This is a genomic window from Sphingomonas faeni, from assembly GCF_030817315.1.
GTDB lineage: Bacteria > Pseudomonadota > Alphaproteobacteria > Sphingomonadales > Sphingomonadaceae > Sphingomonas > Sphingomonas faeni_C.
Genome location: NZ_JAUSZF010000001.1, coordinates 320,001 through 377,671, shown reverse-complemented (window position 1 = coordinate 377,671; position 57,671 = coordinate 320,001). Strand labels below are relative to the sequence as shown.

Below are 57,671 nucleotides of genomic sequence, written 5' to 3'. Positions count from 1 at the left end.
CGGTATCCGCAAGCTTCCAGTTTGGATCGCTGCTCTTCAGGGTGCGGGCAAACGTCCACACGTCGTGCGTCTCGACCGCGTCGGTGAGCGAACCGGCGAGCACGTTGCCTTCCGCATCCCGCGTGACCGCGGCGATATCGGCATCGAAGCGCACGGTGATCCGCGCATCGCGGCCCGAAACGCTCGCGTCCGAGATGACGGCGCGCTCGATCGAGACGAGGCGGTTGTCGAGCACTTCGCCAGCCTTGCGCCGAGCGACGATCGCCTCGACGAACGCGGCACGGACATCGTCGATCGCAAGATCGGCCAGTGCGTCCTCGTCGCCCTTCCAAAAGGCTTCGAGGATCATGCGATATGCAGCCTGCGACCCTTCGAGGAAGCGGCCGACGTCGAAACCAGGTTCGCCTGCGACGATGGCGCGAAGCCCGGCTTCGGCCTGAGGCTCGATATTGCGGCTGGCGACCTCGCGGGGTTCGGCAACGGCATCGACCGTGCGCGGCACCGAGATCGGCACCGGGCGTTCCTCAGCCGTGCGCGGCAACGGCTGCTCATGCCCGGTTCGCTTACCGAGCACGCTGTACAGGCGCATGGCGAGAAAGCCTGCCACCATCGCGAGAAGTACTACGTAAAACAACCGTGCCTCCGATCTTCGGGCTAACATAGGCCAAAGCTGCGCTTATTCAAACCCGCGCCCGTTGAAACGCCCCGTCGGCACTGCTAATCGCACCGCCTCGACCAACCAGAACGCGCGAGTGTTCCGCTTCGGTCCCATCTTTGCGCTAATCTTCCCCCTACGTATATCTTCCCCCCTTACGTATATCTTCCCCCCTTACGTATATCTTCCCCCCTTACGTATATCTTCCCCCCTTACGTATATCTTCAAGGACATGACGAATGGCTGACCAGGACAATGGCGTGACGACGCCGGATCAGATGGGTGATCAAACTCTCGTGAACGGCGAGGACATGATCCCGGCAGCCGGCCTGATCTCGCAGTACGTCAAGGACCTGTCGTTCGAGAACCCGAACGCCCCCGCCGTCTACCAGAACCAGACCCCGCCGGCGATCGACGTGCAGTTCAACATCGGCGCGGCGCAGGTCGGCGACGAAGTGCACGAAGTCGTGCTCAAGATCGACGTCCGCGCCGAGACCGAGGGCCAGGTCGCGTTCATCGTCGACCTCTCGTACGCCGGCCTGTTCGGCCTGCGCAACATCCCGGCCGAGCACGTCCAGCCGTTCCTGCTGGGCGAGGCACCGCGCCTGTTGTTCCCGTTCGCCCGCCGCGTGCTGTCGGATGCGGTGCGTGACGGTGGCTTCCCGCCGCTGCTGCTCGAGCCGATCGACTTCTCGCAGCTCTATCTCCAGCAGTCGGAGCAGCAGGGCATCCAGCCGAACGTCGGCGATTTCGGCCAGGCGTGATCGAAGGAATTGGGGCGGAATAGATGAACCTTGCCAAGGCGCTGGGATCGGTCGGCGGGCTGACGCTCGCCAGCCGCATCCTGGGGTTGGTGCGCGACTCGCTGTTCGCGCGGTTCGTCGGCGCCGGGTTCGCGTCGGACGCGTTCCTGATCGCGTTCCGCCTCCCCAACATGTTCCGCGCCCTTTTCGCGGAGGGCGCGTTCTCCGCTGCGTTCATTCCGATGTTCAATCGGAAGGTCGGTGACAAGAACGGGCGCGGCCTGCCGGACGGGATCGCGTTCGCCGAGGATGCGCTGTCGGTGCTGTTGCCGACGCTGATCCTGATGACCGTGATCTTCGAGATCGCGGCGTGGCCGATGACGTGGCTGCTGACCTTCGGGTTCAACGGCGCGAGCGCGGAGCGGTTCGACTATGTCGTCCATCTGTCGCGGATCATGCTGCCCTATCTACCGCTGATCAGCCTCGTGTCGCTGCTCGGCGGCATCCTCAATTCGTTGCACAAGTTCTGGATCAACGCGGCCGCGCCGATCCTGCTGAACGCGACGCTGATCGCCGCGCTGCTGCTGTTCCACGAGCACCAGCCGTTGCTGACCGCACGCAACCAGGCGATCGCGGTGACGATATCAGGGGCGTTGCAGCTCGGGTGGCTGATCTGGGCGTGTCGCGCGTCCGGCGTGAAGCTTCGCCTCAAGCGTCCGCAGCTCAATCCCGACGTGAAGAAGCTCATGTCGCTGATCTGGCCCGCCGCCGCCGGGGCCGGCGCGGTGCAGATCAACCTCGTCGTCTCGACCGCGCTCGCCGCCGCGTTGCTGCCGGCCGGGTCGGTCTCGTACATCTATTTCGCCGACCGGCTGAACCAGTTGCCGCTCGGGCTGATCGGCATCGGCCTCGGTACCGTCCTGCTTCCGACGATCTCGCGCCAGCTCGGCCGCGGCGAGGATGCGGAGGCCATGACGACGCAGAACCGCGGCATGGAGCTTGCGCTGTTCCTGACCCTGCCCGCGACGGTCGCATTGATCGTGTGCGGGGTGCCGATCGTCGGCGCGCTGTTCCAGCACGGCAAGTTCGCACTTGAGGACAGTGTGCTGACCGCGCAGGCGCTCGCCGCCTTCTCGATCGGGCTGCCCTCGTACATCCTCGTGAAGGTCCTGACGCCCGGTTATTACGCCCGCTCCGACACGCGCACGCCGGTACGCTATGCGACGATGTCGATGGTCGTGAACCTCGTCCTCAATCTCGCCTTCATCAAGCCGCTCGGCCATATGGGGCCGCCACTCGCCACCGCGATCGCGAGCACGGTCAACGTCGCGATGCTGTACCGGACGCTGGTCCGGCGCGGGCACTTCACCCCGGACGCGCGGTTGCGCCGGCGGACGTGGCGGCTGCTGGTCGCTGCGCTGATCATGGGGGTCGTGATGTTTTTCCTCAACGACCTGTTCCAGCCGTTCGTGACCGGCACCAGCATCCAGCGCTGGGGCGCGATGCTGGTGCTGGTTACCACCGGCGGCGTGGTCTATGCGATCGCGACATTGCTCACCGGCGCGTTCCGGCTGGGCGACATCTCCACGCTTCTGCGTCGTTCCAGATAGGTTTCTCTATGCGCGTCGTCTCCGGCATCAAGCCAACCGGTAATCTCCACCTCGGCAATTACCTTGGCGCCGTGAAGCAGTGGGTCGCACTCCAGGACGATGTCGCCGCGCAGGGTGGCGAGTCGATGTTCTTCATCGCAGATCTCCACGCGCCGACCGAATGGATCGCGCCGGCGGAACTGTCCGCGCACACGATCGAGGTCGCCGCGACGATGATCGCGGCCGGCATCGATCCGGCGAAGTCGATCCTCTTCAACCAGGCGCGCGTGCCGGCGCATAGCGAGATGGCGTGGTTGCTCAACACGGTCGCCCGCGTCGGCTGGCTGAACCGCATGACGCAGTTCAAGGACAAGGCGGGCAAAAATCGCGAGGGCGCGAGCGTCGGGCTGTACGACTACCCCGTGCTGATGGCCGCCGACGTGCTGCTCTACAACGCGACGCACGTGCCGGTCGGCGAGGACCAGAAGCAGCATCTGGAGCTCGCGCGCGACATCGCCACCAAGTTCAACGGCGACTACGGCGTCGACCTGTTCACGCTACCCGCGCCGCTGATCAGCAAGGCGGCGCCCCGGATCATGTCGTTGCGCGATGCGTCGGCGAAAATGTCGAAGTCGAACCCGTCCGAGCAGTCGGTGGTCAAGCTGATCGACAGCGACGACACCATCGCCGACAAGTTCCGCAAGGCGAAGACCGATCCGGACGTGTTGCCCGCGACGGTGGAGGAACTCGGCGATCGCGCCGAGGCGCGCAACCTGCTGACGATCTACGCCGCGCTGGCGGATAGCAACCTAGCGACGGTGCTCGGCGAGTTCGGCGGCAAGGGCTTCGGCGCGTTCAAGCCCGCGCTGGCGGACCTGGCGGTGGCGAAGCTCGGCCCTATCCGCGACGAGATGGTGCGGTTGCTCGACGATCGCAGCGCGGTAACGGCGGTATTGCAGGCGGGGGCGGAGAAAGCGCGCGCGCTGGCAGCACCGGTGTTGAAGGCCACCCAGAACGCCATGGGGTTGCAGGTCTAGGCGCGAACCGACCTGCTCCCCTCCCTGAAAGGGAGGGGTCGGGGGTGGGTCGCCATCCGCATCATGGAACCGATGCGACAAAAGCAGACCAACCCACCCCCAGCCCCTCCCTTCCAGGGAGGGGGGAAGAATTGAGTACGGTCGTTGAAGTGTGCCCCCGCGAAGGCGGGGGTCCAGTCTGGGCTCCCGCCTTCGCGGGAGAACAAGCATGGAAAGCCTAGCCCTCAAGCTCCCGCATCAGCACGCGCACCGCCGCATCGATGTCCCGATCCGAATCGCGCAGTTCCTCGATCTTGCGCACCGCATGGATCACCGTCGAGTGATCGCGCCCACCGAACTTCCGCCCGATCTCCGGCAGCGACCGAGTCGTCAACCGCTTCGCCAGATACATCGCGATCTGCCGCGGCCGTGCCACCGCCCGAGCCCGCCGCGCCGAAATCAGATCGAGCGGCTTCAGTTCGAAATGCGCCGACACGAGCTTCTGGATCTCGTCGATCGTCACGCGCTTCTGCGCGCCACGTAGAACCTCGCCCAGCGTCGCGACCGCGAAGTCGAGATCGATCGTGTCCCCGGTCAGCTGTGCATACGCCACCACCCGGTTCAGCGCGCCCTCAAGCTCGCGGATGTTCGCATGAATGCGGCTGGCGAGCAGGTCGAGCACGTCGGTCGGCACGCGCATGTCGGGCAGGTCGACGAGCTTCCGATCGAGGATCGTCCGGCGCAGAGTCAGGTCGGGCGCCTTGATGTCCGCAACCAGGCCGACCGCCATCCGGCTGATGATCCGCGCCTCGACGCCGTCCAGCGCCTGTGGGCAGCGATCGGCGGAGATCACCAGCCGCTTGCCCGCAGCCATGATCTCGTTGACCGTGTGGAAGAACTCCTCCTGCGTCGCGTCCTTGCCGGCGATGAACTGGAGGTCGTCGATCAGCAGCAGGTCGGCACCGCGCAGCCGCTGCTTGAACGCATGCGTATCGCGTGCGCGCATCGACGCGACGAAATCGTACATGAACCGCTCGGCGGACATGCACAGCACGATCGCGTGCGGGTTGTGCTCGAGGAACGCATGGCCGATCGCGTGCATGAGGTGGGTCTTGCCCTGCCCCGTGCCGCTGTGGAGGAACAACGGACTGAACCGCACCGGACCGGGCTCGGCCAGCACCTTGGCCGCGTTGAATGCGACCTTGTTGGACGGATCGACGACGAATCGCGCGAACGTGTACCGCGGATCGAGCGGCGGCCGCTCGGCCGGCATGCCGACCGGCGTCAAGGCTATGACGGGTGCCGGCGCAGGCTTCAGCGACGGATCGACGCCGAACTTCATCGCCGCCTGTACCGACTCGGCGCCCCGTTCGGGGGCAGGCTCGACCTGGACCGGCACAGGATCTGCAATGGGCCGAGGCGCAACGGCGTCCGCCACCGGCTCGATCGCCAACACCACGGGCGCGCGACCCGGCGCCCGGGTTTCGATCTGGACGGTGCGGACGTTCGGCAGGATCTGCTTGAACTCGAGCACGAGTCGGTCGGCGTAATGATTGCGGACCCAGTTCGTCATGAACGCCGACGGCAGCGCAAGGCGGATCGTGTCGCGGTCTTCGCCGGGAATCAGCTCGATCGGCTTCAGCCACTGCTCGAACAGCCGCGCGCCCGCCGACTCTCGCAAGGACGCACGCACGCGGGCCCAGGCCTTTTCAGCCTCGGTCGCGTGGGTCATCGGTCCTTGCCACTTCGTCACGCGCACACTTCTCCGACCCCGCGAGACTGCTCGCGCGGGTGATATAGTTCCGACAGAAAATGGTCCCCCTGACGACCCCAAGGGTCATCCGGCATCTTCGCCCTGTTTGTTGATGCAGCGGTGGAAACCACCGTCGCTGTGAGCCCCGTTATGAAGCGATCGGCGATCCGAGCAAGGCCCCGACGCGTCACATTTTCGAAATAAAGCGGGTTGACTTGATCAAGCCGCGGAAATGCGTCGATATTTTTATAAGTGGCTGTGTTTACGCATTTTTTGCAATTTCTGCGATTGCGTGACGTGATTCTCGAACACACGAATCGTGGCGAATCCTAGGGTTATGCGGACTCCCCGCCGGTTCCCTTCGCAGACGCAAAAAACCCGCCGGGAAGGTCCCGACGGGTGATCCGCTTCGCCAATGATCCGGCAGTGATCGGTCGCTTAGGCGAGCCCGGTCACGGCCTTGGTCAGACGTGCGAACTTGCGGCTCGCGGTGTTCTTGTGCAGCACGCCCTTGGCGACGCCGCGCTGCAGCTCAGGCTGTGCCGCTGCGAGTGCGGTGGTCGCTGCGCCCTTGTCGCCCGAAGCCAGTGCAGCCTCGACCTTCTTGATGAAGGTACGGATACGGCCGACTCGGTTGCCGTTCACTTCCGCGCGACGGTCGTTGCGACGGATACGCTTTTTCGCCTGCGGCGTGTTCGCCATGAAGCCCTCTGGATGTTCGAATGAATAAAAAGGGGCGCCGGATTGCTCCTACGCCCTCTCGAAGCCGCGGCCCTACCCACATTGCGCTAGATCGTCAACCGCGTTGGCACTTGGGACACCAGAACGTCGAGCGCCCGCCCTCGGTGCGCCGCCTGACGGTAGCACCACATTCGCACGCCTCACCCTCGCGACCATAGACGCGCCACTGCTTGGAGAAATAGCCGAGTTCGCCGTCCGGCCGCACATAGTCGCGCAGCGACGAACCACCGGCCAGGATCGCCGCCGTCAACACCGTCCGAACCGCCTCGACGAGTCGCTCGAGTCGAAACAGCGAGATCCGCCCCGCCGCCCGGCTCGGCGCGATCTTCGCCATATGCAGCGCCTCGCACACATAGATATTGCCGAGCCCCGCGACGATCCGCTGGTCGAGCAGCATCGCCTTGATCGATGCTCCCCGCCCTTCGAGCGCCTCGAGCAGATACGCGGCCGTCAGGTCTGGTCCGAGCGGCTCGGGCCCCATGCTGAGGAACGGGGGATAATTGGCGATGTCGTCGGTCGCCCACAGATCGAGAAAGCCGAATCGCCGCGGGTCGTTGAGCGCAACCGTCCGGCCCGCCGCGGTGCCGATCAGCAGGTGATCGTGCGCGAGCAGTTCGCTCGGATCGACTCGCCAGCGTCCCGACATGCCGAGATGGAACACCAAAGTGTCGCCGCGATCGGTATCGATCAGCCCGTATTTCGCGCGCCGCCCGAGCGTCGTGACCGTCGCGCCCGTCATCCGCTGACGCAGGTCGACCGGGATCGCTTTCCGTAGGTCGGCGCGCCGCGGCTCGACCGAGGTCAGGCGCTGGCCCTTCAGCACGGGCTCCAGCCCGCGCACGGTGGTTTCGACTTCTGGTAATTCTGGCACGCTTTGCAGCTAGGTTGCGTTTGCTCGCGCCACAAGGCGCGGCTAGAGCGCAGGATATGAACGACTTGATCGCGCCCGCGCCCGCACTCACGCCCGATACCGTCTCCTTCGGCTACGAAGACATCCCCGCGACCGAGAAGACCGCCCGCGTCGGCGGCGTCTTCTCGAACGTCGCGGGCAAATACGACCTGATGAACGATGCGATGTCGGGCGGCATGCACCGGCTGTGGAAGGACCGCTTCGTCCGCCGCGTGAAACCGCGCGAAGGCGAGCAGATCCTCGACATGGCGGGCGGCACCGGCGACATCGCGTTCCGCATGGAGCCGTCGGGCGCCTCGATCACGGTCGCCGACATCAACCCGCAGATGCTCGAAGTCGGCATGGAACGCGCCCAGAAGCGAGGGATCGACGGCCTGGTCTGGACCGAAGCCAATGCGGAAACGCTGACCTTCCCCGACAAGTTCTTCGACGCGTACACGATCGCATTCGGCATCCGTAACGTCACCGACATCCCCAAGGCACTCCGCGAAGCCCACCGCGTGCTGCGGCGTGGCGGGCGGTTCTACTGCCTCGAATTCTCGACCACCGTCTGGCCGGGGTTCGCCGAGGTGTACGACGCCTATTCGCACAAGATGGTCCCGAAGCTCGGCCAGCTGCTCGCGCAGGATGCCGACAGCTATCGCTACCTGATCGAGTCGATCCGCCGCTTCCCCGACATGCCCAAGTTCAAGGGCATGATCGCCGACGCCGGCTTCGTGCAGACGAAGGTCGAGCCTTTGCTGGGCGGACTCGTAGCGATTCACAGCGGCTGGAAGATCTAGTGATCACGCGAAGGCGCGAAGTGGCGAAGAGTGGTTCACGCGGAGACGCGGAGACGCGGAGAGTAAGTGGGCGCGAAGGCGCCGGGTCTTATGCGCGTCAGCGCTATGTCAGCCCTTCGCCAATGATGAAAAGCCGCAAGCGCGGCGAGGCAACACACCTCTGCGCCTCTGCGCCTCTGCGCGAACCACTTCTTCTTTCTCTCCGCGTCTCCGCGTCTCCGCGTGAACCGATCTCTCTTCGCGCCCCTTCGACCCTGCTCAGGACAGGCTTCCCGCCTTCGCGTGAACAAACCCCTTCTCAAGGCGCTCGACCACGGTGACCGCCTCAACCACCCACATATGGCGACTCCTCAAATGGGGCCGCATCCTCGCCCGCCACGGCGCGTTGCGCGGGATCGAGCGTGACCCGAACACGCCAGCCCCCGTCCGCCGCCTCGCACGCATCGCGCGGTTCGGCGCCCGCGTGCCGGCGGTGCCGCGCTATGCCGATGCGTTCCAGGCGATCGGACCCGCGGCGATCAAGCTCGGCCAGACGCTCGCCACCCGGCCCGATCTCGTCGGCGAGGACGCCGCGCACGACCTACTGAGGCTCCAGGACCAGCTCTCCCCCGTCCCCTACGAGACGATCGAAGCGGCTATGCTGGCGAGCTTCGGCAAGCCGCTTGAGACGTTGTTCTCGCGTATCGAGCAGGTCCCGGTCGGCGCAGCCTCGATCGCTCAGGTCCACCGCGCCGTCACGACCGACGGCCGCCAGGTCGCGGTCAAGGTCCTCCGCCCCGGCGTCGAAGACGATTTCGCCCGCGCGATCGACACCTACAGCTGGGCCGCGGCACAACTGGAGGCGCTCAGCCCCGAGGCGATGCGGCTGCGCCCGCGCCTAACGATCGAGACGTTCAAGCGCTGGACCCTGCGCGAACTCAACTTCCGCCGCGAAGCCGCCTCCGCTTCCGAACTCGCGGAAGGCATGACCGCAGAGGCCGATTTCGTCATCCCCGCGATCGACTGGGCACGCTCGACCAACAAGGTCATGACGATCGAGTGGATCGACGGCATCAAGCTGTCCGACCGCCCGGCGCTCGTCGCAGCCGGCTACGACCTTCCCGCACTTGCCAACACGCTCGTCCGTGCATTCCTTCGCCAGGCGATCGCCGACGGGTTCTTCCACGCCGACATGCACCAGGGAAACCTGTTCGCGCTGCCGGGCAACCGCATCGCCGCGATCGATTTCGGCATCATGGGCCGGATCGACCGACGCGCGCGCGTCTGGCTCGCCGAGATCCTCTACGGGCTCATCACCGGCAATTATAAGCGCGTCGCCGAAATCCATTTCGAAGCGGGCTATGTCCCCGCGCATCACGACGTCGCCGAATTCGCCACCGCGCTGCGTGCGGTCGGCGAGCCGATGCGCGGGCTGCCGGTCAAGGACATGTCGATCGGCATGATGCTCGACAGCCTGTTCTCGATCACCCGCGATTTCGACATGGTGACACAGCCGCATCTGCTGCTGCTCCAGAAGACGATGGTGATGGTCGAGGGTGTCGCGACCAGCCTCAACCCCGACATCAACCTTTGGGAAGCGGCCGAACCGTTCGTCCGCGACTGGATTCGCGGCGAGCTGGGACCCGAGGCGATGATCGCCGACCGCCTGATCGAGGATTTCCGCACGCTCACCCGGCTACCCGAGTTGGTGCGCCGGATCGAAGCGCATTACCCTGCCCCCGGTGGCGCACCGCCGACGATGCCGCTGCGCGAGATCGAAGTGATCCGGATCGGTGGTGGCTGGCGGTACGGTCTGGTCGCGGTGCTCGCGGCCGCCGCGGGTGTCGTGACGACGCTGCTTCTTGGTTGAGGGCATGAAAACGCGCCGCGGCGCTCCGTTATGGGTGACCGGCGCAACCCGGTTCGCAGGCATGCCGTCGGCGCAGGCGCGGATCGGCCTCGTGCTGTTCGCGGTATTCCTGATCGCCTGCCTCAGCGCGATCGCTTCGCCGGGCCCGCGACCGAGCGTTGATGGAGAGGTCGCATCGACCTCGGTCGCGGCCGATGGCCCGCCACCGGGACAGACCGACCTGCTATTGTACGAGACGATCGTCGCCGGGATCCGTGGCGGCTCGCCCTATTACGCCGTCGCCGCCGAGACGCAGCGCATGGGCCATTACCCGCTGAAGCCGTTCTTTGCGGTCCGCTTGCCGACCTTGGCCGTCATTCAAGCGGCATTGCCCGCGATACTGGTGAACCTGCTGCTGTTGGTGCTGTGCATCGGGACGATCCTCGCCTGGGTCGCGCGGCTTCGTCCTGAAACGACGGGCATCCTTCCGCTCGGCGCGGCGGGGCTGCTGGTGGTCGCCGGCCTCTACGTGAACCTGGACCAAAGTTTCGTGGTGTTCCACGAAGTCTGGGCGGGTCCTTTGATCGCGCTGTCGCTGGCGTTGCGCCGTCCGGGCCATTGGCTTCCCGCGGTCGCGTTCGGGCTGTCGGCGATGCTGATCCGCGAGACCGCGCTGCTCTACGTCGCGATCATGGCGGTGTTCGCGTGGGTCGAGGGCGAGCGCCGCGAGACGCTCGGCTGGCTCGCGGCGATCGGGGTCTTCGCCGTGGTGCTTGCCGCCCATGCACACGCGGTATCGCTTATCAGCGGGCCGCTCGACCGCGTATCGCAAGGATGGACCGGGCTCGAAGGGTTCGGGTTCTACGTCAGGCTCGCGACGATCTCGTCGGGTCTCGACATCCTGCCGCAATGGCTCGCCTCGCTGGTCCTCGGCACCGCGCTGTTCGGCTGGCTCGCCTGGCGCGATGCGGTCGCGACGCGTGCGCTGGTCGTGTTCGCCGCCTATGCCGCGCTGATCTCGCTGTTCGCGCGGAGCGACAATTTCTACTGGGCGCTGATGACCACGCCGGTGCTGCTGGTCGGGCTGGTGTTCGCGGTCGACGGCCTGCGTGATATGATCGCCGCCGCGCGCGATACGCGGCGCATTACGGTGACGCGCGTTATCCGCTAGAGCTGCGGCATGAAACGCATCCTCCTGATCGTCGGCGGCGGGATCGCCGCCTACAAGGCCGCCGAGCTGATCCGCCTGCTCAAGACGCGCGGGTACGCGGTGCGCTGCGTGATGACCGAGGCGGCGCATCATTTCGTCACGCCGATGACGCTCGCAGCACTCAGCGAGGACAAGGTCTACACCACGCTCTGGGACCTCAAGGACGAGGCCGAGATGGGCCATATCCAGCTCAGCCGCGAGGCCGACCTGATCGTCGTTGCCCCCGCCACCGCCGACCTGATGGCACGGATGACGGCAGGCCTCGCGAACGACCTCGCAACCACGCTGCTGCTCGCGACCGATAAACCGGTGCTGGTCGCGCCGGCGATGAACGTCCGCATGTGGACCCACGCCGCGACCGTCCGCAACGTGGCGCAGCTTCATGCCGACGGCGTGACGGTTATGACGCCGGACGAGGGCATGATGGCGTGCGGCGAATATGGCCCCGGCCGCCTTCCAGAGCCGCCCGCGATCGTCGCCGCGGTCGAGGCGATGCTCGCCCCTGCCCCCCCGAAGCGCCTGGCAGGGCGTCACATCCTCGTTACTGCCGGGCCGACGCACGAGCCGATCGACCCGGTCCGCTACATCGCCAACCGCTCGTCGGGCAAACAGGGCTTCGCGATAGCCGCAGCGCTGGCACGGCTCGGCGCACGCGTAACGCTCGTCGCCGGCCCCGTGACGCTGCCAACTCCGCATGGCGTCGACCGGATAGATGTCGAGACGGCGCGCGAGATGGCGGACGCGGTCGACCGTGCGCTGCCCGCCGACGCCGCCGTCATGGTGGCCGCGGTGGCGGACTGGCACGTTGAGGCCGTCCCGCAGAAGATCAAGAAGGGCGACGCCACGCCCACGCTCATCCTCGCAGAAAACCCTGACATCCTCGCGACGTTGGCGCGCAGCCCGGACCGCCCTCGCCTGCTCGTCGGCTTCGCGGCCGAGACCGAGCGCGTGATCGAGCACGCCGTCGCCAAGCGTATTCGCAAGACCGCCGACTGGATCGTCGCCAACGACGTATCGGGCGACGTGATGGGCGGCGCGGACAATAGCGTTCACCTCGTCACCGAAGCGGGTGTCGAAAGCTGGGAGCGCCTGCCCAAGGACGCCGTCGCCGCACGACTGGCGGACCGCATCGCCGATGCGCTAGAAGCCGCATCATGATCCGTATCGAACTGAAGCGCCTGCCGCATGGCGAGGGCCTGCCGTTGCCCGCCTATGCGACCGAGGGTGCCGCCGGGATGGACGTCGTTTCCGCCGAAGCGCTTACGCTCGCCCCCGGCGCACGCGCCGCCGTCGCGACCGGCTTTGCGATCGCCATTCCCGCAGGTCACGAGGTCCAGGTCCGCCCCCGCTCCGGCCTCGCGTTCAAATACGGCGTCACTTGCCTCAACACGCCGGGCACGATCGACTGCGACTATCGCGGCGAAGTGAAGGTGATCCTTGCCAACCTCGGCCAGGAACCGTTCGAAATCGCGCGCGGCGACCGGATCGCGCAACTCGTCCCCGCAGTCGTCCTGCGCGCCACGCTCGACGAGGTCGCGACACTCGACGACACCGTGCGTGGTCTCGGCGGTTTCGGATCGACCGGCCGATGATCGGCGCGCTTCTCCTTCTGCTTCAGGCCGTTGTTCCACCGGTCCTGGTTCCCACCGCACCGACGACGCAGGTGGCCAGCACGCTGCCGCCACAGGACTGGAGCACGCTTCCGATCCTGCGCATCCGCGGTCAGGCGACGGCACGCGCGAACACGTCCGCCTACGTCCACGGCGAAGTCGCTGCCGGCCGCTGTGCCCGTGCGGTCCGCACCTCTCTGGGCTGGACGCTGACCGTCGACCTTGCCGTGCTGATCACGCCCGACGGCCGCCTCCGCCGGGTGACGCCGCGCGCGATCGACTGCCCGACGGTCGAACAATATGCCGCAGGGGTCATTCTGGGCGCCGCGCGATTCGATCGATGTTGTCGTTAAAGACACCGACACCTGGTACCGCACCACCATCACCTTCGTTTGGGGCGCATGATCCTATCCGACGACGAACTCGCCCGGTATGCGCGCCATATCGTCCTCAAGGAATTCGGCGGCACCGGCCAGGCGCGGCTGAAGGCGGCGACCGTCGCGATCGTCGGCGCAGGCGGCATCGGCTCGCCCGCGATCCAGTATCTGGGCGCGGCGGGAGTCGGTCGCGTGATCCTGATCGACGACGACACTGTCGAACCCTCCAATCTTCAGCGCCAAACGATCTTCAGGACCGCGGATACCGGTATCGCCAAGGTCGACGCCGCAGCGGCGGCCGTAAAGCGGATTAACCCGAACGTTTCGGTCAATACGCACCGCGTTCGGATCGATGCCAGCAACGTCACGGCGCTGCTGGCCGGCGCGGACGTAGTACTCGACGGCTGCGACAATTTCGCGACGCGTTTCTGCGTCGCCGATGCCGCGCATGCTGCGAAAATCCCGCTCGTCTCGGCCGCCGTAGGCCAGTTCGAAGGGCAATTGGCGACCTATCGCGGCTGGGAGGCAGACAAGCCGTGCTACCGGTGTTTCGTCGGCGAAGATCCGGAGCGCGCGGAGACCAGTTGCGCGGAGGACGGTGTGCTCGGCCCCGTCACCGGCGTAATCGGCAGCCTGGCTGCATTGGAGGTACTGCGGGCGATTGCGCCGTTCGGTGACGATCCCGTCGGCAAATTGCTGCTGATCGACCTGCTTGCACTACGTTTCCGTATGATTCGCCTTCCCAAGGACCCTGGGTGCACAACCTGCAACAAAATCGCGGCTTCACTATAAGTTAGCGACAGGTTTCTTTCTCGGCACAGACGAAATTGGCAAAATAACAACTAAAGTCTCGTACGGACGAACAGTAGTTCTTTTGCATTGCGGCATTTTACGGTATCCCTTTGCGCAGGGGGGACTGCACGTGCGTCCGACAAGTTCATGAATGTGGAGACCGGCGTTTTGAGCCGCGCTATGTCACCGTCACGTGGCAAGAAGCCTGCGCGGACTTGGCGGCCGAGCGCGTCCTCACTTCGGGTTCGCCTGATCCTCGGCATGCTGACGGTGGATACCGGCTGCATTATTGTCAGTTATATGGCGGCGGCGGGTTTGCGGGGGGTATTCGCGAACGACACCGCGTGGATCGTAATTCTTGCGATGGTGATCCCAATCTTCGTTATTACGACGCTCAATAACGACAGCTATGCAGCCACGAACCTGCGCGATCCTTTCCGATCCGTCGCGCGTGGATTGCAGGCCTATGCGCTGGCGATCTCCGCAGTCATCTTCATCGCCTTCTGCCTGAAGGCCAGCGATACATTCCCGCGTCTAGTCGTCGCGACGAGTTCGGCATTCGCCATTGCTTCCCTCGCACTAGGGCGGTTCCTGTTCGTCCGGCACATGCCGGCGCTTATCGGCGGAAATCCGTTCAGCATCGTCCTGCTGTACGATTCCGGTCAGCCGATCCCGCGCGGAGAATTCTCGGTCGTTATCGCAGCGGACTCCTATTTCGACCCCGATCACCATGATCCCGTCATGTACGACCGCCTCGCGCAATCGCTGTCGGGCGCCGACCGGGTGATCGTCGCGTGCAGTCCCGAACGTCGGCTCGCCTGGGCGCAGGCGTTGAAGGGCGCGAATATCCAGAGCGAGATCTTCATGCCGGAGCTGAATGTGCTCGCCCCGCTCGGCATCAGCGCGCACGGTGACACCCCGACGGTCATCATCGCCAACGGCCCGCTAGTCCTGTTCGACCGCTTCGTGAAGCGCAGCTTCGACGTGATACTGGCTAGTTGTGCGCTGGTGACACTGATGCCGATCTGGATCCTGATCGCGCTGTCGGTGAAGATCGATTCGCCCGGTCCGATCTTCTTCAGCCAGATCCGAATCGGTCGCAGCAACCAGATGTTCCGCCTAATGAAGTTCCGCAGCATGCGCGTCGACCTCAGCGATGGCGCGGGCGCGCGTTCTACATCACGCAATGACGACCGGATCACGCGCGTCGGCAAGTTCATCCGCAGCACCAGTATCGACGAACTGCCGCAGCTGCTGAACGTCCTGAAGGGCGACATGAGCATCGTCGGCCCGCGTCCGCACGCCCTCGGCTCGCGCGCCGCCGACAAATTATTCTGGGAAGTCGACCAGCGATATTGGCATCGCCACGCCGCCAAGCCCGGCCTGACGGGCTTGGCGCAGATTCGCGGCTATCGCGGTGCAACGCTGTACGAGGACGATTTGCGCAACCGGCTTCAGGCGGATCTGGAGTATCTCGAGCACTGGTCGATCTGGCGCGACATCAAGATCATCCTCCTGACCTTCCGTGTCCTGCTGCACCGGAACGCCTTCTGACGTTCGGGTGCGCGTGCCGATGGCTCAGCGGGCCAGCAGGTTCGTCACGAAATCCCGAATACGGGGACCGATGTCGCCGCGGGCCATCGCGATCGCCAGATTGGCCTAGACGTACCCGGCCTTGCCGCCACAATCATAGCGCTGTCCGTCGAACGTGAAGCCGTGGAACGGCTGGTTGTCGATCAACTGGCCATCGCGTTCTGGCTGCGAATGAGTCTGAGGGCTAGCACCGCCTCACTCCGCCTGTCCGTTCAGCTGCCACCGCACGCGCGCGAATAGGCCTGAACTATATGTTGGATCGCGAGCTCCGCAATCGACGAATATGTCCGCGATTTGACAAAAGGCTTCACCTCGGTTCGTTAATCGAATCCTTACAATTCGGCATCTCTGCTCAAAGGCAGTCCCTCATGCCCTAATTTTATTAGGGAGAGCGCCAAGTTCGGCTTCCAAGCGAGTGCGTTACGAGTTCCAGCAAGTGTCGGCCCAAACCACTGCCCCGGCCCGAGCAGTGAACGTCCATGATCGCATCCTTGAGCGTCATGGTCATAGACGAGGCACCATCTCACATTCTCAGCAACCATATTAGTGGGCGACGGGTGACGAAAACGCGGGCGATCGCGGCACTGCGTCGAGATCCTCGGAGACCTCCTCACCGATGACGTGCAGAGTACACTACAGCAGTCACCTACCTTGTTCTTCAAGTCGGCTACGTGCGCAACCCGCGGCAGGAAATGGAGAGCCACCTCAAGTGGTTTTGCGCCGACATGGCTCGGGCGGGGATGAGCGCAACGGTATCAAAACTGACAGCGACTGCGGTAAACGCCGCCTCCGAATTCTTGAACGCCATCCAACTGCTCGTCGTCGAGTTTCTCTGAGCGTGCGCCGAAGCGGTGCCGGCGCCGCGCAGTGACGGTCTCCTGCAACCGGACCAGTTCCGCCTCGGGATAGTCATTGCGCCGGGCCTAGCAATCTCGGCCCGTGCATTCGCATCGTCTACAAGCGGAAACCAATTTTTGCCCTCTTTTCCCTATGGACGGCACACAGTGAGGCGAGTTCGTCATTGTGCGATGCAACCGCGCCATTGCCGCGACAAGTATGTCGCGTAGAGCACGCGGATCAGATGGAAGATCAGCCTTGAACGGCATGCGGAGCAGGGCATCAGGCCGCTCGCGCGGCGTAAATCGGAGGGTGCGGCGCACGGGCTTGCGGCCGCCAATTAAATACTCGTGAGGAACGTTGAACCTGGCCGCCAGCCATCGCGCCGACCGCTCTCGCCTTACGAAGCTCTTGGCCAAAAAATCAGGTCCGGCTGCCTTGCCAATTGCGACGCAATCGGTAGGCAAGACCCTGCCACATTACCGTTATCCCGTACTCCGATACGGGATGCTAAATATCACATTTAACGATGTAAATTTTTTTGTTGTACTGGCGACTGAGCTCAAGATACGTTTTTGGCACGTGCGGACGAATGTTGAACCAAATTTGTCAGGCGATGCATCCATCGGGATAGAGGTTAAAATGAATATTCGGGTTGGTATTCAAGATTCTTGCGTATGCTATATCGCAAATGAGGGCTATCTTTTTCAAACACTAACCAGCGCACTTCAAGCCAAATCACTTTCCGGAAATGCTGCCGATATTATATTAGTAAATCTTACGGCTGATCCAACCGCCGAAACGGAAACTGTATCTGAGGTTTGTGAGAAGAGTGGTATAGTTTTCATCACGAAAACGCCTACGTTCTTGGAAGGCCTTCCCTTCGTCTACTCTCGTATGTTTTTTGACGAATTTCTTCCGAGTCAGTATACTAATATATTATATATAGATGGCGATACTCAAATAGTATCGGACATTACACCGCTTATTGGTATGCCTCTTCGGCCTGGGTTCATATGCGCCGCTCGTGACCCTATGGTATTTTTAAATAAAGCCGGTGCCCTCACCGATAAAAATCGGGAAGAAGTTAGAAGGATCGGTGATGGCTATGTCAATGCAGGAATATTACGATTTAACCGATCGACGTGGTCGTCATTATCGAAAGAGGCTTTGGCTCTAAAGCGTGCGTCAGTAACGAAGCCTGTATTTGAAGATCAAACTGTTATCAATATTGTTGCGCAGAATAAAATTGAATTTGCCTCTATAGGTTGGAATTTTCCAGGTTTTATCATGGGCTACGGATTTGAAAGCCAATTTCCACCTAAGATTGTGCATTTCATGTCTGACCCCCGGCCGTGGCAAGGCATTTACGCCCCATGGGGTAAAAAATGGGCAGAACCTTATAACGACGTGACCAAACTATACCCGTCATTGGAAAGCCTTCGGTCGCGACATGATATTTTTCAAAGAGCAGCTTATTCACCTAAGCAGATTTTGAAGACGACAAAGGAGCGTCGCACTTGGCGTAACAAGGCCTTGGTCGATTCGGTAAAGATACTTGATAAATCAGTTTCAATATAGGCTGCGGCTTAACGCAGATGTTGTGAAAATTAAGATTGAAATCTTTAGGGTTTAAGCAGCTACGGGCCATATGCAGTGAAGCCAGTCCGCCATTACCACTTGGCGGTGGTGGCGGCGGCGGTGACCGCTCTTTTACGAATGTAAAGTCTGTAGAATGGCATCGGACGCATTTCGACCCCGGCTAGCGACAGTGACTTCTATTGCAGTAATAATTGCGTGACATTTTGCCGATGTGCATACGAGGCAGACTAATCGAAAAATGTTTTATCGCAGCCAGCGAGATGACGGAATGACGATGTGATGTTTAGCAAGCGTCTAACAACTCCGGCTTGGGGCAACGCACGACGCATGAGGCAGGACAATCGGCTTATGCGGTCGAAAATGGTTGCGTTTTGATCCTCGTAGCCTGGACGATTGCCGCTATGGACTAGGCGGGCCGACGCCATCCGCATTAACGAGGTTCGAACCCAATAGCGCATCGAACAGGCAAACCCGCTTCTCGACCAGATCTACCGGCATCCGGTGGATGCTCAACCTGATAGCGCCCCGCCGAGATCACGCCGCAACCGCAGACTCGACGCTCGGTGCCTAGTTTATTAGGAGCGCGCGCCTAGATTTCTTTATTTCAAGCTCCTTGCTTAGAGGCTTCACAAAGCCGAAAATCTCTCGCTCTAAAGGGATTGAGAAAAGAAGGGCGACAAACAGCCGCTCGCCGCGTGATGCAAAATTGCAATTTTAGGATCAACCAGTTGCTAGTCCTAATCTGCGCGCCGAAAAACGGTGCCGCGCCGATAATTACATCCGCAACTAAAAACAGAGTCCTCGGCTCAGCATGTATGGGTCGAATTCCAGAGATTGCCAGCGCCAACCGTGCGAATAGTCGCCGCTTACCCCCAATGACGAATTTCGCGTTCAAGTCGTTCGCATCTACACAGCCTCATATTGTGCGGCCTGAAGGTCAGGGTGATCGACGCCCTCCTTATCAAAAATCAATTTTTTTGACGACGCTCAAGCGCGATTCTATCATTTAAATGACGAGTTCTATTCACAATAATTGCGCGTTTTATAAAATGGATTGGCGCGATCTTCTCTAACAGAGGTTAGTCTTATGCTATCTAATATAGACAATCTTTGGACCATAATTAATTCATTAGGCACCCTACCAAGAGTGATTCTGCATATTTATTTGTGAGTTTTTTACTTACACAAGATTATTAGTTCATAGTTAATATTTATTATTAGTTTGTTACAGGATGGATATTGCCATAGCCCCTTCGTTGACGCTTTCTTGATTGTGCAGCCGGCGAGTAAAGGGAGTGGATTATGCGTAAGGACGTGCCTCCCCATCAGACAGATGGGGTAATCCAACTCTTTCAAAGCTCCAACTTGTACGGAGTCGACCAACTTGCCCTGGAACGGATCGTAGCTGAAGCCGGGTATGCTACGGGGTGTAGTTCCGCCATCGTGTGCCGCGAATGCGACGGCGAGTTCATTATCGTTGTCGGCAATGCTGAAGGTTCACTACAAGGTTTTGCACCTGCTGTTTTGTACGGGGAAAATCTGGTCCATTCCCGCGTTTTCGCGACACAGTTCGTCGACGATGCGCCATCTTCGCCAATCGGCTTTCATTCCGAGCATGGTCCGGAAGTGCGATTTTCTGCGGCTGCGCGAATAGCGGACGACGAGAATAGCTTCCTTGTAGTCTTACACGGCGAGGATCACCCTCCGCTCAGCCGGGCACAAATATACGTTTTACGTGCTCACGCAGCACACTTGGCAACGGTCTTTGAGCTCGCAAAAATGCGAGAGACCGTCGATCTCGTTAATGGCGCTGCAAATGCCAAGATAGAGCGGCTGCGTTTGCTGGAATCGGTTGCGGTCCATGCCCGCGATTCCATCCTCATCACTGAGGCCGAACCGATCGATCTGCCGGGGCCGCGCATCCTCTATTGTAACGCAGCCTTTACCAAAACGACCGGCTACTCAGCCGCAGAGGTACTAGGACTGACCCCTCGCATCCTCCAGGGGCCAAATACCGACCCTGCCGCCCGCGCCCGACTGCGCAAGGCGTTCCTGGCTTGGGAATCCGTTGAGATCGAGCTCATCAACTACCGCAAAGACGGCACGGAGTTCTGGGTCGAGCTCAGCATCGTCCCCGTAGCAGACGATCGAGGCTGGTTTACACACTGGGTTTCGGTGCAGCGCGATATCACCGAACGCAAGGAAGCCGAACAACTCGCCAACCGTGTCCGCATTGCCGAATTCGAAAACAAGGTGTTGGCCACAGAGATTCAGGAACGCAAGCGCGTCGAGGGTGAACTGCTGTACACGGCGTTCCACGATAACCTGACGCGGCTGCGCAATCGAGCGTTCTTCATGGAGCGCTTGGCAACAGCCCTCGACCGCGCGCGAGGCGAGACGCTTGCGGCATGCTCGGTACTGTTCCTGGATCTTGATCAGTTCAAGATCGTCAACGACAGCCTGGGGCATCTCGCCGGCGACACGCTATTGAAGGAGATCGCGCTGCGCCTGAAAGATTGTGTCAGGCCGCAGGATACCCTTGCTCGCCTTGGCGGAGACGAATTCGCTATTCTCATCGAGGATGGGGTCGGGCTTGCCACGCCGGTTCGGGTTGCCGAGCGCATTATCGCCGCTCTACGTGCCCCCGTGCAACTCGGTCGCCAAAGCGTTTTCCCCTCCTGCAGCATCGGCATAGCTCAAACAGATGACCGTGAAGCGCTGCCTGACGATCTGATCCGTGATGCTGACATCGCGATGTATGTCGCAAAGCGCGCAGGCTACGGCGATTATGCGATCTTCGACGCGTCGATGCACGACAGTGCGGTAGCACGACTTAGCCTGCAAACAGATTTGAGACAGGCGATCGAACGGGGCGAATTTAACCTGGCCTATCAACCTATCGTCGATCCCGCGACCGGTGCCCTGTTCGGTTTCGAAGCCCTTGTGCGCTGGGACCATCCCGAGCGCGGGCTTATTTCGCCTGTCGATTTCATCTCCGTCGCCGAAGAGATCGGGGTTATCCGTCAGATTGATCACTGGGTGATGCGCGAAGCCTGCTTACAGCTCAGCAAATGGCAGCGGCAGTTCTCAAACCCTTCACTGCGCATGAACCTGAATACGTCTGCGGCGGAATTCGTCGACCCAGAATTCCTGAAGGATCTCACCAAAACGATGGCTGAGTTCAGCTTGCTGCCGCAGTGCATCGAGATCGAAATCACCGAAGGCATCTTCCTTCACCCCTCTCCCGAGATAGCATCGACCATCGCTGCAATCCGGCAGCTTGGCGTGCGGATCGCGCTGGATGACTTTGGCACGGGCTATTCATCGCTCAGCTACATCAACCGTTTTTCGATCGACACCATTAAGATCGATAAGTCCTTTATCGATGACGTCTGCGGCGACGATCGCACTCGGGCTATCATCGATCTGATCATTAAATTAGGCCGCACCCTCGACGTTGCCGTGGTCGCCGAAGGCGTGGAAACGAAGGATCAAGCCGATGCATTGACAGCGATCGGCTGCCGCGCTGTTCAAGGATTTTACTTCGCACGTCCGCTGTCAATCAACGACGCGACAGAACTACTTCGGAGATCAATGGAATGACATTTCACGTGTAGAACGAGCCTATGGCACATAGTCGCGGTCTCGAAATCTCTGGAAACTCATCTCATTACACAGCTATCCTGAGAACTACCTTGCCTTTCCGTTTCTTCATCTTCTATGATAACGCTATCCCTTCTCGCCCCCATTCATAACCACTATTGGCTGTAAGCGCCTAGTTGCGTATGATGGGGCGGAGAAGAATATGAAAGTGGTGTTCAACTTTCGAAAACGCTCAAGATGCGGGGCAAGTCCCCGTTCGGTTAGTCGACGCCCGGGTGCTATCGGCAAATCCGTGCGGTCTTACCCGATCGGAACGATTCCGCCGGTGCCGGGTATCAGGCGTCTGGTCCGTTCGATGCGTGCCCAAGCAGGGAAGTCGTTTACCGCGATAGCTAGGGGCGGGAGGTGTGTTTTTTTCGACGACGGTAACCGGCCGGTGCGACAGACCGCGCCGGCGTTGGGCGCCATGGACGACCTGCACCGGAATTTAGATGCATGCCACCGCGAACGACACCGTCTGCGTCATCAGCAATATCGACGGGCGGCTCTATGCGAGCCGGATCGGCGGTGACACCCTCCTGATAGATATGACGGCCGGCGCTGCCTCGCGCGGAGATAGCCCGGGCCACGCGGCCGGATGGCGCGATTGTCGATCGGTCCGCTGGCTTTCCCCTATCCCGATCCTCTTTGAAAGATCAGTTCGTCGGCTTTATTCGATGTCCGCAGCCAAATGGGACACACCAACCGTTGCGCCGGTTTCGCCCTCACAAGTTAGGAGCGGACGGTTAGTTCGCTCGTTTACAACGCACATCTGACGTAGCGGCAGTCGATGTAGTCGTGTGGGGTCCGCAGGGGTATCGTTCTGACGTCACGGTTGAAGCATCGCAGGATACGAATGGCCGTAGCGTCCTGCCCTTCGGGGGGGAAGGTCCCTGAAAGCCCGGAATGCCCTGCCAATCTTCGGATCCAGCAGCGCATTTAGTTACCGTGCGCAGAACAACCTTTCCGCACACTATCGTTACCATGACAGGCGTGGTTTCCCCCCTGCCCCGCCGGCCACCACCGCCAGCTACTCTTCCGCCGCGAGGATTTTCGCCGTCGGTATCCTTTGCTGACCGGCTAAAGGCCGTGAGGTGACATTTACCACTGACGAATAGTGCCACCAGCGCTGATCTCTACAACGGGGATCGCTAGCGAAACCGTGCCGCCCTCTCAGACGAGACCTCGTCTCTGGTACGGCGGCAACCGTTGCCTTGGAGACTGAAGGGTAAAAAAGTCGCTCGCATCAAGCAAAACGGGCAAGCGCGAGCTACATGCTTATCTTGCGCGAAAGCCGGTGTCGCCCTGGCTTGTGCTTTTCAACAGCGCCGTTGCCGCCCGAGTATGGCGCCCCGTCTAGGGTCAGTCACGCGCAAAAAACGAAGCGGCGCTCGAAAGACGCCGCTTCGTTAGGCTGATAAGTCAGATAGGCGTCGACACCGGTTCGGCCGCGAACGGCACACCGCCCGGCCCCGCAGCGAAGTTGAGCGGAGATACTGAGGGTTCCTGATTCACCCCCCCCGGACGGCTCCAATCGCACACGCCACCCGCAAACACAGCGCGCAGGCGGCTTTGTTGCTCCGTAGTGAAGGTGATGTTGCCATAGTCCGCAAAGTTGAGCGCCTTTAGCTGACATTTGAGGATGTCTTCGGCCCGCGGACCCCCGGCAACCTGGCGAGGTGAACTGCGGATCACCAGCGGCGGGTCGCTGTCGCAGATGCCGAAGTCGCGCACTTGGGTGGAATAGCTTGTGTCCGTGCTCAGATAGCAGAAGTCGAAGGCCGCGGCGGGCTTGGCCGCCAGGATCTGCGCCTGGTTGCGCACGGCATTGGTCGACGCCTTCGGCGCCTGCGCGTTGAGCGCATTCAGCCAGGTGTCCATCGCGACGAGCGACCGGGACGCCAGCGAGATGCCCCCGTTGCTGCGCCAGATCACTTGGTTGCCGAAATTGCCGCCATTATCACGCGCCAACCGGTCTCGCTGGGAGAAACTGCGCCAGTTGTAGTGGATGCCTTGCTCGTCCGGCGTGCGCTGATCGATGATCGGCACCCGCGACACCTGCGTGCCACTGACCAGGATACCCGCACGATAGGCGATGCGGAGGCCCTCTGCATCCGCCGTGGAGCGCTGTGGGATCAGGTTCGAATCCGCATCGCTGCCGCCGACCCCCTCGTTGAGGGTCACGAACTCTTCTGCGGTGATCGCGCCCGACTGCAAGGCCTTCAGTCCATATTGGACGCCGACATTGTCGTTGGTCTGATTGGCCCGGTTGGTGCCAGGCGCCGTGCCCCAGACGGCGATCGCCGCATCGGGGTCGCTGCAACGGATACCACCGGGATTGCTGGCCGGATCATAGACCTGCGCCGCTGGCAGCCGGCAATTGTTGGTGACCGTCGGCGACGTGAAGAGCGCGCCGGCTGCGTTGATAACCAGCACGGCCTGGTAATTCCCAGGCTTGTTCGCGCTGCCGAAGGCGTTGGACCAGCTATGGCAGCCGAGTTGGTCGAGATGGCCGTTGATCGCCGTCTTCTTGGCGTTGATCTGCGCTTGGCTAAGCCCCTGCTGCCGCATCAGTCCGGTCCAGGCTGGGCCGGCGTAGAAGTTGACGAGTTGAACGCAGTCGCTGACTTCGATCGCGGTGGTGACCGAATCGGCGAAGTCCAGTTGGATCTGCAGGCCGTCAAGCAGGCCGGGCGCTATCGATGCGACCGTATTCTGGTTGATGGCGCCGCCCGAGGCGCCATTGCCGATATAGCCGCGCAACTCCCCGTATTGCTCGATGATGTGCTCCTTCATCTTCATCACCGTTTCAGCGACGAGCACACGGTTCGAATTGTTGGCACTGTCCGTCAGGCTGTTGACCGCCACCATGTATCCGCGAGACAGCGCAGTATCGTCGACCCATGAGCTGTTGGGCCGTGCCTGGAACCGGGGCTGGCCCGTGCTGCCGCCGAAATTGTGGACGACCTTGCCGGCCCATTGCGGCTGCGGGCTTTCGAACGTCCACGGTCGATTGGGGTCGAACAGCACGGCAAGGTCGTAGATGCCGCGGTTGATCACCCCGCGCTCTACCCGCACGATGTAGGGTACGGCCGCCGTCACGCCGATCGGCGTCGTGGTCGCGATGAGCGCGGCCTGGGTTGTGCCAGTAACATAGGGCTGAAAACAGCTGTTGGCGGGAGTCGTCGGATTCGGGTTTGCCGCGGTCGGCGACGGATCGGGAAGCACGAACGCGCAACCGCCTGTGCCAGCGGCTGTCAGCGTACGATAATACAGCTTGGTTTCGGTGCGCGTCGTGCACTGCGTATCGGTCGGGGCCGTGGACAACCCGCTAGCGTTGGTGACCGTTGCGGTTCCCGGCTGCGGCGTCGCGCATATGTAAGGGTTGATGTGCGAACTGAGCAACACCGGCGCGTTGATACCGGCGTTGGTCAAGGTCAGTCGTGCGCCGGCAAAGCTGTTGTTGGTTGCCGTCACCTCGATTACGTTGGCACCGGCTGCGAGCCCCGAAACCAGGCCCGTGACGCGACCGTTCGAACGGAGCGCGAAGTTCGAAGACTGATCGCGCCCGCCGACGGCGACCCGCAGATTGGCCGGCACGGCGCCCGTCGGCAGCACGACCTCGACCAACGCGTCTCCGTCGGTCACCATGTCGGCCCGCCCGGACAGAATTTTGATGCTGGTGCCGCTCAGCGGCGGCGCGGCGGTGGGCGAGTTCTCGTCATCGCCGCAACCAGATAACAGCCCGGTTGCCGCGACAAGCAGCACGAGGCGCGCGCCTCTTCCCCGTCTCATCATTATCCTCTCCTGTCGCGATGATACCCATCGCAGGCCCGACGATTAGTCACCGGATATTGTGAGCTTAAGCGGATGCCCGACGCAGTCAACGCGATCGACTGCCGCGAGCAGCAGGAATAGATTCAAAAGCGAGGGCATCGACGGCCCTTCCCGTCGAGAATGACGACCACTGCATGAGGCGCAGTATCAAACGCTGGGCCAGCAGACTGATACAGCGTGGCTAAATGGGCTGGCCAAAACGGCAAAAACCATTGCGTTGACCTAATAGACAACCCCTCCGATAGGGGTAATTAGTACCTGCTAAATCCGTAGAACTGCGGTTTAGGCTCAAATGTGCTGGTTGAACTCAAGCACAAGCATCTAAAGCATCTAAAGCATCTAAAGCATCTAAAGCATCTAAAGCATCTAAAGCATCTAAAGCATCTAAAGCATCTAAAGCATCTTCTCCACGGTTGGCAAGATTGCAGCAACTACCGCTGCGATAGCCTTCGCGTTGGGATGCACTCGATCCGCCAGCACCATATCGGCGTGTCCCAGCACCCCAGGCGGAAAGAACGGCCAAATGGTCGCCCCGTGTTCGGCAGCCAGCGCCGTGTGAATGTCCAGATACGCAGCAGCCCGGTCACGTATGAACACTGGAGGATCGACCGTCGTCAGCAACACGGGAATGCCACAGCTACCCAAGTTCAGCAGGATCTGCTCGAGCTGTGCTCGAGTACGCGCCACCGGAACCTGTCGCAGGACATCGTTGGGTCCCACCTGAACGATTGCGAGTGCGGGTCGCTGGTCCAGGGCGGATAGCAAGCGAGGCAAACGCCGCAGGACGTCGACGGTCGTATCGCCCGATACCCCGGCGTTCACCACGCGAGCGTAAGGAGATGTCTTTTGCAGCAAGGCCTGCAACTGTGCTGGAAAACTATCGGCGGCCTGCAGGCCGTAACCGGCGATCAGGCTGTCGCCTATTGCCAGGATCAGAGGCTGGTTGATTGTCATGTACCGCCGCGAGATAGTTTCGTTTGGATGCAATGTAAGGCGTCCAGTCACTATCGTGCCGAACCTTTACCGCTGGTGCTCGTTTATCCGCGATGACATACAACCGGACGGCACGGCGCTCATGAGCGTCTTCTTCACGGCCGACACGCATTTTGGCGACCACCGCACAATCAATATTTCTCGACGTCCCTTTGCCAACACGACTGAAATGAATGAGGCGCTGGTCGAGCGATGGAACGCCGTCGTCGGCGCGGATGACGTGGTGTGGCACCTGGGCGACGTCGCCCGTCGCCCGACGGATGTAGCCGAACTGCTTTCCCGACTAAACGGCAGCAAACACCTGCTCCGTGGCAATAACGACCCCGATGCGACGCTCGCGGCGGACGGTTGGACAAGCGTCGGGGACTACGCGGAAATCGAGCTGGACGGCTGATCGCTTGTTCTGTGCCACTACCCGTTCCGAAGCTGGAATGGGCAACACCGCGGTTCGCTGAACCTGCATGGGCACAGTCACGGAAGGCTAAAACCGATGCCGCGCCAGTTCGACGTGGGCGTCGATGGCCACGACTTTACACCGGTCCTGCTCGAAAGCCTGATTGGGGGCCGTAGATACCCACTCGTTGGGCAAGCTACCGCTCCGGGAAACTGACCCAGACCCGACATTCATGCCCTGTCTTCGCTTCTCATAACCGGTCGATCGTTCCTGTTTCTAATTCGGTTGGCTTCGGTCACGGCCATCAAATGAGCCTCCGCGGAACGCCCTGTCGTGAACTGCGAGCGATGCTCGGGATGTGAATTCCACCCTACACGCTGGCGCTAGTAAAAGTGCCGCGGCGGGCACGTTGCCGGCGTGTCACCGATCCGTCCCCGCGGCGTCATCAAACTGTACCCGCGCCCCCATACCGGGTGGGCGGATGACCACGTCCGACCTTACGACGACCGACGCCGGGGCACGTCGCTTATGGGCGGGGTGGTCGCGGTTGCGCGCGCAGGTCGAGCGGATGACGCGGCGCACGGATGGCGAGGACCTGCTCCACGATGCCTATGTCAGCATGGCGGGGCTGGCGAACGCGCCGCGCAACGACGAGGCGTTCCTGGTCCACGCCGCGGTCAACCGGGGGCGCGACGCGTTTCGCCGGGAGGCGGTGCGCGGGGTGTGCGAACCGGCCGAGGCGATCGACTGGCTGCGCGATCCCACACCAATCCAGGACGAGGTGATGATCGCCAAGGCGCGGCTGGCGCGGGTCCGCGAGGGAATCGGCCGACTGTCTCCCAGGACCCGCGAGATTTTTCTGATGCAGCGGCTCGACGGGTATAAGTATCGCGAGATTGCCGAGCGCCTGGACATCAGCCAGGGCGCGGTCGAGAAGCACATGGCCAAGGCAATGACGTTCTTGGCCGATTGGACGGAGGGTTGGTAAGTTTCGCGATGCCCGGCCGCCGTCCCTCGAACAGCTTCGATGCGAACCGGGCAGCCAGCAACCGAACCGCTGCCGACTGGATCGCACGGCTCAATGCCGACGATGCGACGCCGCGCGATGCGGCGGACTTCCGGCGCTGGCTCGCCGCGAACCCCGACCATGCCGCGCGGTTCGAGCGTGCGACCGATCTTTGGGAGATGGTGCCGGGGACCGCGCCGTCGCCGGCGCCGGTGACGCGGCGCCGGGCGATCGGCGGGCTGGTGGCGCTGACCGCGACGACGGCCGGCGGCACGTTTGCGTTCCAGGCGGCCTATGCGGCGACGCCGTATGAGACGGGGATCGGCGAACAGCGGCGGATCGGGCTGCAAGACGGCTCGTCGCTGCTGCTCGATGCGGCGACCCGCGTGCGCGTGATCGCAACCCCCGAGCGGCGGCGGCTCTGGCTGGCGCGCGGTCGGATCGACCTGACCGTGGCGCCGCTGACGACCCCGTTCACGATCGACGTGGGGGCCGGGGACATGACCGCGGCGGCCGGACGGTTCGATCTGCGCCGCGACCGCGACGACCGGGTGGCGGTGACCGCGATCGAGGGCAGCGCGGCGGTGGCGACGACCGGCGCAGCGCGACGGCTGACCGGTGGCGAGCGGCTGCGCGCGGGCCGGATCGATCGCCCCGATCTTGCCGCGACGCAGGCCTGGACCAGCGGGCGTGCGGCGTTCCACGACGATACGCTGGCGACGGTCGCCGAAGAGGCCAACCGCTACAGCACGACCCGGCTGGTGATCGCCGACCCCGCGGTCGCCGGAGTGCGCGTCAGCGGGATGTACCGGGTGGGCGACAATGTCGCGCTGGGCCGGTCGCTCGCGGCGCTGCTCGCGCTGCGGGTGCGGACGATCGAGGGCGCGGTCCTGCTCGGCGGATAAAGTTCGCCGCAATTCGCCGTGGGGGGTGGGGTAGATCGATCCTCGCCCGTCGAGGAGGTGCGGCATCATCGCCGCCTTCCTTGGGGGGATGAACACCGTGATCACCAATCGCCGGCGTCTGCGCCGATCGTTCGTGCTGGGCGCCGCCGTTGCTGCGCTGTCGACCGCCTTTCTCGCCACCGCCGCCACCGCACAGGCGCGCGTAACCCTGCATCTCGCAGCCCAACCGCTCGGCAAGGCGCTCGAAGCGCTCGCCCGCCAGAGTGGCACCGACATCCTGTTTACGCCCGCCGCCGTTGCCGGGATGACCGCCCCCGCGCTCAACGGCACGATGGCCCCGCAGGCTGCGGTCGAGCGCCTGATTGCAGGCACACCGCTCACCGTACGTCGCGAGGCCAATGGCGCGCTGCTCGTCTCGGGTGCGGTAGTCGGCACCGCGCCGCAGACAGTGGCGACCGAAGCCCTTCAAAACGACACCGCCGAGATCGTCGTCACCGGCTATGCCAGCAGCCTGACCACCGCGCTCGCGCAGAAGCGCAAGGCGACCAACGTCATCGACGTCGTCAAGGCCGAGGACATCGGCAAGTTCCCCGCGCAGAACATCGCCGAGGCGCTCCAGCGCGTCCCCGGCGTGTCGATCGTCCGCGATCGCGGCGAGGGCGTGTTCGTCCGCATCCGCGGGCTCGGCGCCAATTTCCAGGTGGTGACGCTCAACGATCGCTCGGTCGCGGTGAACGAGAACGTCCGCGACAGCGGCCAGAGCGGCCGCCAGTTCCGCTTCGACACGCTCCCGTCCGAACTCATGTCCGCGGTCGAGGTGATCAAGAGCCCGCGCGCGAGCCTCGACGAAGGCGGCATCGGTGGGACGATCAACCTGCGCACTTTCCGCCCGCTTGACCTGAAGAAGCCGGTGCTGTCGCTGTCTGCCACTGCCAGTTCGCCGCGGCTTGCCGATACGGTCGACCCGCGCCTGTCGGGCATGGCGAGCTGGGCGAGCCCCGACGGCAAGATCGGCGCGCTGATCGCCGCCGTCTATGACGAGCGCACCACCCGCCAAGACCGCATCACCGGCGTCGGCTGGGCGGACGGCAAGATCGATACCGACGGCAACGGCTCGCTCGACAGCGCGACGACCCTGATCCCGACCGCGATCCGCCCGACGCTCGAACGCGAGAAACGCGACCGGATCGGCCTCAATGGCGAGGTGCAGTGGAAGCCCGATGACCGGTTCGAGCTGAACGTCGATGGGCTGTGGAGCCGGCTGAACGTCGCCTATGACGAGCTGACCTATTCGGCGGCGGATGGCGCCGGCCTGCCGCGCGGGATCGTGCCGGGTAGCGCGGTGATCGAGAATGGCGTGCTGACCGGCGCGACCACGACCGCCTCGACCACGCAGATCGGTCGCGAGACGTCCATGCTGCAATATAAGAACTGGCTGTTCGGCACCAACGCACGGTGGCAGGCGGGCGGCTGGACGATCGCTGCGGATGGTAGCATCGGCCAGGCCTATTCGAACACGCCGGAGCCGATCTATCGCACCCGCCTGCTCGGGACAGTCGGCGCGACGACGTTCGACTTCGGCAAGGCCGGCGACCGGCTGCCCAACGTGACCCTGCTGAACGCCGACCTGTCGAACCCGGCGCTGTTGCCGGGGCGGCGGATCGAATACCGCGTCAACGATTCGAAGGACCGCGAGCGCGCCGCCAAGCTCGACATCACGCGCGACCTGAGCGGCGTCTTCAGCGCGCTGCACGTCGGTGCAAAATACCAGAAGCGGACGCGCGCCTATAATCGCCGCGACATCAACTTCACCAGCGGCATCACCGGCAAGTCTTTCGACGCGAGCTATTTCGTGCCGTTCCCGGTCGATGACTTCCTCGACGGGGCCAAGGGCGACCTGCCGACGACCTGGGCGATGCCCGATCCCGCCAAGTTCCTCGCCGCCGCCACCGGCAAGGAGGCCTTGCTCGCCGCCCCGCTCGCGCGCGGCGATCTGCGAAACAGCTATGCGATCGGCGAGGAGATCCTCGCGGGCTACGGCATGGCCGACTTCGCGTTCCCGGTCGGCGGCATCGCGGTGCGCGGCGACGTCGGCGTGCGCTATGCCCGGACGCGCCAGACCTCGTCGGGCTATGCCGACGACGGCAAGGTCGCGCTGCCGGTCAGCTACGAGAAGACATACGACAATTTCCTCCCCTCGCTCAATCTGGTCGCTGAGTTCACCCCCAAATTGCAGATGCGCTTCGCCGCGTCGAAGGTGATCACCCGCCCGTCGCTGGCCGATCTGGCCCCGCGGCTGACGATCAATTCGAGCCCGACCGTCCTCACCGCGGTCGGTGGCAACCCCGAATTGAAGCCGTTCGAGGCGTGGCAATATGACGGCACCGTCGAATGGTATTTCGCGCCCGGCAGCGCGCTGGTCGGCGGCGTGTTCTACAAGGACATCACCACCTTCGTGTTCCAGCAGACGCGCGACTTCGTCCTCGACGGACAGACCTATCGCCTGACCGCGCCAAAGAACGGTGGCGACGCCTATGTCGCCGGCGTCGAGATCGCGTACCAGCAGCTCTTCAAGATGCTCCCCGCACCGTTCGATGGTCTCGGCGCGCAGGCGAACTACACGCACACCGCGACCGGCGGCACCTATGCGCTGGCGACGGGCGGTACGTTCCGCGATGGGCTGGTCGACGTCGCCAAGGACAGCTTCAATCTGACGGCGTTCTACGAGAAGGAGCGCGTCGGCGCGCGCGTCAGCTACAGCTGGCGCGGCAACGTGCTGCGCGACGTCGGCGGGGCGGGGCTTGCCGCCAACAATGACAGTGCGTTCGGCAGTCTCGATTTCGACATGTCGTACAAGGTCACGCCGAACGTCACCTTCGTCGTGCAAGGGATGAACGTCGCAGGCGGCGTCCAGTGGCAATATGTCCGCGACAACCAGTTCGCGGGCTATACCGATTACGGGCGGACGTTCACCGCCGGCGTAAGGGCGAAGTTCTGAGGCGGATCGCACCACTCGCAGCCGGCTTCGCGCTGGTCGTCTCGACATGATCGCCGGTGCGGCGGTGGCGCAGACCTCGCCCCCGCCGCCGCAGGACAAGCTCGAACACGTGGTCATCATCATGCGCCACGGCTCCGCAGCGCGATGTCGAGCCCGGAAGAACTCGGTCGGCACAGCGTCCGCGGCTGGCCGCGGTTCGCGGTGCCGCCGGGCCATCCGACCACCAACGGCGCGACGCCGGTGACGATGCTCGAGAGCTGACATCGCCAGCATTACCGACGGATGGGCTGCTCGGGGTGCGAGATTTCACCATCTATTCCCTAGGCGAACCCGCCCCCCATGCTCGTCGTTCAAGAAGATCAACAGGCAGCGCCGGCTCGGCAATTCGCCCCGCGCAATGCGGATCGACGGCATCGGCATGGCGGACCGACGCTCCCCAGCCTGCAGGTTGACGGGATCCCGAGAGTTGGTGATGGCCTATGCCGACTGGCTCGCGTTCCGCGAATTGCGCGGGATCGATGCGGCGACGATCAGCAAGGCGCTCGTCGTGCACGGGGCCGGCATCGAACACCACCAGGGCTATGACGATGTCCGACGTACAGGCAATGGAGATCTGCGCGGCGATAGTCTCACAGACTTCTCTCCGCCCCCGTTGACGGCAAAGCGTTGCGTTGTGGTTAGGAGGATACCAGCGTGCCTTTCCTTGAACGCCGCCGATTGTTCAAAGTACTCCTACCCGCGTGGTCACGGTCAAGGACATACCGATTACCAGCGCCCGTACGCGCGCGCTCGAACATCAAAAAGCGCGAGGTCGATAGCGACGCCAGACTAAAAAGTACGGCTGTGCCAGCGGCAAAGTGATTGGTGTCGCAGCGTACGTCTTCTGGAAATCGCATCGCGACAAACGGTGAAATTGGGAGGGATGCAAACGCTCCCCATATCGGCAAACGCCAGTTTCCCGTTTTATCCGCATCCCATTGCCTGATCTCGTTCATCGAACCTACTCCGTTGAACGCCCATGCATACCGAAAGTGCGCGAACGGCTACCATCCGGCTTAGTATGACAACCGATCTTGGCCATCACATTGCAGCGCTACCGCGTCATACGAACACACCGCGATAGAAACCCAACGTCAGCGCCATCGACTGCAGGAACAGTGCTGGATCGTAACGCGGGCCTTCGTCCCTCAAAAACGCATGCTGCGCGTTCATCTCGTGCCACTCGTAAGACACGCCGACTGCTTCGAGCCGCGCGCGAACTACCTCGCGGCCGGCATAGGGGACGTGGGGATCCTGGCGCCCCCAGACGAACATGACATCGGCCTTCAGTTCCGCCATTCGCGCCAAGCTATCGTCCGACCGCCCCTCCCCCAGCGTTCCCGAATGGATATCGGTCGGGTAGAAGCAGACCGCCGCCGCAACGCGTGGATCGAGCGCCGCCCGGTAGGCGAGATGACCGCCAAGGCAGACGCCGAACGTACCCAGCATGCCATTACATGCCGGATGTTCTTCAAGCGCAGTCAAAGCAGCCCTTGCATCGGCGTCATAAGCGGCGACGGACTTGGTGAACTTGAGCGCGTTGCCACGGTCCGTGCCCTCGGGATCGTAGTTCAGGACTGTGCCTGCAGGCTCGAATTCGTGATAAACCTCCGGGACGGCTACCACATAGCCGTTCCCCGCGATCATCACCGCGAGCCGGCGTATCGGCGCCGTGATCTGGTAGATCTCGGAATACAAAACTATGCCCGGAAAGCGTCCCTCGGTCGCTGGCCGAAAGAAATGCGTTCGCATCGGACCGCTACCGGGCACGGTGACGTCCTGCGTCTCGTTTTCATGCAAGATCATCTAATCATTCTCACAAAGTCCGGGTGCAAGACACCTCCGTTCCAAAGCCGGCCGGTTGCCGGAACGATTTCAGCGTGAAGCATCACAGCAGACCGCGCGTGTTAGCCGGCGAAGCATAATCATAGCACCTTCTGAAACTTGAGCGTCAGGCGGTCGCTTTCGCCGATACGCGCATATTTAGCGCGGTCGACATCCTTCAAGCGATACGTCGGAGGCAAGGTCCAGACGCCTTCCGGATGATCATGACTATCCAAAGCGTTGGCGTTGATATCGGACTCACCCACCAGGCGAAAGCCTGCCTGCTGCGCTAGCCGAACGATCGTAGAACGCTTGATGTAGCCGCTCGATTTCTCCTGCGCGGTATCCATTTGCTCAGGCAACCGGTGATCGACGACGCCGAATATGCCACCAGGCTTCAGCATGTCGTGGAAGGCCTTGAACACGCGAGCAGCCACCGCCGGATCATCCTGCATCAGCAGATTGTGAACGTTGCGAAACGTCAGCACCACGTCAGCGCGACCGGCGGGCATCGTCGATGCTCCAGTTTTGAAGTCGATCGTCTGGACCTGCGTTTCGCCATATCGAGCAGCTCCGGACGCAAGCATCACGCGGGTCCGCTCAGCTTGAGCAGGTGGTACGAGTGCGACGTAGCTACCGCTGCGTTTGACCAGTGGGGCCAGGATTTCAGTGTACCAGCCCCCTCCGGGAATGAACTCGACGACCGTCTGGCCTGGCGTCACGCAGAAGAACGAGAGCGTCGCCGCGGGATGACGATAACGGTCCCGCGCGCGATTGGCAGCGGTCCTGTCCGGTGACCCGACCGCTGCCGCGATCTCCTTTGAAGGCTTGACGGATTGAGCAGCCACGCCGGTCGCCCCCATGACGAAGACGCAGGCTAGAGCAACGAGCGGTCGAGACATGATGAAGGCACCTTCCTATCGATTTCGACGATCATGACGCGCCGGCAGCGTTTGAACAACCGCAATGAACACGATGCTGCCAGTGTCTTCATCACTGAAGCAACACGTCCGTTTCCATACTCGGACATGGTAAAATTGTTGAAGCGATTCGAACGGATCCGTGGGTTCTTTCAATCGGCTCGTACGAAATTTAGCTCTGAACAATCGTAATAATGGAATTGCGGCACGTGATACAGTCGGGGCTGTCGATCATCCCGGATACAAGCTGTGATAGCTCGCAACCGCTGCGGCGGCGATCACGCTCTCGTACCACTCGAAGCTATCGCTCAGGCGAACAATGCCGCTACGGCCAAAAAGGGTTTCGCATCGACGCGCGCGACTACATTCGGCGCGGTACCTGTGGAAACGCCACAACGCTATTCATCAACCTCGACGATCATATTCGGGTCAGCGCCACGTCGCACGAGTTCACTCATCGCCTCCGACCCGCTCGTACCGTAGCCGGCCACGATGACATGGTTCTCGAAATGGCGCTGGATCACGTTCATTCGCTACTTCTCCCAGACGCGTTTCAACAGAAAATTATACGCAGTGCCGAGGAAGATCAGCCACACGAACAGCCGGATCGGCGTCGCCACGAAGGTATCGAGCATACGGGCTTGCTGGGTCACGGGCACGATATCGCCGTAACCGACGGTCGTCACCGTGATCATCGTGAAATAGAGGATATCGGCGAAGGTGACCGGCTCTCCCGAATTCTGCCGCAGGCCGTCGCGATCGAACCAGTGAACTGCCAGAGCGATGCCAATCAGCGCTAGCGCCAGGAGCGCGCGCCAGGACAACGGAGCCATACCGGCGTCCGACTTGCTCGGCGCAGATGGTAGTGCGTGCTATCGGCGGCGTCGCTGCTCATGCTGACTGTCTGCAATCTTTCATCGGCCGGGATGGGGCATGGCGGCCGATGATCAGGTGTTGGCGGTCGACGCCGGCGTATCCCGCTTCGGTGCCTCGAAGGTAGCCCAATCGCCCTCGTCAGCTGGCCGCGGAGGGAGGCCTGCGACGCTGTCGGGTTCCTCGATCGCGCCGATCCGCACGCGGTGGAGGTGGACCTTGGCGATCATGTTCGCCGAGATCGGCGCGGTAATGAACAGGAAGAGCGAGATCAGCAGCTCGTGCGCGGTCCATATCCCCAATCGCGCCTGGAAATAGACGACCGAGGCTAGCAGTAGGGAGCCGAGGCCCAGCGTAGTGGCCTTGGTCGGACCGTGCAGCCGCTCCATCGTCGACGGCAGGCGAACAAGCCCCCAGCTTCCGATCAGGACGAAGCCCGCACCGAGCAGGATCAGCGCTGAGACGACGATATCGACGACCACGCTCATTCGACGATATCCCCGCGAAGGATGAACTTGCAGTAAGCGATCGTGCTGACGAACCCGACCATCGCCAGCAGCAACGCCACTTCGAAAAAGGTCGCGGTGCCCCCGATCATGCCGACCAGCACGATCAGCGCGATCGCGTTGATGACCATGGTGTCGAGCGCAACAATGCGGTCGCCAAGCGCGGGCCCCTTGAGCAGGCGCCAGCCATTTGAACAGCAGCGCCAAAGCAACGCACGCCATGGCGATCTGAAGGGCGATGCCGATCATGCGAAAATCCTTTGCAGACGCGCTTCGTAGCGGCTCTTGAGCCGCGCGATTTCGGCTGTTTCGTCACCAACGTCGAGCGCGTGGACGAGGAGCGATCGACCGTCGGCGGAGACGTCGGACGACACCGTACCCGGCGTCAGGCTGATGGTCGCCGCCAAGACCGTGATCGCCTCGGGCGTCGTGAGCGCGACAGGAACGACCAGCCAGCGCGATCGCAGATCGCGGTTACGCCTAAACAGGATCAGCCACGCGATCTGAAAGTTGGCGATGACGATATCGGCCAGGACGACGAGGCAATAGCCAAGCAGCGCACGACCAAAGCGAACGCGCGGGCGATCCGGCCAGAACGGCTCGGTGAACTTGGGAAGGACAATCCCCAGGAGCGCGCCGAGCAGGACGCCACCGACGGTGATGTCGTTCGCCATCAGCAGCCAGACGACCAGCAGCATGATCGAGAGCGCGGGATGCGGCAGGATGCGCTTCATCATCGGGCCACCTCCCCCAATACGGCTTCGATATAACGCTGTGGCGCGAAGATCTGCGCCGCGGTCGCCTGCGCCTGCGCCGTTGCCCAACCTCCGCCCAGGGTGAGCAGGCCAAGCAATGCGATCAGCGCTGCGGGCATCGCCAGTTCCGGGCGCGACCGTTCCGTACAGGCAATCGCATCCGCGTCTGCCGCCGCGGTCTTCCAGAAAAGCGTGCTGCCGCTGCGCGCGAAGCCGATAATGCCAACCAGCGTGGTACCGAGGATCGTCGCCCAGACCACCACCCACGCAGGGGTAGCAAACGTCGTCTGCAGGATGAAGAGCTTCCCGACAAAGCCCGACAACGGCGGCAGTCCGACGGCAGCGATCGTCGCGGCCATGAACAACAGTCCCAACGCTTCTTGCCCGGCAAAGCGCGGGCTCGGCACGGTCGCGTCGCCGTATTGGCCGCGCCGGCGCAGCGTTGCGTCGGCGACGAGGAAGAGTGCCGCCCCCGCGAGCGTGGCATGGGCCAAATAAAAGAGCGACGCCGCGGTCGTCGCCTGCGTCCAGCACGAGACCGCCAGCAACAGCGTGCCGGTCGATCCGAGAATGGCGAACGCCGCCTGCTCGCGCATCGCGCGTGCCGCGAGCACGCCGGCAAAGCCGACGATCGCCGTCAGCACCGCAGCCGGCAGCAGCCAGGGTGCCGGCACCCACGCCGCGGCCCCGGCGGCATCGCCGAAGATCAGCGGCACGGTGCGGATCATCGCATAGACGCCGACCTTCGTCATGATCGCGAACAGCGCCGCGACCACTGGCGCGGTCGCCGCATAGGTGCGCGGCAACCACAGATGGAGTGGCACCACCGCGGCCTTGAGCGCGAAGACGGTGAGCAGCAACAGGCCTGCGAGCCGGACCAGGCCCTGGTCCTGCGATCCGAGCGCGGCGACCCGGCGCGCCAGATCGGCCATGTTGAGCGTGCCCGTCAGCCCGTAGAGCAGCCCCAGCGCGATCAGGAACAGTGCCGACCCGACGATGTTGACGATGACGTACGCGACCCCGGCCTTCAGCCGCGCGGACCCCTGGCCGTGAAGCATCAGCCCGTAGGAGGCGATCAGCAACACTTCGAAGAAGACGAACAAGTTGAACAGGTCGCCCGTCAGGAACGCACCGTTCAGACCTAGCAGCTGGAAATGAAACATCGGATGAAAATGCCAGCCCTTGCGGTCGACCGCAGTCACGACCGCATGAATCATCACGACCAGTGCAAGGACCGCCGCCAGCACCAGCATCATCGCCGACAGCCGATCGAGCACCAGCACGATACCGAACGGCGCCGGCCAATTGCCGAGCGGATAGGCGCGGATCGCATCGTCCTGCGCGATCCCGAACAGCCAAAGCGCGGCGACGAGCATCGCGACGCATCCCGCCATCGAAATCGCCACGCCGACGTGCCGACGCCGTCGCATCGCCAGCAGCGCGAGCGGCGCGACGACGGAGGGGATCACGACCGGCGCGATGACCAGATGATCGAGCGCGGTCACTGTCGGGCCTCCCTTTGCGCGGTGGGCCCGGAAGGAACGGCTCCGGATGGGGGTGCGCCCGTTTCGTCAGCCGTGTCATCGGACGGGTCGGCGATGCCGTCTACCTGGTCCGATCCACTTTCCAGGAAGCTGCGCAGCGAAAGAATGACGACGAGCGCGGTCATGCCGAAGGTGATGACGATCGCGGTCAGCACCAGCGCCTGCGGCAGAGGATCGGCATGGTCGGTCACGCCCTTGGCGAACAGCGGGGGACGATCAACTACCAGTCGGCCGATCGCGAACAGGAACAGGTTCACCGCATAGGACAGCATCGTCATCCCGAGCACGACCTGGAAGGTGCGGCCGCGAAGCGACAGGTAGACTCCGCCCGCGGTCAGCACAGCGATCGCGCTGGCGACGAGAAATTCCAGGCTCATCGTACAGCTTCCCCATCGGTCGCGTCCGGCCCGTCATTGGCCTCTGCATGCCGGGTGGCCCGCTGCGCGACATGGCTGAGTTGCGCCAACGCCATCATCACCGCCCCCACCACAACGCATGCCACGCCGGTGTCGAACAGCGTGGCCGTCGCCAGTTCGACTTCGCCGATCAAGGGCACGTGGAAATATCCGAAGCTGCTCGATAGGAACGGCGCGCCGAAGACCAGCGACCCGAGCCCGGTGGCAACGGCGATCAGGACGCCGAACGCAATCAGTGGATGCTCGCCGATCCGACGACGATCGTCGGTCCAGTCGAAGCCCGAGGCGAGATACTGGAGCAGAATCGCGATCGCAAAGACCAGCGCGGCGATGAAACCGCCACCCGGCTGGTTGTGCCCCCGCAGGAAGATGTAGATGCCTACCAGCAGCGCGAGCGGCATGAGCAGCCGCGCCGCCATGACGAACATCATCGGGTGACGCTCGGGCGAATGCGGCATGTCCTCACGCCATTCGCGCAATCGCCGCCCTGCTACGCCGCGCGCGGCAGGCTCGAGCAAGGCGTAGATTGCGAGCCCCGCAATGCCCAGCACGATGATCTCGCCCAGCGTGTCGAAGGCGCGGAAGTCGACCAGCGTCACGTTGACGACGTTCGTGCCGCCACCGCCCGAATAGCTGTTCGCCCAGTGATAGGACGACACCGTGTCGCGCGTCTCGCGTGTCATCACTGCCCAGGCCGCCCAGCCGGTTCCGACCCCCGCGGCCACCCCGAGCGCAGCGTCGCGGAGTCTGCGGGGCGTGCTCGACAGGCTGGGCGGCGTCTTCGGCAGGAGATGGAGCGCCAGCAGCAAGAGCAGGATCGTGACGACCTCGACCGCGACCTGGGTCAGCGCGAGGTCGGGCGCGGACAAATGGACGAAGGCGAGCGCGATGACGAGACCGATTACGCTGATGAACACCAGCGCCAGGAACCGCTGGCGTTGCCGGGCGACCACGACGAGCGTGGCGACGACCAGCGCGAACCAGGCGGTGATCGCAACCGGCGATGCGGGCAGCGTCGCCCCTGCCCCGGCGGCAAGCCCCCCCGTCGTCGAAGCTGCGTCGATCCCGAGCAGGATCGCCACCGCGAACAGCGCGAAGAGATAGCGTTGGAGCGATCCGGCATGGACCGCGAGCGACACGCGGCGCGTGCCGTCGACGACTGCGGCCATCGCGGTGTCAAAGACATGCTTTGCGTCGAGTCCGCCACGCCCGGCCAACCACGCCGCGACCGGCGCGCGGCGCCAGAGCAGCAGTGCGCCGATCGCCACCGCGGCCAGGCTCATTGCGAGAGCAGGATTGATCCCGTGCCACAGCGCAAGGTGCAATTCGGGCGGCGCGGCGCCGATCACTGCGCCCGTCGCGGCGGCCACGAGCGGCCCCGCCACCGTCATCGGCAACAGACCAAACGCCAGCGCTATCATCACTAACACTGCAGGCGGGGCGAGCATCGCCGTACCCGGGTCGTGCGGCGCCGCGACGTCGCCCGTACGCCGCGCACCGAAGAACAACCCGGCCGCAAAGCGCAGAGAATAGGCGACCGACAGGATCGCCGCGATCGTCGCAAGCAGCGGCACGAGCAAGCCCTGCCCCGCAAAGACGGTATGGACGCTTTGCTCGAGCATCATTTCCTTCGAAATGAACCCACCGAGCGGCGGTAGCCCCGCCATCGCCGCGACCGCCAGCGTTCCCAGGGTCGCCGTGATCGGCATCAGCGCGGCCAGTCCCCCGAGCCTGCGGATGTCGCGCGTGCCGGTCTCGTGATCGACGATGCCCGCGGTCATGAACAGCGCCGCCTTGAACGCGGCATGGTTGAGGATGTGGAAGACCGCGGCGGTCGCAGCGGCCGGCGTCCCGAAGCCGAGCAGCATCACCATCAGCCCGAGCTGGCTGATCGTCGAATAGGCCAGGATCGCCTTCAGATCGTCGCGGAACAGCGCCACGCCCGCACCGAAGATCATCGTGACCAAGCCAGTGGACGCCACGAGGTAGAACCACATATCGGTCCCGGCGAGAACCGGCCAGAGCCGCGCGAGCAGGAAGACGCCGGCCTTCACCATCGTCGCCGAATGGAGATAGGCGCTAACCGGAGTCGGCGCCGACATACCGTGCGGCAGCCAGAAGTGAAACGGGAACTGCGCCGACTTGGTGAACGCGCCGAGGAGGACGAGGACGAGGATCGCGGGATAGAGCGGCGAGGCCTGAACCAGATCAACGCGACCGAGAATCGTCACCAGTTCATAGGAACCCGCCACTTGGCCGAGTAACAGCATTCCCCCGATCAGCGCGAGCCCGCCGCCTCCAGTTACGGCCAGTGCCATCCGCGCGCCCTGACGCGCATCGGCCCGGTCGCGCCAGAACCCGATCAGCAGGAAGGATGACAGGCTCGTCAGCTCCCAGAAAACGAGCATCAGCAGGATGTTGCTCGATAGCGCGATCCCAACCATCGCCCCCTGAAACAGCATCAAAAACGAAAGAAACCGCCCCGTGGGCTCGCTCTTGGCCAAATACCCTTGCGCATAGATCACGACGAGCAAGCCGATGCCGAGGATCAGTCCGGCGAACAGCAACGCCAGTGGATCGAGGCGCAGGCTTAGGTCCAGCTGGAGCGCGGGGATCCAGCTGACACGCGTCTCGATCGGCGTTCCTGCGATCACGCCCCGCGCAGCGCCGACGATCAAGGCAAGACCTGCAGCACTCGCGCCCGCTGCAATTGCCACATGAACTCCGCGCGACGCACGGGCGCATAGTGATAAGGCCACGGCAGCAGCGAACGGCAAAAACAACAGGGCCACCAGGACCATTTTACAATCTCCCGGAAACCTACATGCGCAGCCATACACGGGGTGCTGCCTAGGTCGATGTCCTCATCGAAAACGGTGCGCGCGCACTGCTCTGGGTGCAGTTCTGGTAGGGACCGCCGGCGGCCCCCACAAATACCGCACGTTCTTCATCCTGTACGAAGGAAACGCTGTTCGAACCATAGCGAACCCCAAGTGAGGATCGTCACGCCTCCAGATCATAGCGGTTAGCCGGCGTTCTGATAATGGCCAAATTGCCCTCGAACTGACCTGAGAAGCCTATTCCGCCATCGCACGTAGAGTTTCGGACGTCCGCTGCTAAGTGAGCAGCGTCAGCCGGAGCGCAGCTCGCGGTAGAGCCTGACGAAACTAGGAACGCCACTTTGAGCACTCGCAGAGATGAACCTGACCCTGACATCGGGGTCAGTTTGCCCGCACGACGAGTGAAACCGCCCGGCGATTCTGCCCATATGACTCCTCGTCCGGCCCGACGACAGCGACTGCCATAAAAAGATAGATGCCCTTGTCGCGCATGATCGGTTCGTCCCGCGTTTCGAACGAGTAGCGTTAATCTGAAGCGGGGAAGCGCGTTACTATAGGGTTCATATGTATGGACCCGTTGTCCCACTCGTCTATCGCTGCCGACAGGAGCGTGGCGTCGCTTGCGGAATTGGACTTCACGCAGACGGCCCATTGCTCTTGCCCCACCGCTGCGACGGATCGGTCGTGACCTCCCCCGGTCTTAGATCCGCCGCAGCGGACCAGCCGCGGAGTGAGCCTGCGATAATGCCTGTGACGGTAATCAGCGGCGGCTTCGCGGCCAGCAGGATCAGGATGACCCTAGACCGGCGCGGCCTTCTTCTGACGTTGATTGTCGTCATCGTTTCAGCGCTAGCCGCCAATTTCGTCGCGTCCCACTATGGCGAGGTGCCCGCCGCACTCGTCTTCATGCTCGGCGTCACATTAGCAGGCGCGCTGGGTGGGCTGGCATCCGGGTTGATCGGCGCGGTTGCGGCCTTCCTTATCTTCAATTTCTTCATCAGCGAGCCAGCCCTAACTTTTCGCGTGGCTACCGGACGCGACCTTGCACCGTTGGTCATTTTCAACCTGTGCGCCGTCGTCACTGGCATCCTCGCCGGTCGCCTTCGCGATCGGTCCGAAGCGGCTCGGGCGAGCAATGCGCAGCTCGTCAACTTGCTAACATTGAGCCGCGGTCTGCAATCGGCGGCGCGGATTCCGGACATCGTGTCCGCGCTCGACCAGGTAGCCGATCCTACGCTCGGTGCGAGGCTGACACTGTTCCGGGCCGCCCACGGTTTGTTCGAGCATCTTGGACCGTCCGGTACGAACGCTGAGGTTGAATCCTTGGCCGCGGCGTTGGCCGGCTCCGAAAGGAAAACCGTGGCGGCGCGTTCGCTCGTTGGTGTTCGCCTTGACGGCAGCGAGGGGACGATTGGAGTTTTGGTTTTGCAAGGCGCACGCGTTGGTGGGATCGACCCGCCCTTCCTCGACGCATTTGGTGGTATCGTGGCGCTCGCGCTCGAACGGGCTATTTTATCCGAGCAGATTGCCGAGCGCGGTGCAGCCGCCCGGGCCGAGGAATTAAAGACCGCTTTGCTATCCTCCGTCAGCCACGATTTCCGCACGCCTCTGACCGCGATCAGCGCATCAGCTTCGAGTCTGCTTGCGTACCGCGACAAGTTTGATCCGGAAACGTCCGAGCGGTTCCTTCGTCAGATCGTCGACGACTGCGAGCGCCTGAACCGATACACCGCAAATCTGTTGGAAATGAGCAAGTTGGAGGCCGGTGGAAACCCCGCTTCCTCACAGACTTTGAGTGTGGCCGAGATGGTAGGCGTTGCCGTCCAGCGGGTGCGATCCAGGGTGGGCAACCGGATCATCCGATCGCTTTTCGCTGACCCGGATCTGCTGATCATAGCAAACCCGGCCTTATTCGAGCTGGTTCTCATCAACGTGCTCGATAACGCGATACTGTATAGCGCGGACGGCACCCGCATCGTCATCATGGCGAAACGCGACGGAGAGGAGTGTCGGATCAGTATCGCCGACGAAGGCTGCGGGATCCCCGAAGCGGACCTCCCTCGTGTGTTCGAACGCTTCTACCGCGTGCGTAGGGCAGAGGCTTCGCCTCGTGGAAGCGGCCTCGGCCTCGCGATCGCAAAGGGCTTTGTGGAGGCGCTTGAGGGATCGATTTCAGCCCATATCCCCGGTGTCGCTGACAGCGGCACCACGATCGAGATCAGGCTTCCCTGCGCATTCGAACAGGCGTCGCTATGACCCGCATCCTCATCGTCGATGACGAACCCTCATTGCTCGCGGTTCTCGAACCAGCTCTGAGCGCTGCCGGCTATACCGTCAGCACGGCGCTTGATGGGCGTTCGACGATCAGCACGGTAATGGCAACGGATCCTGATCTGATCCTGCTTGATCTCGGACTCCCTGACATGGACGGAAAGGATGTCATTGTTCAGGTCCGCGCCCTCAGCGAGGCATCAATCATTGTTATTTCCGCCCGACATCAGGAGAGCGAGAAAATCGCCGCTCTGGATGAAGGGGCGGACGATTACGTCAACAAGCCATTTGAAATTGGAGAACTGACGGCGCGTATCCGTGCAGCAGTACGTCGCCGCACGAGCATGCGCGTCAAACCGCGCACCTTCCAAAGCGGACCACTCGAAATCGACTTCAGCGCACGGACGGTCGTGCTGGACGGGGACGCCGTCAAACTATCCCGCAAGGAGTTCGATCTGCTTCAGGCACTCGCCCTGAGCGCCGGCCAGGTGGTCACACACAAGCGGCTTCTCGCGGCCGGTTGGGGGACCGCCACGACCGACAATCAATATCTGCGCGTCTACATCGGCTATCTGCGGCAGAAGCTGGAAGAGGATTCGGCCGCCCCCCGCCTGATCCTGACCGAGCCAGGCGTCGGCTATCGGCTGGCAGCCCCAATATGATCGAGCAACGTCCACTTTGCACATTGGGCACCACACGATCGAGTCTGGTCGAGGCAACGCACCATTTTTCCTTTGCTGGCTATATGAGCGAAAAGAGAGACGGCTGGGGGGAAATGCGCGTTCTAAATCACGCGACGATCCCGCCGCGCGGCGAACTCAAGCCGCAGCCAATCGATGGTTTTGATATAGTTACGGTAGTGCGAAAGGGGGTTCTCGAAATCATCGGGGCGGGGCGCGCTCACCGGGTGACCGCCGGTGAGGTCGACGTCGTGTCCTCGTCAGCGTGTGCAGAGCTGGGCCGCCATAATCCTGGAGGGCTGCCGGCAGAGTATATCGAGATTCGGTTTCGCGCCCCCGTCATGGAGCAAGCGCGGCGCATGTTACGCCGCGCTGCAGCCTTTCCCAATCGTGACAACTGCGGATGTTGGGCTCCGTTGGCCACGGGGTTCACCGAAGACGGCGTTGCACCTTCGCTAAGATCGAGCGCGCGTGTTTTAGGCGCGAAGCTAATAACCCATGGTTCGATAAACCATAAATTGCCGCACCATCATAATGCCTACGTAGTTCTATTATCGGGCAGCGTCGCTGTAAACGGCTTTGTGATTAATGCCGGCGACGGCGTGGCAATAGCTAATGAGACATGCATCACGATCGAAACACTTACTGCAGGTGAAATTATCTTAGTCGAGACGATCTGATACGGAGCGTAACGCGGTGTCACCTGTATCAAAAAATCTAAGTATTTGCCGGTCATTACCCCTTAGAATTGGTCTAATTCTGCTATGCCTCTCGAGTTGCGATCGAACGAGTGACAGTCGAGCCGGAATTGAGCGATCATCCGGTCTACCGCAGGGTACTGGTGCGGCTCGGCAGCGCGTTTCGGACGGATTAAAATGCGTCCAGCTGCTGGGCGCCATCGCGACCGCGACGAACGGACCGCTGAGAGGCGAGATCGAAAAGTATGACCTCGATTCAGTTGGGTCCGATCTAGCATCCAGATGGGAAGCCCGGATCAGATTTGATGCGCGCGATATGGGTATGACTACTGACGGGGTTGATGAGCTTCTACGCAACGCACCACCAATTGTGTTGGACGATTCCGAATTACGCAGGTCGGCGGACGATGCCTTTGTCTGCGCGGCCGATGTGAGCGGCTCGCACGGCGGTTGAGTTAGCCAGCATGCGAAAGATGCCGGCCCGTTGGACTCCGACCAAAGAGCAATTGCTGGCGAGCCGTTGAGGTTCCGATGCTGCGATAATACCCACCCGATGCGGCCATATCGCGCGGCGGACGTTAAGGACTGACAGGCAAGATCAATAAGGGGAACGATCATCGGTTGGTGGAGCAGCTATTGCGGACCCGCTCCGAGCGTGGACGATTGGGTGTCGCGGTGGAATGGCGACCCGGTGCTGCTGGTAACGCTGGCAGTGTCGGCACTCGCCATGACGCGATTGCCGGATGCGCGGCGCATCGCCGGGCTGGCCGGCATAGCGGTGTTATTCGTGGCGTTCGTGTCGCCGCTCTGTGCTTTGACGACGGCGTTGTTTTCGGCGCGCGCGGTGCATCATCTGCTGCTCGTAACGGTCGCCGCTCCGTTGCTCGCGGTCGCGCTGCAGCCGCGGCGCGCGATCGGCATGGCCATCACCATCGCCCTGCCGCTGTCTACCGCGATCCTGTGGGGGTGGCACGCGCCAGCCCTGTACGATGCGGCGCTTGGTCATGTCGGGATCTACTGGATCATGCAGGCGACCCTGCTGGCGAGTGGGTGGCTGTTCTGGGCCGCTGTCCTGCACGCCAGGCCGGCGGAGGCTGCCGCGGGGATCATTGGTGGGGCCGTACAGATGGGGTTCCTCGGCGCGCTGCTGACCTTTGCAGGCCGGCCGCTCTATGCGGCGCATCTTTCTACCACGGTCGCGTTCGGCATCGGGCCACTCGCCGACCAACAGCTGGCGGGGCTCGTCATGTGGGTGCCGGGCATGGCGCCCTATGCCGCCGCAGCAGCATGGATCGCGACGCGGCGCTGGCGGGCAATTGCGCTTAACGGTCCCGCCAACGGGGCTGCTGCATGATCCTAACGCTGGTCAAGGCGCTGCATATCGCCGCGCTGATCCTATGGTGCGCGGGGCTGTTCGCGCTGCCGCTCGTTCTCGCTAAGCATGACGAGGGCGAAGCGCAGGCGGATTATGCGCGGCTGCGGCGGATCACGCATTACGGATATATCCGGATCGTGACACCGGCCGCGGTGATCGCGATCGCGGCAGGCACCGCGCTTATATTTTTGCGCGGCGCATTCGTGCCGTGGATGTTCGCCAAGCTGGTCGCCGTCGGCCTTCTGGTTGCCCTACATGCGGTGATCGGCCACACGGTCGTCCAAATGAGCGAGCGCCGCGGCGAATATGTTCCGCCATCGGCGGTGCCGCTGCTGGGCGCAACGATGGCGATCATGATCGCGGTGCTGTTGCTGGTGCTGGGCAAGCCGGTGATGCCGGACTTGACCCCGCGCTGGCTCGACGCGCCGCAGCACCATCAATTGCCGTTGGGGGCGACACCGACGTGATATTCGAACACCAGCTTTCCGCCATGCCATCCGGTAAACCCGGTAAAGGCCGCGGCGAACGCCGACAGCAGGAGGCCGTAAGGCAGCACCGCCGCCTCATAACCGCCAAGCCGATAGCCCCAGTTCGCGCCGAGCACGGAGAGCAGCATCACCGCGATCACGAAGTGCGTCCAGCTCGATGCGCGCGCGCGGATGCCGGGCACCATCAGCAATTCGACCGTGCCGGCGATCCCTGCGAGCACCCCCAGCAGGAAGCCCGCGCCCGAGGCCCACAACGCCGCGCGCGCCCAGAACAGGTCGCCAGTCCACCAGTAGAACAGATCCGCACCGAGCGTACTGGCGGCCAACGCCACTGGAAAGGCGACGAGCATCGCGTGGATCGGATGTCCAGCAACCGCGATCTTCGATTCGGTGCGGTGGAAGGCGGGATCGTTCTCGATCGGATCGCTCAGTGTCTCGTCGATCGGTGTCGTCGTCTCAGTCATCGTATCGCACTCCCGAAGAGACCCTTGCATATAGGGGTAACGGCGATACCGACAGCGGGTTGCACCGGCCCGTTGTCCGTGATCGACCCGGCAGGTCCGCACGCCGCAGCGGTGGCTCGCCTATGGTGGGTGATGCTGGGCGGATCGGCGCTGCTTGCTGCACTGGTATTCGCGTTGCTGACGGTGGCGATGCGGCGACGCGAGGCACCCGACGCGCATACGCCGAAGGCGCGCGTTTGGATCGTTTGGCTGGGGCTGATCATGCCCTCGACCGTCCTGGCGGTGTTGCTCGGCTATGCGCTGGTGCTGGGCGGGCGGATACTGCCGACGCCGGCTCCCGACGGCGTGGCGATCGGCGTCGAGGCGCGGCGCTATGACTGGGCGTTCCGGCATCCAGGCCTCGGCGGCACGCGAAACGTCCTGCACATGCCCGCGAACCGTCCGGTCGACCTGCGCATCACCTCGACCGATGTGATCCACAGCGTCTGGGTGCCGCGACTGGCGGGCAAGATGGATGCCATCCCCGGCCACACCAACACCTTGCGCCTCGTTGCCAGCCGTCCCGGCACCTATCGCGGCGAATGTGCGGAATATTGCGGGCCAGGACACAAGGATCATGGCTTTACGGTCGTCGTGCACGACGCGCGCGGCTGGGCCGCGTTTACCGGAGCGGCACGATGAAGGCCCTGAAACTGCACCAAGAGCTGACCGCGATATGGCGGAACGCGCCGGGCTGGCGCGGGACTTTGTGCTCGGTCAACCATTCGGACATCGGTAAGCGATTCATCGTCGGCGCGTTCGCATTCTTCGCTATCGGCGGCGTACTGGCAATGCTGATCCGCGCGCAGCTCGCAACGCCCGCCAGCGCGTTCGTCGGGCCCGAGGTCTACAACCAGTTGTTCACGATGCACGGCAGCATCATGATGTTCCTGTTTGCGATCCCGATGTTCGAGGGGCTCGCGCTGTACCTTCTGCCCAAGATGCTGGGCGCGCGCGACATGGCGTACCCGCGGCTCTCGGCGCTCGGCTGGTGGTGCTATCTTTTTGGTGGCAGCATCCTGATCGTGGCGATGCTGGCCGGCGTCGCGCCCGATGCGGGGTGGTTCCTCTATCCGCCTCTGTCGGGCAAGCAATGGACGCCGGGGATCAATTCCGACGTCTGGCTGCTCGGCATCACGTTCGTCGAGATTTCGGCGATGTGCGCGGCGATCGAGATCGCGGTGTCGATCCTGCGGCTGCGCGCGCCCGGCATGCGGATCGACCGGATGCCGCTGTTCGCATGGTATCTGCTGGCGACCGCGGCGATGATGCTGTTCGGCTTCCCGCCGCTGATCCTGGGATCGATTCTGCTGGAGATCGAGCGCGCCTTCGGATGGCCCTTCTATACGCCCGCACTCGGCGGATCGCCGCTGTTGTGGCAGCACCTGTTCTGGCTGTTCGGCCACCCCGAGGTCTATATCATCTTCCTCCCCGCGGCGGGCGCGGTGTCGACGATCCTGCCGGTGATGGCGCGCACCCGCATCCTTGCCTATGGCGCGCTCGTCGCCGCGGTGATGGCGCTGGCGTTCCTCAGCTTTGGGCTGTGGGTGCATCACATGTTCACGACGGGCATCCCGCACATGGCGTTGGGGTTCTTTTCCGCCGCCTCCACGCTGGTTGCGATCCCGACCGCGGTGCAGGTCTTCGCGTGGATCGGCACACTATGGTCGGGCCGCCCGCAAATGAAGCTGCCGATGCTGTATCTGATCGGCTTCTTCGTCGTGTTCGTGCTCGGCGGTCTCACCGGCGTCATGCTCGCGGTGGTACCGTTCGATCAGCAGGCGCACGACACCGCGTTCGTCACCGCGCATCTCCACTACGTGCTGGTCGGCGGATTCGTCTTCCCGATGCTGGCCGCGGCCTATTACTGGCTCCCGCATTTCACCGGGCGCGAGCGGGTGATGCAACTGGGTGAAACCGCGTTCTGGCTGATCTTCGTCGGTTTCAACCTGACCTTCTTCATGATGCATCTGACCGGGCTGCTCGGGATGCCGCGGCGGATCGACACCTACTCCGATGCCATGGGCTGGACTTGGCTGAACCTGCTGTCGTCGGTCGGCAGCTTCGTGATGGCGTTCGGCTTTGCGCTGTTCACGATCGACGTCGGGCTGCAGATCTGGCTGGGGCGGCACCACCGGCGCAATCCCTGGCATGCCGGCACGCTGGAATGGGCGATGGCGATCCCGGCACCCGCCTATAACTTCGCCAGCCTGCCACAGGTCGCGGGGCGCGATCCGCTGTACGACCAGCCCGATCTCGGCGTTGCGCTGGCGCGCGGCGAGGGGTGGCTCGGTGCGACACGGCATGGCTGGCGCGAGACGCTGGCGGTCGACATGGTCACCGGCGAGCCCGATCATATCGTGATCCTGCCGGGCAATAGCTGGCTGCCGATCGCGACCGCGGGCGTGCTGGCGGGCTTCTTCCTCGCCATGCTGGCGGGGCTGTACTGGATCGCGCCGCTGTTCCTCGTCGGAGTTGGCGCGATAGGCTGGCGCTGGGCGTGGACCAACGGTGCGCGCGAAGACTATGGGACGTTGCCCGCCGGACAAGGTGTGGCCCTGCCCCCGTCGACCGAAGCGCTAGGGACGACCGGCTGGTGGGGCAGCGTGTTCGCGCTCGCCGCCAGCGCGACGCTCTTCGCCTCGCTGCTGTTCGGCTATGCGTTTCTGTGGACCGTCGCGCCCGACTGGCCACCGCCCCAGCTGATCGCGCGCACCGTGCTGGAGCCGTCGCTCGCGCTGCTCGGGGCTGTTCTCGCGATCGTCGCGGTGCGCCGCGTTGGACCGGACGGGCGCACCGCGCTCGCGGTCGCAGCGGGGGGGCAGATCGCGCTTATCCTCGCGCTCGTTCTTCTCGTCGTGCTGCGGCTGCCGTCGCCCGCCAGCCATGCCTATGCCGCGACCGGCGCGGTGGTGGCGGCCTACGCGATCTTCCACGCTACGCTCGCCGCGACGATGCTCGCCTTCGCACGCGCACGCATCGCCAGCGGCCATATCGGCGGCGCGCGGCTTGGCGAACTGCGCATCGTGCGGTTGTGGAGCGATCATGCGGCCGGCGCGGGCGTCGTCGCCACGCTGCTGCTCGCGCTGCCCGGGTGGATCGCATGAGAGCCTTGGTTCGGATGAGCGCGGGACTGATCGTCTGGGCAATCGCGTTCTGCCTCCTCTATGCGCTTCACGGCTTGGGCTGCGCGCGCGGCTGGGCGACAATCCGGTTCGGGGAGACGAGCGCGCATCAGACGGCGCTCATCGCCGGGTGGCTGCTATGCATCGGAATGGGAATCGGTATCGCAGTATGGCAATGGCCAGCGCGGTCCGGAACGCTGGTCGATCGGACCGGCTTTCGCCTCGCTCTCATCGGCGTTGCCGCGACGGCCATAACCGGCCTGCCGATCTTCACATTGCCCGCATGTTTCTAGATGTCATCGGCGGCACGCTCACTGCGCTGCTGGTCGTTCTAACCGTATCGGGCGGGGTTTTGTGGTGGCGGAGGCGACCGACGGGTTTGCTAAGTCCGCGGATGCCATCGGCGCGGCCACGCTACCGGCCCGCGTTCGTCGAAGCGATCGTCGGACTTGGGATCTATATGCCGCTGTTCGGCGTGACGCTGTTGATCATGACGATAGTTGAAAGGGCCTGCTCCGCTTCCCTGGAACTAGACCAGACTGTGCGGAAACTCGTCATTGGCTGATAGCCGCGAATGAAATGCGCTCGATGAGGGCCATGGTTTTGACTGAGAGTTACTAGGCGGCACAGGGCCATCTATAGGGGACATCGGCCGCTGATGATGCCTTGAGGGGGGGTATTTAGGCGTTAGATCAGCCTGCACGGCCCGGATCAGCCCCTGTACGCCAACGAGGTTGATCGCCGGTCTGAGATTGTAGGCAAGCGCCGTCAAACTGAACTCGGCTCGCACCTTGTCGAGCCCGCGCATCAGGAATGCACCCTGGTTCATCCATTGCTTGATCGAACCGAACGGGTGCGCGACCGTCTCGCGGCGAATATAGAATCCCGGGCCGGGCGGCGAGGCGTATCGGTCAAGCACGGCCTGACCTTCCCACCGCGTGATTACGGCGGAAGTTTCCCCAGGCGCACTGCGCCTTGAGGCCACAACCGCCATAGGCGCGAGGGTTTGAATATTGCACGATAATATGCCGCCCTGAAGCCAGCGGTACCGTGTATCGAGCCGTTGATCGGCGGGGCAGTGATAGCAATCCGCGGCTTCATCGTAGCGGAACCGCTCCTTGGGAAAGCGCCCGTCGCCGACAGCCGTGCCGCGCTGGGGGCGGGCGACATAGGGTGTGATGCCGGCCCGCTCGCACGCGGCAATGTCCTCGCCCATGTAATATCCCATGTCGGCGACCGCATCGATCCGGTCGACGCCGAGGAGGGCCTTCGCCGCGCCGGCTGTTTCAGCCAGAAAACCCAAATCGCTGCCCGCGTTGGTGACATGCTGTTCGGCGATTAGTTTGTGCTTCGCATCGACCGCGACTTGAGCGTTATAGCCGACGCCGACCTTGGGATGGGCTGCCATAGCGCGGGCGTCTGGGTTGGTGAACGAAATCTGACTCTCACCGCTGGCCTTCAGCTGCTCCAGCATCGCCTGGTTCACCTGACGTTGCTCACGCACCGCGATCTTTGCCGCCAGGGCATCGCTCCGCCTGGTCGCACCAGCCTCCTCGCCGCGGTCGGCGTCATCCAACTGCGCAAGGTATTTCTCGAGCCGCTCGTCGGCTGACTTGATGTATTTGTCGAGCTTGGCCTTCGTAAGGTTGCACTCGCGGCTGTTCACCGCCTTCAGCCGCGTGCCGTCCACCGCCAGCAGCTCGCGCCCGAACAGGTCGAGCTTGCGGCGAAGGAAAACGAAGGCGCGGAAGACCGCCTTGAACGCGGAACGGTTGTCCCGTCGGAAGTCAGCGATAGTCTTGAAGTCAGGCCGTAGCCCGCGCACCAGCCAGATCACCTCCAAGTTGCGTACCGCTTCCGCCTCCAGGCGACGGCTCGACCGCACTCGGTTGAGATACCCGTACAGGTACAGCTTCAGCATATCGCCCGGATCAAAACCAGGTCGCCCCGTCGCCTTCGGCCGCGACCGCAGGAAACCTACCTCGCCCAGATTAAGATCGTCGACGAAGGCATCATCTTCGACGACACCTATGCCTGTTTGCGCTGCCTCTAGACCGCGCTAGGAACAGGAAGCCGAGCCAGTCGCGCCTTGCGGCGAGCAGCCCTTCACGCGCTACAGCCCGGCGGCATCGACCGCGGCAGCGAGTCTTGCCTCGATCCATGCGCTTGGCTGGGCATTAGGGCGTCCACACCATCTGCTCCGCACGGTTAGGATCGATTGGAAAGCGACGGTAAAGCGGGACCCGAAGAGTCCCGACAAGGCTGCGGGCACGCATGACGGCGTTCCTGCTCCTGTCAAAACGGATCATGGCCAAGGTACGCCGGCAGCAGGAAGAACATCTGCCGAGCGAAACAAGCGGCTTTCTCATGGGTGAACGACGTGGTTCGCACATTCAGGTTAGGGGCTGACCCATCAAGGCCGGAGCGACATCGCAACACGAACCTCGTTCGAACGGAGCTGTGCCTCTCACCGCGACGCAATTCATCGCGCCTGGCTGCTCAGGGACGGTATGCAAAGTCTGGTTGAACACTGGCACTCGCACCCTTGTGGATCGGCTGACGCGTCATCGACCGACATGGCCGCTTGGCGCACGCTCGCGCGGACGTCACGCCGTCCGATTATCGCCCTTGTTGATGCCGGTGACCTGCAGAAGATCTATTTCGCCGCTGAGAATGACCGACCGTTCGCGAGGTCGCTTAGGGTCGAGGAGGAGACGATTGACCACTACGCCTATATCATTCCCCGCGCTTGGAGCGCGAACATGCTTACACGTCTCGTACCCCAAGCGTTCATGCGATGAGTTTACTGCCGCCTATTCCACGATGCTACGTTATAAAGCTCGTTCCCCAGAGAAAGGAGCTAGCGACGACTTTGGACTGTAGGCTGCGCCCTCTTCTCAAGGTCTCGATCGCTGCCGTCGATGGCACGCGAACGCGCGTTCATGACCAAGACGCACGACATTTGGACATAAGCGGAGAGGCCTTCGAGATCCTGTCAGCCTCCAATCGGCGTTCAATGAACGAACAGCGACTTCAGGGCGCATAGCTGCAAACTCTCTAAATGAATGAAGGGCCGCTCACCGCCTCTGCGTTCCCGAAAGCGATAGGGCTGTAATCCACCAATAAAAGACGTCGGCAAATCCGCCGACAGCCGCGTCTTGTTGCGGGCCGGCAACTATGTGGGAAGGTTGGGGTTGGGGTTGGGGTCGGGGTGACGCCACGCGCTCCAACTGGCTTGGATGCCGTCGCGGCCCCCGCTCCACGACCTCGCGCTGGACCTCGCGCTTCTGCTGGCGCGCGACCTGGCGCGGCAGCGGAGATCCCAGAAGAAGCAGGTCGACTGGAAAACGGGTAGGCGACCATCATGACGACCTTCGTTGCGAATGCGGAAAGCAAGAATGGAGGAAAGATGAAGCGGTGTGCGATATATGCGCGGTATTCGACGGATAAACAGGACGTGCAGTCGATCGAGACGCAGCTGATGTTGTGCCGCCGTGAGGTCGGGCGTGAAGGCTGGCAGGAGGTGCTCTGCTTCACAGAGGCAGCGGAGTCGGCCGCTACCATACACCGTCCCGGTATGAAGGCACTGCTGGAAGCGGTGGCGGCGGGCGGCATCGAAATCGTCTACGCGGACGCGATGGATCGACTGTCGCGTAGCCAGGCGGACATCGCGATGCTGTTCGAACGCCTACGGTTTCGTGGCATCATTCTAGCTACGCGCAAAGAAGACCGGGTGACACCGCTGCACATCGGAATGATGGGCACCATCAACGCCGAGCAACTCAGCGCCACGAGCGAGACGACGCGCGATGCGCTGGTTCGCCGCCATGCGATGGGTAAAAATCCCGGCGGCTCTGCCTACGGCTATGAGAAGCGCATCGAGCACGACGCCAATGGCGAACGCATACGCGGCTTGCAGCAGATCGTAGCCGTCGAGGCGGCGGTCGTGATGCGGATTTTCGAAGACTATGCCGCGGGACTGTCTCCCATCACCATCACGCGGCGGCTTAATGCCGAGGGCGTGCCCTCGCCACGCAGCGGCAAAACCAGCATACACCCTCTCGGCAAGCCAGCAGCCTGGACGCCGAACACACTGACCGGCAACGCTGCGCGTGGCACCGGTATCCTCAACAATCCACTCTATGTCGGCCGGCGGCCATACGGTAAGCAGACCTATCGCAAGAACCCGGACAAGGGGAAACGCCACGCCTTCATCAATCCGGAAGATATGCGAGCCGACGTCATAGAGGCGCCCGAGCTGCGCATTGTGCCCGTCGAGCTATGGGAGCGCGTTAAAGCCCGGCAGGCGACCTTGATGCGAGCACCGACGTCGCAGGCGACGGCCCCTGCCCTGCCCTTCTTCGCACAGCAGCGCCCGCGATATCTGCTGACCGGTAAGATGACCTGTGGCACCTGTGGCGCGAGCTATGCCAAATCGGGCAAGAGCCGGTTCGGCTGCCAAGGCGCCGCCAAGAAAGGACCCACCTGGTGCGGCAACCGGCTGACGATCCGCCAGGACGAACTGGACACGCGCGTGCTCGCGGGGTTGGCAACCGAGATGCTGCGCGACGATGTCATCGCGGCATTCCTCACCGAGTATGAGGCGGAGACCCGGCGCTTGGCGGCTGAAACGGTCAACGCCCGTCCGGAGCGCGAAGTCGAACTGGCGAATCTCGACCGGCAGATCGCACTTGCGAAGGCCGCCATCCTGAAGGGTGTCGACGCAGCGTTGTCGTCGAGGACATGAAGGTCTGGACCGAGCGTCGTCAGGTCCTGCTTGCTGAACAGGACACCGCGCAGACCGCATCCACAGAATCCCAGTTGCTGCGCCCCGACCTTGGTCGCCTTTATCGCGAAAAGGTCGGTCAGCTCACTGCGGCGTTCCAGGACGATGCGCTGAAGGCGCAGGCGTTCGAACGGTTGCGCGGGCTCATCGAGGCGGTGGTTCTGATGCCGGAAGACGGCAATCTCGCCATCGAACTGCGCGGTGAGCTTGCGTCGATGCTGTCGCTATGTATCGAAGCAGAAACGCCCCCCCCTCGGGAGTTCCCTCGGAGGCGTTGCAAGTTAAGATGGTTGCGGGGACAGGATTTGAACCTGTGACCTTCAGGTTATGAGCCTGACGAGCTACCGGGCTGCTCCACCCCGCGACGGTTCTCGTTGGAGAACGTGGGTAGAAGACATGGTGAATGGGTTTTCAGCGTTTCCTGTTACGTATCGCCGCACGGGCTTCAATGCCTGGCGACGACCTACTCTTCCATCGCTTGAGCGATAGTACCATTGGCGCAGGCGGGTTTCACGGCCGAGTTCGGAATGGGATCGGGTGGGACACCGACGCTATAGCCACCAGGCAATGGAGCCGGTGCGACGATACGTTGGGAATGCTTTGGGTACCCCACCATGCTTGACGCCTGGTGGGGTTTTAAAATCGATACCGTGCAAGGTTGTAGTGGTATTTGGACCAATCCCTCGACGGCGAGGGGATTGGCAATCTGGCGTTCGACTTAATCATCCGCACGCATCTGACGCGTTGGGTTACCCCAGTGTTGTCATTGATGGTGTGAGACTCTCAAGCGCGAATAGAGCAATTAGTATCGGTTAGCTCCATGCGTTACCGCACTTCTACATCCGATCTATCAACGTCGTGGTCTCCGACGGCTCTATGAAATCTTATCTCGAGGGAGGCTTCCCGCTTAGATGCTTTCAGCGGTTATCCCGTCCATACATAGCTACCCAGCTGCGCTCCTGGCGGAACGACTGGTACACCAGAGGTATGTTCAACCCGGTCCTCTCGTACTAGGGTCAACTCCTCTCAAATTTCGACGCCCACGGCAGATAGGGACCAAACTGTCTCGCGACGTTCTGAACCCAGCTCACGTACCACTTTAATTGGCGAACAGCCAAACCCTTGGGACCTGCTCCAGCCCCAGGATGTGATGAGCCGACATCGAGGTGCCAAACAACCCCGTCGATATGAGCTCTTGGGGGTTATCAGCCTGTTATCCCCGGCGTACCTTTTATCCGTTGAGCGATGGCCCTTCCACGAGGGACCACCGGATCACTATGACCGACTTTCGTCTCTGCTCGACTTGTCAGTCTCGCAGTCAGGCGGGCTTATGCCATTGCACTCTAACAGACGGTTTCCGACCGTCCTGAGCCCACCATTGCGCGCCTCCGTTACTCTTTAGGAGGCGACCGCCCCAGTCAAACTACCCGCCACAGAGGGTCCCTGTTCCGGCTTACGGAACGAGGTTAGACATCAGAAACAAACAGGGTGGTATTTCACCTATGGCTCCACATCAGCTGGCGCCAATGCTTCAAAGCCTCCCACCTATGCTACACAGTTTCTTCCTAATGCCACTCTGAAGCTGCAGTAAAGGTGCACGGGGTCTTTCCGTCTAACCGCGGGTACTCCGCATCTTCACGGAGAATTCAATTTCGCTGAGCATGTCCTGGAGACAGTGGGGAAGTCGTTACGCCATTCGTGCAGGTCGGAACTTACCCGACAAGGAATTTCGCTACCTTAGGACCGTTATAGTTACGGCCGCCGTTTACCTGGGCTTCATTTCAGAGCTTGCACCCCTCCACTTAACCTTCAGGCACCGGGCAGGCGTCAGGCCCTATACGTCGTCTTGAAGCCGACTTAGCAGAGCCCTGTGTTTTTGCTAAACAGTCGCTACCCCCTGGCCTGTGCCCCCTCAAAGTGCTTGCGCATAGTGAGGGCCTCCTTCTTCCGAAGGTACGGAGGCAATTTGCCGAGTTCCTTCAGGACACTTCTCTCAAGCGCCTTGGTATACTCTACCTGACCACCTGTGTCGGTTTCGGGTACGGTCTATACGGTGGGGCTATTTCCTGGAACCATTTCGAAGCACGTCCAATCCGATAAGGACGCACAACACACATGATCCGTCACACACCACCAGGCCCACGAATATTAACGTGGTTCCCATCGACTACCCCCTTCGGGCTCGTCTTAGGGGCCGGCTCACCCTGCGCGGATT

General features: G+C 62.6%; 45 protein-coding genes, 1 tRNA gene, 2 rRNA genes and 2 pseudogenes (2 of these 50 cut by a window edge). 28 read left to right on the top strand and 22 right to left on the bottom strand.

Annotated elements, in window-relative coordinates; genetic code table 11:
- Positions 1-634, bottom strand: the 5' portion of a protein-coding gene (locus QFZ54_RS01810) for a Tim44/TimA family putative adaptor protein (RefSeq protein WP_307083857.1). Its footprint begins 11 nt before the window's first position; only the first 634 of its 645 coding nucleotides appear in the window; it begins with the start codon at positions 632-634; its stop codon lies off the left edge, out of view.
- 260 nt (positions 635-894) lie between these two features.
- Here QFZ54_RS01810 and secB point away from each other — a divergent pair, with 260 nt between their 5' ends.
- From secB to trpS, 3 genes are read left to right on the top strand one after another with little or no spacing between them, the layout of a single operon-like run.
- A complete protein-coding gene (secB, locus tag QFZ54_RS01805; RefSeq protein ID WP_307083855.1) occupies positions 895-1,419 on the top strand; it encodes a protein-export chaperone SecB in 525 nt (174 codons plus the stop codon).
- A gap of 23 nt (positions 1,420-1,442) precedes the next feature.
- On the top strand, positions 1,443-3,008 hold the full coding sequence (murJ, locus tag QFZ54_RS01800) for a murein biosynthesis integral membrane protein MurJ (protein WP_307083854.1): 1,566 nt from the start codon (positions 1,443-1,445) through the stop codon (positions 3,006-3,008).
- 8 nt (positions 3,009-3,016) lie between these two features.
- A complete protein-coding gene (gene trpS, locus QFZ54_RS01795; RefSeq protein WP_307083852.1) occupies positions 3,017-4,024 on the top strand; it encodes a tryptophan--tRNA ligase in 1,008 nt (335 codons plus the stop codon).
- Positions 4,025-4,241: 217 nt separating this feature from the next.
- Here trpS and dnaA read toward each other — a convergent pair whose 3' ends face one another.
- From dnaA to mutM, 3 genes are all read right to left on the bottom strand, one after another.
- Positions 4,242-5,735, bottom strand: coding sequence for a chromosomal replication initiator protein DnaA (gene dnaA, locus QFZ54_RS01790; protein ID WP_307083850.1), 1,494 nt, complete (start codon positions 5,733-5,735; stop codon positions 4,242-4,244).
- A gap of 459 nt (positions 5,736-6,194) precedes the next feature.
- Positions 6,195-6,458, bottom strand: a complete 264-nt coding sequence (gene rpsT, locus QFZ54_RS01785; RefSeq protein WP_031394736.1) for a 30S ribosomal protein S20 — start codon at positions 6,456-6,458, stop codon at positions 6,195-6,197.
- A gap of 94 nt (positions 6,459-6,552) precedes the next feature.
- Positions 6,553-7,368: a bifunctional DNA-formamidopyrimidine glycosylase/DNA-(apurinic or apyrimidinic site) lyase gene (gene mutM / locus QFZ54_RS01780; RefSeq protein ID WP_307083840.1), complete on the bottom strand. Its 816-nt coding sequence runs from the start codon at positions 7,366-7,368 to the stop codon at positions 6,553-6,555.
- Between the two features lie 56 nt (positions 7,369-7,424).
- Here mutM and QFZ54_RS01775 point away from each other — a divergent pair, with 56 nt between their 5' ends.
- The 8 genes from QFZ54_RS01775 (at position 7,425) to QFZ54_RS01740 (ending at position 15,560) form a co-directional block, all read left to right on the top strand.
- Entirely contained in the window at positions 7,425-8,189 is a 765-nt protein-coding gene (locus tag QFZ54_RS01775) for a class I SAM-dependent methyltransferase (protein ID WP_132738866.1), read from the top strand.
- A 316-nt stretch (positions 8,190-8,505) separates the two neighbouring features.
- Complete coding sequence (gene ubiB / locus QFZ54_RS01770; RefSeq protein ID WP_307083837.1) at positions 8,506-10,038, top strand: 2-polyprenylphenol 6-hydroxylase; 1,533 nt, start codon at positions 8,506-8,508, stop codon at positions 10,036-10,038.
- Between the two features lie 4 nt (positions 10,039-10,042).
- Entirely contained in the window at positions 10,043-11,188 is a 1,146-nt protein-coding gene (locus tag QFZ54_RS01765) for a hypothetical protein (protein ID WP_307083835.1), read from the top strand.
- A 9-nt stretch (positions 11,189-11,197) separates the two neighbouring features.
- On the top strand, positions 11,198-12,385 hold the full coding sequence (gene coaBC / locus QFZ54_RS01760; protein WP_307083833.1) for a bifunctional phosphopantothenoylcysteine decarboxylase/phosphopantothenate--cysteine ligase CoaBC: 1,188 nt from the start codon (positions 11,198-11,200) through the stop codon (positions 12,383-12,385).
- Positions 12,382-12,819, top strand: a complete 438-nt coding sequence (dut, locus tag QFZ54_RS01755) for a dUTP diphosphatase (RefSeq protein WP_307083831.1) — start codon at positions 12,382-12,384, stop codon at positions 12,817-12,819. The genes coaBC and dut overlap by 4 nt, the downstream gene beginning before the upstream one ends.
- Positions 12,816-13,190, top strand: coding sequence for a hypothetical protein (locus QFZ54_RS01750; protein WP_307083829.1), 375 nt, complete (start codon positions 12,816-12,818; stop codon positions 13,188-13,190). Before dut ends, QFZ54_RS01750 begins: the two co-directional genes overlap by 4 nt.
- Positions 13,191-13,238: 48 nt before the next feature.
- A complete protein-coding gene (locus QFZ54_RS01745) occupies positions 13,239-14,006 on the top strand; it encodes a HesA/MoeB/ThiF family protein (protein WP_307083827.1) in 768 nt (255 codons plus the stop codon).
- 180 nt (positions 14,007-14,186) lie between these two features.
- Positions 14,187-15,560 carry an exopolysaccharide biosynthesis polyprenyl glycosylphosphotransferase gene (locus QFZ54_RS01740; protein WP_307083824.1) on the top strand — a complete coding sequence of 458 codons (1,374 nt, stop codon included), beginning with the start codon at positions 14,187-14,189 and terminating at the stop codon, positions 15,558-15,560.
- 24 nt (positions 15,561-15,584) lie between these two features.
- Here QFZ54_RS01740 and QFZ54_RS01735 read toward each other — a convergent pair.
- A pseudogene (locus QFZ54_RS01735) lies at positions 15,585-15,746 on the bottom strand (UTP--glucose-1-phosphate uridylyltransferase); the annotation flags it as partial.
- A gap of 608 nt (positions 15,747-16,354) precedes the next feature.
- A complete protein-coding gene (locus tag QFZ54_RS20315; RefSeq protein WP_373458413.1) occupies positions 16,355-16,483 on the bottom strand; it encodes a transposase in 129 nt (42 codons plus the stop codon).
- A gap of 313 nt (positions 16,484-16,796) precedes the next feature.
- On the opposite strand from QFZ54_RS20315, the gene QFZ54_RS01730 reads away from it, so the two are divergent.
- Both QFZ54_RS01730 and QFZ54_RS01725 read left to right on the top strand, forming a co-directional pair.
- Positions 16,797-18,017, top strand: coding sequence for a glycosyltransferase family 8 protein (locus tag QFZ54_RS01730; protein ID WP_307083821.1), 1,221 nt, complete (start codon positions 16,797-16,799; stop codon positions 18,015-18,017).
- Positions 18,018-19,340: 1,323 nt separating this feature from the next.
- A complete protein-coding gene (locus QFZ54_RS01725) occupies positions 19,341-21,641 on the top strand; it encodes a putative bifunctional diguanylate cyclase/phosphodiesterase (protein ID WP_307083819.1) in 2,301 nt (766 codons plus the stop codon).
- A 1,461-nt stretch (positions 21,642-23,102) separates the two neighbouring features.
- Here QFZ54_RS01725 and QFZ54_RS01720 read toward each other — a convergent pair.
- A complete protein-coding gene (locus QFZ54_RS01720) occupies positions 23,103-25,475 on the bottom strand; it encodes a DUF6351 family protein (protein WP_307083817.1) in 2,373 nt (790 codons plus the stop codon).
- A 435-nt stretch (positions 25,476-25,910) separates the two neighbouring features.
- On the bottom strand, positions 25,911-26,471 hold the full coding sequence (locus tag QFZ54_RS01715) for a GDSL-type esterase/lipase family protein (protein ID WP_307083815.1): 561 nt from the start codon (positions 26,469-26,471) through the stop codon (positions 25,911-25,913).
- 55 nt (positions 26,472-26,526) lie between these two features.
- Between QFZ54_RS01715 and QFZ54_RS01710 the strand changes: the two genes are divergently transcribed.
- From QFZ54_RS01710 to QFZ54_RS01695, 4 genes are all read left to right on the top strand, one after another.
- Positions 26,527-26,904 (top strand): hypothetical protein, encoded by a 378-nt coding sequence (locus tag QFZ54_RS01710; RefSeq protein WP_307083812.1) that lies wholly within the window; start codon positions 26,527-26,529, stop codon positions 26,902-26,904.
- Between the two features lie 481 nt (positions 26,905-27,385).
- Entirely contained in the window at positions 27,386-27,892 is a 507-nt protein-coding gene (locus tag QFZ54_RS01705) for an RNA polymerase sigma factor (protein ID WP_307083810.1), read from the top strand.
- 8 nt (positions 27,893-27,900) lie between these two features.
- On the top strand, positions 27,901-28,815 hold the full coding sequence (locus QFZ54_RS01700; protein ID WP_307083807.1) for a FecR family protein: 915 nt from the start codon (positions 27,901-27,903) through the stop codon (positions 28,813-28,815).
- Between the two features lie 97 nt (positions 28,816-28,912).
- Positions 28,913-31,813 (top strand): TonB-dependent receptor, encoded by a 2,901-nt coding sequence (locus tag QFZ54_RS01695; RefSeq protein ID WP_373458412.1) that lies wholly within the window; start codon positions 28,913-28,915, stop codon positions 31,811-31,813.
- 1,101 nt (positions 31,814-32,914) lie between these two features.
- On the opposite strand, the gene QFZ54_RS01690 is transcribed toward QFZ54_RS01695, so the two are convergent.
- The 9 genes and pseudogenes from QFZ54_RS01690 to QFZ54_RS01650 form a co-directional block, all read right to left on the bottom strand.
- A complete protein-coding gene (locus QFZ54_RS01690) occupies positions 32,915-33,658 on the bottom strand; it encodes a dienelactone hydrolase family protein (protein ID WP_307083803.1) in 744 nt (247 codons plus the stop codon).
- A gap of 119 nt (positions 33,659-33,777) precedes the next feature.
- Positions 33,778-34,539: a class I SAM-dependent methyltransferase gene (locus tag QFZ54_RS01685; protein WP_307083802.1), complete on the bottom strand. Its 762-nt coding sequence runs from the start codon at positions 34,537-34,539 to the stop codon at positions 33,778-33,780.
- A gap of 458 nt (positions 34,540-34,997) precedes the next feature.
- A pseudogene (locus tag QFZ54_RS01680) lies at positions 34,998-35,491 on the bottom strand (ion channel); the annotation flags it as partial.
- Positions 35,492-35,543: 52 nt separating this feature from the next.
- Positions 35,544-35,957, bottom strand: coding sequence for a Na+/H+ antiporter subunit G (locus tag QFZ54_RS01675; RefSeq protein ID WP_307083799.1), 414 nt, complete (start codon positions 35,955-35,957; stop codon positions 35,544-35,546).
- Positions 35,954-36,187, bottom strand: a complete 234-nt coding sequence (locus tag QFZ54_RS01670; RefSeq protein ID WP_307083797.1) for a K+/H+ antiporter subunit F — start codon at positions 36,185-36,187, stop codon at positions 35,954-35,956. The genes QFZ54_RS01675 and QFZ54_RS01670 overlap by 4 nt, the downstream gene beginning before the upstream one ends.
- A 33-nt stretch (positions 36,188-36,220) precedes the next feature.
- Positions 36,221-36,712 carry a Na+/H+ antiporter subunit E gene (locus QFZ54_RS01665; protein ID WP_307083795.1) on the bottom strand — a complete coding sequence of 164 codons (492 nt, stop codon included), beginning with the start codon at positions 36,710-36,712 and terminating at the stop codon, positions 36,221-36,223.
- The gene (locus tag QFZ54_RS01660; protein WP_307083793.1) at positions 36,709-38,235 is read right to left on the bottom strand and encodes a monovalent cation/H+ antiporter subunit D; all 1,527 of its coding nucleotides are present in this window, start codon (positions 38,233-38,235) and stop codon (positions 36,709-36,711) included. The genes QFZ54_RS01665 and QFZ54_RS01660 overlap by 4 nt, the downstream gene beginning before the upstream one ends.
- Complete coding sequence (locus QFZ54_RS01655; RefSeq protein WP_307083790.1) at positions 38,232-38,651, bottom strand: Na+/H+ antiporter subunit C; 420 nt, start codon at positions 38,649-38,651, stop codon at positions 38,232-38,234. The genes QFZ54_RS01660 and QFZ54_RS01655 overlap by 4 nt, the downstream gene beginning before the upstream one ends.
- Positions 38,648-41,491: a monovalent cation/H+ antiporter subunit A gene (locus tag QFZ54_RS01650; RefSeq protein ID WP_307083788.1), complete on the bottom strand. Its 2,844-nt coding sequence runs from the start codon at positions 41,489-41,491 to the stop codon at positions 38,648-38,650. Before QFZ54_RS01650 ends, QFZ54_RS01655 begins: the two co-directional genes overlap by 4 nt.
- 789 nt (positions 41,492-42,280) lie before the next feature.
- On the opposite strand from QFZ54_RS01650, the gene QFZ54_RS01645 reads away from it, so the two are divergent.
- The 5 genes from QFZ54_RS01645 to QFZ54_RS01625 all read left to right on the top strand — a co-directional run bounded on the left by QFZ54_RS01645 (position 42,281) and on the right by QFZ54_RS01625 (position 47,021).
- Positions 42,281-43,786 carry an ATP-binding protein gene (locus QFZ54_RS01645; protein WP_307083786.1) on the top strand — a complete coding sequence of 502 codons (1,506 nt, stop codon included), beginning with the start codon at positions 42,281-42,283 and terminating at the stop codon, positions 43,784-43,786.
- Positions 43,783-44,463 (top strand): response regulator transcription factor, encoded by a 681-nt coding sequence (locus tag QFZ54_RS01640; RefSeq protein ID WP_307083784.1) that lies wholly within the window; start codon positions 43,783-43,785, stop codon positions 44,461-44,463. Before QFZ54_RS01645 ends, QFZ54_RS01640 begins: the two co-directional genes overlap by 4 nt.
- Entirely contained in the window at positions 44,460-45,161 is a 702-nt protein-coding gene (locus QFZ54_RS01635; protein WP_307083782.1) for a pirin family protein, read from the top strand. The genes QFZ54_RS01640 and QFZ54_RS01635 overlap by 4 nt, the downstream gene beginning before the upstream one ends.
- A gap of 685 nt (positions 45,162-45,846) precedes the next feature.
- Positions 45,847-46,533 carry a cytochrome c oxidase assembly protein gene (locus QFZ54_RS01630; protein ID WP_307083780.1) on the top strand — a complete coding sequence of 229 codons (687 nt, stop codon included), beginning with the start codon at positions 45,847-45,849 and terminating at the stop codon, positions 46,531-46,533.
- The gene (locus QFZ54_RS01625; RefSeq protein ID WP_307083779.1) at positions 46,530-47,021 is read left to right on the top strand and encodes a CopD family protein; all 492 of its coding nucleotides are present in this window, start codon (positions 46,530-46,532) and stop codon (positions 47,019-47,021) included. The genes QFZ54_RS01630 and QFZ54_RS01625 overlap by 4 nt, the downstream gene beginning before the upstream one ends.
- On the opposite strand, the gene QFZ54_RS01620 is transcribed toward QFZ54_RS01625, so the two are convergent.
- Positions 46,991-47,506: a DUF2231 domain-containing protein gene (locus QFZ54_RS01620; RefSeq protein WP_307083778.1), complete on the bottom strand. Its 516-nt coding sequence runs from the start codon at positions 47,504-47,506 to the stop codon at positions 46,991-46,993. The two genes, QFZ54_RS01625 and QFZ54_RS01620, sit on opposite strands and share 31 nt — an antisense overlap.
- Positions 47,507-47,584: 78 nt before the next feature.
- Between QFZ54_RS01620 and QFZ54_RS01615 the strand changes: the two genes are divergently transcribed.
- Genes QFZ54_RS01615 through QFZ54_RS01600 form a run of 4 tightly spaced genes read left to right on the top strand, consistent with a single transcriptional unit; the run spans position 47,585 to position 51,235 of the window.
- Positions 47,585-48,187, top strand: coding sequence for a cytochrome c oxidase subunit II (locus QFZ54_RS01615; protein ID WP_307083775.1), 603 nt, complete (start codon positions 47,585-47,587; stop codon positions 48,185-48,187).
- Entirely contained in the window at positions 48,184-50,652 is a 2,469-nt protein-coding gene (gene ctaD / locus QFZ54_RS01610) for a cytochrome c oxidase subunit I (protein WP_307083773.1), read from the top strand. The genes QFZ54_RS01615 and ctaD overlap by 4 nt, the downstream gene beginning before the upstream one ends.
- Complete coding sequence (locus tag QFZ54_RS01605; RefSeq protein ID WP_307083771.1) at positions 50,649-50,963, top strand: hypothetical protein; 315 nt, start codon at positions 50,649-50,651, stop codon at positions 50,961-50,963. The genes ctaD and QFZ54_RS01605 overlap by 4 nt, the downstream gene beginning before the upstream one ends.
- Positions 50,954-51,235: a hypothetical protein gene (locus tag QFZ54_RS01600; protein ID WP_307083769.1), complete on the top strand. Its 282-nt coding sequence runs from the start codon at positions 50,954-50,956 to the stop codon at positions 51,233-51,235. Before QFZ54_RS01605 ends, QFZ54_RS01600 begins: the two co-directional genes overlap by 10 nt.
- Here QFZ54_RS01600 and QFZ54_RS01595 read toward each other — a convergent pair.
- Positions 51,200-52,702, bottom strand: a complete 1,503-nt coding sequence (locus tag QFZ54_RS01595) for an IS1182 family transposase (protein WP_307089211.1) — start codon at positions 52,700-52,702, stop codon at positions 51,200-51,202. The genes QFZ54_RS01600 and QFZ54_RS01595 overlap by 36 nt on opposite strands.
- Before the next feature lie 1,332 nt (positions 52,703-54,034).
- Here QFZ54_RS01595 and QFZ54_RS01590 point away from each other — a divergent pair.
- Both QFZ54_RS01590 and QFZ54_RS01585 read left to right on the top strand, forming a co-directional pair.
- The gene (locus QFZ54_RS01590) at positions 54,035-55,417 is read left to right on the top strand and encodes a recombinase family protein (RefSeq protein ID WP_307083767.1); all 1,383 of its coding nucleotides are present in this window, start codon (positions 54,035-54,037) and stop codon (positions 55,415-55,417) included.
- Complete coding sequence (locus tag QFZ54_RS01585) at positions 55,414-55,773, top strand: hypothetical protein (RefSeq protein WP_307083766.1); 360 nt, start codon at positions 55,414-55,416, stop codon at positions 55,771-55,773. Before QFZ54_RS01590 ends, QFZ54_RS01585 begins: the two co-directional genes overlap by 4 nt.
- On the opposite strand, the gene QFZ54_RS01580 is transcribed toward QFZ54_RS01585, so the two are convergent.
- The 3 genes from QFZ54_RS01580 to QFZ54_RS01570 all read right to left on the bottom strand — a co-directional run.
- A tRNA-Met gene (locus QFZ54_RS01580) sits at positions 55,744-55,820 on the bottom strand. The genes QFZ54_RS01585 and QFZ54_RS01580 overlap by 30 nt on opposite strands.
- An 86-nt stretch (positions 55,821-55,906) precedes the next feature.
- Positions 55,907-56,021: ribosomal RNA gene (gene rrf / locus QFZ54_RS01575) — 5S ribosomal RNA — on the bottom strand.
- Positions 56,022-56,238: 217 nt separating this feature from the next.
- Positions 56,239-57,671 (bottom strand): 23S ribosomal RNA (locus QFZ54_RS01570) (it continues 1,363 nt past the right edge of the window).

Excerpts from the sequence above, each read along its gene's own strand:
- QFZ54_RS01690 (WP_307083803.1), bottom strand. The coding sequence starts at position 33,658 with ATGATCTTGCATGAAAACGAGACGCAGGACGTCACCGTGCCCGGTAGC.
- QFZ54_RS01725 (WP_307083819.1), top strand. The coding sequence starts at position 19,341 with ATGCGTAAGGACGTGCCTCCCCATCAGACAGATGGGGTAATCCAACTC.
- QFZ54_RS01720 (WP_307083817.1), bottom strand. The coding sequence starts at position 25,475 with ATGAGACGGGGAAGAGGCGCGCGCCTCGTGCTGCTTGTCGCGGCAACC.
- dut (WP_307083831.1), top strand. The coding sequence starts at position 12,382 with ATGATCCGTATCGAACTGAAGCGCCTGCCGCATGGCGAGGGCCTGCCG.
- trpS (WP_307083852.1), top strand. The coding sequence starts at position 3,017 with ATGCGCGTCGTCTCCGGCATCAAGCCAACCGGTAATCTCCACCTCGGC.
- QFZ54_RS01635 (WP_307083782.1), top strand. The coding sequence starts at position 44,460 with ATGATCGAGCAACGTCCACTTTGCACATTGGGCACCACACGATCGAGT.
- ctaD (WP_307083773.1), top strand. The coding sequence starts at position 48,184 with ATGAAGGCCCTGAAACTGCACCAAGAGCTGACCGCGATATGGCGGAAC.
- QFZ54_RS01585 (WP_307083766.1), top strand. The coding sequence starts at position 55,414 with ATGAAGGTCTGGACCGAGCGTCGTCAGGTCCTGCTTGCTGAACAGGAC.
- QFZ54_RS01675 (WP_307083799.1), bottom strand. The coding sequence starts at position 35,957 with ATGAGCGTGGTCGTCGATATCGTCGTCTCAGCGCTGATCCTGCTCGGT.
- QFZ54_RS01685 (WP_307083802.1), bottom strand. The coding sequence starts at position 34,539 with ATGGGGGCGACCGGCGTGGCTGCTCAATCCGTCAAGCCTTCAAAGGAG.
- QFZ54_RS01600 (WP_307083769.1), top strand. The coding sequence starts at position 50,954 with ATGTTTCTAGATGTCATCGGCGGCACGCTCACTGCGCTGCTGGTCGTT.
- QFZ54_RS01775 (WP_132738866.1), top strand. The coding sequence starts at position 7,425 with ATGAACGACTTGATCGCGCCCGCGCCCGCACTCACGCCCGATACCGTC.
- QFZ54_RS01705 (WP_307083810.1), top strand. The coding sequence starts at position 27,386 with ATGACCACGTCCGACCTTACGACGACCGACGCCGGGGCACGTCGCTTA.
- QFZ54_RS01745 (WP_307083827.1), top strand. The coding sequence starts at position 13,239 with ATGATCCTATCCGACGACGAACTCGCCCGGTATGCGCGCCATATCGTC.
- QFZ54_RS01650 (WP_307083788.1), bottom strand. The coding sequence starts at position 41,491 with ATGGTCCTGGTGGCCCTGTTGTTTTTGCCGTTCGCTGCTGCCGTGGCC.
- QFZ54_RS01665 (WP_307083795.1), bottom strand. The coding sequence starts at position 36,712 with ATGATGAAGCGCATCCTGCCGCATCCCGCGCTCTCGATCATGCTGCTG.
- QFZ54_RS01700 (WP_307083807.1), top strand. The coding sequence starts at position 27,901 with ATGCCCGGCCGCCGTCCCTCGAACAGCTTCGATGCGAACCGGGCAGCC.
- murJ (WP_307083854.1), top strand. The coding sequence starts at position 1,443 with ATGAACCTTGCCAAGGCGCTGGGATCGGTCGGCGGGCTGACGCTCGCC.
- QFZ54_RS01655 (WP_307083790.1), bottom strand. The coding sequence starts at position 38,651 with ATGAGCCTGGAATTTCTCGTCGCCAGCGCGATCGCTGTGCTGACCGCG.
- QFZ54_RS01640 (WP_307083784.1), top strand. The coding sequence starts at position 43,783 with ATGACCCGCATCCTCATCGTCGATGACGAACCCTCATTGCTCGCGGTT.
- dnaA (WP_307083850.1), bottom strand. The coding sequence starts at position 5,735 with ATGACCCACGCGACCGAGGCTGAAAAGGCCTGGGCCCGCGTGCGTGCG.
- QFZ54_RS01740 (WP_307083824.1), top strand. The coding sequence starts at position 14,187 with ATGTCACCGTCACGTGGCAAGAAGCCTGCGCGGACTTGGCGGCCGAGC.
- coaBC (WP_307083833.1), top strand. The coding sequence starts at position 11,198 with ATGAAACGCATCCTCCTGATCGTCGGCGGCGGGATCGCCGCCTACAAG.
- secB (WP_307083855.1), top strand. The coding sequence starts at position 895 with ATGGCTGACCAGGACAATGGCGTGACGACGCCGGATCAGATGGGTGAT.
- QFZ54_RS01605 (WP_307083771.1), top strand. The coding sequence starts at position 50,649 with ATGAGAGCCTTGGTTCGGATGAGCGCGGGACTGATCGTCTGGGCAATC.
- QFZ54_RS01765 (WP_307083835.1), top strand. The coding sequence starts at position 10,043 with ATGAAAACGCGCCGCGGCGCTCCGTTATGGGTGACCGGCGCAACCCGG.
- rpsT (WP_031394736.1), bottom strand. The coding sequence starts at position 6,458 with ATGGCGAACACGCCGCAGGCGAAAAAGCGTATCCGTCGCAACGACCGT.
- QFZ54_RS01750 (WP_307083829.1), top strand. The coding sequence starts at position 12,816 with ATGATCGGCGCGCTTCTCCTTCTGCTTCAGGCCGTTGTTCCACCGGTC.
- QFZ54_RS01715 (WP_307083815.1), bottom strand. The coding sequence starts at position 26,471 with ATGACAATCAACCAGCCTCTGATCCTGGCAATAGGCGACAGCCTGATC.
- QFZ54_RS01620 (WP_307083778.1), bottom strand. The coding sequence starts at position 47,506 with ATGACTGAGACGACGACACCGATCGACGAGACACTGAGCGATCCGATC.
- QFZ54_RS01625 (WP_307083779.1), top strand. The coding sequence starts at position 46,530 with ATGATCCTAACGCTGGTCAAGGCGCTGCATATCGCCGCGCTGATCCTA.
- QFZ54_RS01590 (WP_307083767.1), top strand. The coding sequence starts at position 54,035 with ATGACGACCTTCGTTGCGAATGCGGAAAGCAAGAATGGAGGAAAGATG.